This is a genomic window from Rhodococcus sp. T2V, assembly GCF_029269925.1.
GTDB classification, from domain to species: Bacteria; Actinomycetota; Actinomycetes; order Mycobacteriales; family Mycobacteriaceae; genus Rhodococcus_F; species Rhodococcus_F koreensis.
In genome coordinates, this window is record NZ_JARJBD010000084.1 from 1 (window position 1) to 45,351 (window position 45,351).

Consider the following 45,351-nt stretch of genomic DNA (forward strand, 5'->3'; position numbering starts at 1 on the left):
CGCACCTGCGGGAATTGTTCGACACCGACCCGAACCGCGGCACCGACCTTGCCCTCACCGCCGCTGATCTCTACATCGACTACAGCAAGCACCGTGTCACCCGCGAAACCCTCGGGCTCCTGCTGGATCTGGCCCGGGCGGCGGGGGTGGAGGAACGCCGGGACGCGATGTTCGCGGGCGCACGCATCAATACGTCCGAGGATCGCGCGGTGCTGCACACGGCGTTGCGGATGCCGCCCGAGGGTGAGGTGATCGTGGACGGGCAGAACGTGATCGCGCAGGTGCACGCGGTGCTCGGTCGGATGGGCGAGTTCACCGACCGGGTGCGGTCCGGGGACTGGCGAGGGGCCACCGGGAAGCCCATCACCACCGTGGTCAATATCGGCATCGGGGGTTCGGACCTGGGGCCGGCGATGGTGTGCCGGGCGTTGCGGCACTACGCGGACGGCCCCGATGTGCGGTTCGTGTCGAACATCGACCCCACGGACCTGCTGTCGACTCTGAGGACCTCGATCCCACGAGCACGTTGTTCATCGTGGCCTCCAAAACGTTCTCCACGCTGGAGACGATGACGAACGCGGCCGCGGCCCGCCGGTGGCTCACCGACGCACTGGGTCAGGACGCGGTGTCCCGGCATTTCGTCGCCGTGTCCACCGATGCCGAGCGGGTGGCCGCGTTCGGCATCGCCCCGGACAGCGTGTTCGGGTTCTGGGAGTGGGTTGGGGGACGGTACTCGGTGGGGTCGGCCGTCGGGCTTGCGGTGATGGCCGCGATCGGCCGTGATCGCTTTGCCGAGTTCCTCGGCGGGTTCCATGCCATTGATGAGCATTTCCGTACCGCCCCGCTGGAAGCGAACGCGCCGGTCCTCCTGGGTCTGCTGGGGGTCTGGTACGGGAGCTTCTTCGGTTGCGATTCTCGTGCGGTGCTGCCGTACTCGCACGACCTGGCACGGTTCCCGGCTTATCTGCAGCAGTTGACGATGGAATCGAACGGCAAGTCGGTACGGGCGGACGGGATCCCGGTCGGTGCGGCGACGGGTGAGGTGTTCTGGGGTGAGCCCGGGACCAATGGTCAGCACGCGTTCCATCAGCTGCTGCACCAGGGCGCGCGGTTGATTCCTGTGGACTTTCTGGGGTTCGCGCAGCCCCTCGCTGATCTACCGACCCTCGACGGGGTGGGGTCGATGCACGGGGTGTTGATGGCGAATATGCTCGCTCAGTCGAAGGTGCTGGCGTTCGGCAAGACAGCAGACGAGATCGCTGCCGAGGGTACCGAGGCCGAGCTGGTCGCGCACAAGGTGATGCCCGGAAACCGGCCCTCCACGACGATTCTCGGAACCAGGCTCACCCCGTCGGCCCTGGGCCAGTTGATCGCCCTGTATGAGCACCAGGTGTTCGTGCAGGGAGTCGTGTGGGGTATCGATTCGTTCGACCAATGGGGCGTCGAACTCGGCAAGACATCAGCATTGGAACTGGGGTCGGCCCTCTGGGGGCCTGAGAGTTCCGTCCGAGCTGGGGACAGCTCCACCGACGGGTTGATCAACGAGTACCGGCGGGCACGGGACGGACACCCATGCCTGCGTTGATGTTGAAACTTCCGACACCGGTCGCCGAGTCCTGGGACTGGCAACTGGCCGCCGCCTGCCGGGATGCTGACCCCACGGTGTTCTTCCACCCCGACAACGAACGCGGCGAACCACGCAAGAGTCGGATACGTGAAGCCAAGCGGATCTGCCGACGTTGTTCCGTGCGCGCCCGGTGCCTCAACTATGCACTCGAAGCCAGGGAACGTCACGGAACGTGGGGCGGATACACCGAAGACGAACGACGAACACTCCACCGACAGTCCGCGCAGTACGAGCGAGACCGCGCTTCCTGAACCCGCGGACGCTGCGACACTCGCACGATTCAGGGCAGGATGAGACCGTGAGCGCCCGGACTGCATCCGACCTCGAGCGTGAACTCGCGATGCTCGCCTTCGTTCGTGGTCGTCTCCGGGCGTCGGAGGGCGATGATGTCCGTCTCCCGACCTCCGCCGTCGATGAGGTTCTGGACGAGCTGGGCAGCCTCGCACGATCGCCGCGGGTCCCGACCTGATCCGCGCGCAGCCTGCGGGGTTGAGATGACACGTCGTCCCGCTGGTGACTCGTGATCGCGCTGACACGATGACCGCCGGGTGCTGTGGTCGGTCCGCCCGACGGGGGATGGAGTACGCGACGTCGCTCGAGTCTATCGCGGTGGTCTGTCGAACTGTTTCCACTCGTGTGCCCAGCGCCGCAGCCGGTTTCGGTGGAACAGTGTGTGTGCGAGTGCGGTGGTGAGGACGACGGTGCCGGCGGTGAGTGCCCAGACCCCGCAGGCGGCGGTCACCGCGAGGACGGTGTTTTGCCGGCTGTTGGGGATGGGGCCGGTGAGGTTGCCGTCGGCGTCGACGCTGATGGTAATGGTCTGGCCGGCCTTCGCCGGGGTGTCGGTGGGCACGGCTCCGGTGCGTTCCCCGTGGGGTGTGGTCCAGCGGGCTCGGGCGGTGTGCTGGGTGCCGACGGGCCGAATCGCGTAGTCGGGGTGTCGGGGGCGAGATAGGTGTCCTCGAGCAGGACCGCCGGTACCTGGTGCACGGCGGCGCGCAGCGTGTGGGTTTGCTGTTCGAGCCGGGTGTGCGTCACGGTGCCGAACGCGGCGGCGACGGGGATCAGCAGCACGACCACGGCCGCGGTGAGCAGCACGATCATGGCCTCGATGCGGTCGCTGGGACGCATCAGGTGGTTGCGGCTCCACGGGCCAAGCCGCCACCACCGGATCGGTGCGGCCACCGGTACCGGTGCCGGTTCCTCCCGACGCATGGTCACCTCCAACGCGATTGCGCTCCCCTTTCCTTCGATTGTGCGACGGAATCCGACGCGACGTTTCTGACGCATTGCTCCGCGAGCGCAGGAAAGGCTCACCCGGGGTGTTTCAGCCGGAATGCTCGCGGCTGTAATCCTCGACTGGTTCGTGCATGATTTCCGGTGCTCGCGGTGCTGGTGCTGCGTGAGTTCGTCGAGTCTGTTGTTCAGTGGCAGTAGCAGTGGGACTTACCGTTTGGGGGAGGCGCTGCTGATGCCGGGTCCTGCGGCAGGGACCGGCAGCCTGGTGCCGGCCCTCTCGTGCAGGCTCGACGCCGCGAGGCAGGCGTCGTTGCCGTGTATGACGGTGTGTTCGTGCAGGTCGGGTCGCGTACCGTGCCGGTCGGTGCTTATGCTCGATCTCGGGAGTTTCGCCGAGCGAAGAGGTGCATCAACATGGCCCGATACAGCGGCAGCCGGCCGGTCGATGGCCCGGAGTTGACGGTCGGTGTCCGGGTGCTGGTCCGCAGGAGCTCCGGGGCCGATCTCACCGGTGAGGTGGTCGAGGATTATGCGGCGGTGACCGACCCGGGCGGTGGTGGGCACGAGTGGGCGCCGGTGCATCGGTGGGCGGTCGCGCTCGACGACGGGCGGCTGGTCTTCGCCGACACCCAGGATCTGACCGTCGATCCGGGCTTTCACCGCTCCGCCCCGAATCCGAATCCGAATCCGAACGCGGGCCCGGGGTCGGCTGTGCGGGCATCCGGCCGGCACCGGGGAGAATGACGGCGGCAGATCGCGCCGCCCGCGGATGAGTCCGCCCCCGGAGGTGTCGGGATGTGGGTTCCCTGTGCGGTGACGAGCCCGGAGGGGGCCGTGGTACCGGCGGGGCCCGGGTGTTCGGTTAGGTGCAGTCCCGGCAGATCAGTTGCGCGGGGTCGGCGAGGCGGCTGCGGTGGTGGACGAGGAAGCAACTGGTGCAGGTGAATTCGTCCGCCTGCTTGGGAAGGACGCGGACGGTCAGTTCCTCACCGGACAGGTCGGCGCCGGGCAGTTCGAAGGATTCGGCGGTGTCGGTGTCCTCGACGTCCACGGCGGGGGACTTGGTGTCTTTCCGGCGGGCGGTGAGCTGTTCGAGGGATGTATCCGAGGTCTCGTCGGATTCGGTGACTCTGGGGGCGTCGTAGTCGGTGGCCATGCCTGGTGCGTCCTCATGTTCCTCGGTGTTCGGACCCGCCACCCTAAAGGGTCCGACGGCGCGCCACGCTTTCGGGGTGTGGCGTGCGGTGGCTAACGTCTTGGGGCGGTGGGGGATCGTGCGGCGCCGGTTCGGCTCCGTACGGCAGGTTTGCCGCTGGGGCGTCCCGGCGGGTGTCGGTTCTTTCATGCGGTCAGTGCCGTGTCGGTGGCGCGCTCGCGAGCGTGCTCTGCCGTGACCCGAGACTGGGAGGCTTTCTGTCATGCAGCAGCTTCTCGCTGATCACGAACTCCTTGTCACCGTGGTGATGGACGATCTTCCGTTGACCGGCACGGTGCCGGATCGTATGGTGCGACGTCGGTGTCGGCGGGGGACGTGGCTGGATGCCGAGCCGCCGCGCACGGTGCCGCGATCATCGTCCGACCGAAGATTGTCTCGAAGCCCTGCAGGCTCACCCACACCGACGGCACTGCCGCGTCCGTGGCCGTGACGGTGATCCGGGCGGTGGGGGTGCGTGGTCCGGGTGGTCGCGGGTTTTCGGTGATTCGCGGTCTTCGGGTGTGCGTTGCCCGATGCGGCGACCAGAAGGGTCACGGTCGCCCGGTTTGCCGCGGCGTGGGGGACGTTGTGCGCTACAGCGGATGCCGCACCGGATGGTGGTGGCACTGCTGAGCAGCAGTAGTGGTGGTGGGGAACGTAGCCAAGCGCAGCCCCCGCCAACGATGGATATCAGCTGGCAGGGGCGCTACACGGTCATCCTGCACAGTGGTGTGCGGGGCAGTAGTGATTTTGGTGAGCCGCAGCAGGGAAATCCAGGGAATGTGATCCATGCCATCGCACATTTCTCGGACGCCTCGCCGCCGTGTTATGAGATGGCCTGACGTTCGCTGCGGGGTTTCCGCCCAGATGTGGATCGTTGTGCATCGGTTGGTGGTAGCGAATGCGTTTCGCTTGCCCCCGGCGCCGCCCTGGTCATGGAGGTGGGTCTGGTGTTCTCCCGCCCCGGCATCGGCCTGCGGGCGGCGGCCGGTATGGCGGCGTTCCGCTTTCGGTCGGCCCCACTACGTTGTTTCGCTGCCACGGCGGCATCGAAATGCGATTGCCGAATACCGATTCGGTGCTCTGGGACACCCGTTCTTGATCGCCAGTCACCGCGACGGCGTCGTCGATTTTCGCCACCAGCCTGTTGCCTGAACACCGCAGCGCTGGCCGCGAAACGGCGGAAAGACCGTTGCCCGCGGCCTGCACGCGCACAGTGCCACGAGACATCACGGCATACCCTCACCGGTGGCCGCGGCTAGCCAGGCGAACAATTCGCGCACTCGATCTGGCTCGGTGATCATCACGTCGTGCACGCTGGGCCAGCGGTACACGGTCCACGCGGGATCGCTCTCGACGGCGGCGAGTGCCCGGTCGAGATGCGTCCTGTTCTTCCAATCAGTGCACCGCACGTAGATCTTGTTCGCAATACGGCTGCCTGCACCGGTCAGCGACAGCGGATCCGAAAAGGCGCGGATCGGGTGACCGGTTAGGTTTTGCTCCACCCAGGTGACGTCCGTTGGGTTGGTGACGCCGAAATCCGCAGCACTGAAGTAGTCGGGAGGCACGAGCCATCCGTCCCCGCGTTCGGCGGCCTGCCGTGTGAACGCGGCGATCATTGGACTGTCGTGGCCGGCGATGTCGAACATCGATTCCCCGTCGCTGGGAAGCACAGCATCCAGATAGACGAGGGTGGCTATGCGTTCGGGGATGGCATCGGCGACCCCTGTGATGACCATCCCGGCGGCGCTGTGGCCGCACAACGCGACGTCGGTGAGGTCCTGCTCTGCGATGAGGTTCACGACATCCTGCACGTGGGTGCGGAGAGTGACGTCCGGGGATGCTAGGTACGCCCGGTCACCGAGACCGGTGAGGCTGGGGGCGTAGACCGTCCACCCCTCGTCTTCCAGAAGTGGACGCACTTTGTCCCAGCACCACGAGCCGTGAAATCCACCGTGAATCAATACTGTTGCAGGCATGGCAGTTCCTTCCCTACCAAGTGGTTCGGGTGAGTCGACCGCTACGATACCGGTCGTAATCGGCTCAGGATCGTCGAGATGTCGTCGACGTTCTCGAGGTTGTGGCGGAACTTCGCGATCAGTTCGTCGACGGTCACGGCATCGTGTACCCGCGCCGCCCAGCGTTAGATCGGTGCCGCTCCGCATACGAGCTACGTTGTGCTGGTGTAGATTTTCATGCCGGGACCGGTGCCTCTTCCGGTGAAGAAGGCCCGCGCGTTCGACAACGGACACACCTACGCCGACAGCAAACTCGACAATGCGGCAACGCCTCACCTCGCGCACACCCGCATCCGCGAACTCGACACCGAAAACTGTGAACTGCGCGATCAAGTCGCACGGCTCCACGGCCAACTCCGCACCCATTGCCTCGGAGCCGCCAGTGTCATAGACACTGGCTACGACACAATTCCGAGCTCAGCTACCGAAACGGCTGATCGGGCCTACGATAGCCATCGAAATAGAGAAGTCAGCTTCGGTTCTTCTTCGCGGCGGTGCTCGACCGCAATACCAAGTGTTCATTGACTACATCGAGGAAGAACAAACAAGGAGTGCGGCGTCGAGCTGATCTGCAGGGGTGCTCACCGAGCATAGCCTCCTGATCGTGCCGTTCACCTACTACGACGCTCGGCGCCGCACTCTGAAACGTGCGAGCGTTTGATCAACGAAGACCGCTTCGCTGCCACGTCGACCATGTTTCGAGCCCTCATGGGCTTTCGGTCCTCGGAGCTCTGAAAACTGTAACGTGCGCATGATTCTGAACTCACGCAAGCGTAGCTGTTCTTGCGGGGTGAATATACAGTAGTCGCTTGTTTACGAACTCTTCCATGCCGAGCGGCCCGAGCTCCCGTCCGAATCCGGATCGTTTAACACCACCAAAGGGGAACTCGGCACCTTGGGCGGCTGGGACGTTGACGTTCGCCATACCGACTTCGAACTTTTCGGCGAAGTTGCGGGCACGCTCAGGGTCAGTGGAAAATACTGCCGCCCCGAGGCCGAAGGCTGTGTCGTTCGCAAGTTCAAGGGCTTCCTGCTCCGAACGCGCCCTGTATACAACGGCGACCGGCCCGAACAACTCTTGTGAGTACGCTTCCATCTCCGCTGTCACACCTGTGAGTACCGCGGGCGCATAGTAGGCAGCACGGCCGTCAACCAACGTACCCCCCGCGTGAAGGGTTGCGCCTTTCGCGACGGCTTCCATGACCTGTGCGTTGAGTGTTTCGGCTGCTTCCCGTGACGACATCGGCGCGTACGTGCTGTCCTCGTCGACTGTGGGATCTCCAGGTTTGAGTCCTCGTGCGAGCTGAACTAGTGCGTCGATGAATTCGTCATAGATTTCGTCCATGACAACGATCCGTTTGTTAGAGTTGCAGGCTTGCCCCATATTGTGAAGGCGCATGCGCCACGCCGCCGCGGCCTCGGCCTTGACGTCATCAGTATCGAGCACAACGTATGGGTCTGAACCACCGAGTTCAAGCACGGCCTTCTTCAGATTCTTGCCGGCGAGTTGTCCGATTATCGCGCCTGCTCGCTCGGAACCCGTTAGTGAAACTCCCTGTACACGCGGGTCTGAGATGATGACAGCGATCTGCTCATGTGTGGCGAAGAGATTGTTGTACACCCCGTCGGGCAGGCCCGCTTCGTCCATGATCTCCTTAATGGCAAGTGCGGAACGTGGGCACGATTCAGCGTGTTTCAAAACGATCGTGTTGCCTAGTACTAGGTTGGGCGCTGCAAACCGGGCTACCTGGTAGTACGGGTAGTTCCACGGCATGATGCCGAGAAGGGGGCCGACGGGACGTCGTTGAATGACGGCGCGTCCGCTTTTGGCGGTATCGATTTCTTGGTCGGCCAGCAACTTCTCACCGTTGTCGGCGAAGTAGTCGAAAATTTCGGTACAGAACCGTGCCTCGCCGACCGCCTGAGATAGTGGTTTACCCATCTCTTCTGTGATGATGCGACCGAGTATTTCTGCTTTCTCGGTGAACAGCTGTCCGATGCGTTTGACGATTGCGGCACGTTCTTGGGTCGAACGCTGGCGCCAAGATCCGAACCCTTCGTGTGCTGATGCGAGCGCGGCTTCTACTTCGGTGTCGGTAGCCGCTGTGAATGATTCCACTACCGCACCGGTCGCGGGATTTGTTACGCGGTATGACGAGTTGCTGGATGCCGACAATGACTGCATGGATAGGTGTGCCCTTCTTGTCATTCGATTTAAGGCCGATTCGCGCTTGTAACAGAGTTTCACTCACATGCTGCTCATCGGTCGGTATACGGAGATGGAGCATTCCAGAGCGTGATTGCTTGCAGCGATTCATCGGTAACGGAAATTGCAGAGGTCGGGGTCTACTTCCTTGGTGAGGCGCAATGGTTTTGCGTCACCAGCTTTGTGGGTCACCGATCCTGCGTCAGGGCAGAAGCACGCCGGGGTCGTACACATGGATGAGGGCGAATCGGCCATCGGCGACCGCCTTGAGAGCACGTTCAACGGCGGGGACCGCCTCGTCGCTGTCACGCACGGTCTCGCCATGGCCTCCGTACGCTCGTGCGAGGGCGGCGAAGTCGGGGTTGACCAGTTGTGTTCCGGAAACACGGCCGGGGAAGCGGGACTCTTGATGTGAGCGAATCGTGCCGTACTGGCCGTTGTCCAGGACCGTGATGAGGAAGGCTGCGCCGTGTTGCGCTGCAGTGGCCAACTCTTGGCCGTTCATGAGGAATTCGCCGTCGCCCGCGACCGCAATGACCGTACGGGTCGGGTGTTCGAGCGACGCCACAACGGCGGCGGGTATCGAGTAGCCCATCGACCCGTTACGGGTGGCCAGTTCGCTTGGATAACTGTTGACGGGGAGCATCTGAGCCCACGCGGTGTGGTTTCCCGCGCCGAGTGTCTTTAGCACGCCGTGCGTGCGTTCGTTGATCGCGCGCATGACGGTTGTCATTCGGGCCCCGGTGCCGTTCGATCCACCCAGAAGTTCCGCTCGCTGGGCTTCAAACTCCGTACGACCGGTGACGGTCCATTGCTGCCACTCTTCCTTCCGGTCGAGGTTCAGATCTGCTACCGCACAGGCAAAGGCGTTCGGTGAAGCCAAGATATGAGATGTAACAGTGCCGGAACGCCCGCGTAGGCTGGAATCGATTGTGACAAGGATGTTGACGGCATTGGATTGTTGCCGGAGCGTGTATCCGCCGGTGACGACATCTCCGGGAACCGTGCCGACCGAGATCAGTACGTCCGCGTCGTCGAGCATGCGCGCAGCATGTGGTGGTCCACCGAAAGCGAGTTGGCCGACCAGTGACGGTGACGATGTCGGCACCCGATCTGCTGCATGCCATTCCTGCACGATCGGGATTCCGTTGCGCTCGGCGAAAGCCGTGACGGTCGCTGCTGAGTCGGAGGTCCAACGCTCACCACCGATCAGAATCAATGGCCGCTGAGCGACTCGAAGATGGGCGTCGAGATCGTCGAGATCGGTATGTGACACGGCACCTTCGGTGACCGGGATCGGGTCATGCATGTGTCCTGTGAACGGTGCCGCGATAACGTCTTCCGGCAAACCAACAACGACTGGGCCGGGTCGCCCACTGTGTGCCGCAAAGAACGCCTCCGCGATAACCTCGCTTGCCCTCGAGGGTTCGTCGAGGACGAACACGCGCTTGGTTTGCGTGCCGAACCATCCGTACGGATCGAACTCCTGGAACGACTCGCGCATGCGGTCGCTCACGGGAACAAGGCCGACGAGCAGGACGAGAGGGGTGGCGTCCTGCCAGGCAGCGTGCACCGCCACGAAGGCGTTCGAGGCTCCGGGGCCCCGGGTGACCAGCGCAACGCCGGGAATGCCCGTGAGCTTCCCGTGCGCCTCGGCCATATAGGCTGCCCCGCCCTCCTGGCGACAGATGACGTTATGGATCTTAGATCCGTGAAGGCCGTCAAGAACTGCGAGGAAGCTCTCTCCAGGCACGGAGTACACACGGCGCACTCCGTGGCGTTCGAGTGACTCGACGATCGCGCGGCCTGCATGGATGGGCTTGGTCATCCGAAGTCTCCTATCCGCTAGCTCGCTGCCAGCGAACGAGAGTTTACGAACGCAAATCCATACCAACAATGACCAACATTCTCTTCCAGCTATCGATTTCTGGAATACCTAGTGTGGCGCGGGGGCTTACCCATGAGGGCAAACGTCACCCACCAGATGCATACAGCGTTTCCAGGAAGAGCGAGAGCCGACGTGCAAGGGATTCCATTGTCGACGCCGCATAATGGTGGGGTAGCCAGGTCATATGAAGGGAGATCATCGGCCCGCTCACGCCGGAAACATCATCGACGATCGCGACGTTCCATGCTCGGCCGGGCGCGCGTGCTGTGGTCACGCCGACTCTGCGATTGCTGATCGCCAGCGCGATCGTCGTCGAGTCCACCTCACACACCAGGTGGTCGGTGAGCGCGAGACCGGCACGTCGCAGGCTCCGGTCGAGTTCCTGACGGCTGATGCTGGTGGTGGGCGGGACGACAAGTTGCTCGCGCACGAGTTCGACCAGGGTGATCGATTGGCGGTGGGCGCGCGCCCAGCGATGGTCGAGCGAGACAACCGCGTACACAGGGAAGCGCCCCAGTTCGACGGCAGACAGATGCGGGGACGGTGGTACGGGCGTGATCGCGAAATCGGCTCCCTCGAGAAGCGTCTCCTCGACGTCTAGATGGCTGACCTCTCGAGAAGTGATGACCGGATCGTCGGAGGTCAGGGATGCGACAAACGGTGCGAGCAGAGCGTGTCCGGTTACGGGCGTAGTTGCGCACTGAAGGTAAGTGACCTCGCCCGCGCGCAAGCGGGCCGCCGCGCGTAGGGCAAGGTCGGCTTGCGAGACCAACGTTCGTGCGATCGCACCCATCGCGACACCACTGGGGGTGGGTACGAGCCTGCCCCGCTCCCGCTCGAAGAGACGTAGACCTAGTTCCTTCTCAAGTAGTTGAACCTGGCGGCTCAGTGCCGGTTGTGCCACGTGGAGGGTCTCCGACGCGGCGGTAAGGGTTCCCGCATCAAGCACGGTGAGAAAGTAGGTCAGACGGCGCAGATTCAACATAGGTATCACAATCGGCTATAGCGAGCTTCGAATTTCGGTTATGGACAGTATGGCCGGTCCAGGGACATCCTGGACTCTCACGGTGCCGTCGCACCATGTCAGCCGCGGCTCAACAGCTTGAACAGACACCCGAGGAAAAAAACATGGTCATCTCCTCCGCCTCCGCGGATGTGCGTCGCCGTCGAGCAGTGGCCGGCGCGTTCGTCGGCACCGCAATCGAGTGGTACGACTTCTTCATCTTCGGCACCGCGGCCGCCCTCGTATTCGGGCCGGTCTTCTATCCAGACGCGTCACCCGCAGTTGGCGTTCTCGCAAGTTTCGCGACATTCTGGGTGGGGTTTCTCACCAGGCCGATCGGGGGAGTACTGTTCGGGCACCTCGGCGATCGTGTGGGTCGCAAAAAGGTGCTCGTCACCACCTTGTTCCTGATGGGAGTCGGCACCACTGGGGTCGGCCTGCTGCCTACCTACGCGCAGGTCGGGATACTTGCGCCGGCCCTACTGGTACTCCTGCGCTCCGCGCAGGGCCTTGCAGTCGGCGGAGAGTGGGCCGGTGCGACGCTAATGGCCACCGAGAATGCAACCGTCAGTAAACGCACATCCGCTGGCATGTGGGTACAGCAAGGCTCGCCAGCGGGTTCAATCCTCGCAACGCTGATCTTCCTGCTAGTCGGGACGCTCCCAACTCAGCAACTGATGACCTGGGGATGGCGTGTACCGTTCCTATTGTCTGCCGTCCTCCTCGTCGTCGGACTCTTCATCCGCTCGAAGGTCGAAGAGTCCGAAGACTTCAGGGAAGCCAAGCAACACCACAACGTCGTGCGTGTACCAGTCGTCGCAGTCGTCCGAACCGCGCCTGGCGTAGTCCTATTCGGGATCGCAGCGAGCACACTCGCTATCTCGAGCGCGTTCTTCCAGAACACCTTCCTCTTATCGTGGTGGACGAGCGAGTTGTCGCGCCCTCGTCAGGAAGTCCTTCTTCTCGGTCTTGTCATGGCCATCTTCCAGTTCATTTGGCAACCGATCGCCGCCCGGATCGCCTCACGAATCGGCCGTGACCAAGTGATGATGTTGGGCGCCACACTGTCGCTCGTGGTGACTGTGCCGTACTTTCTCGCAATACTCAGCGGCAACATCTGGCTCGTCGGGACCGCCATGCTCGTACTCGTGGTCGGTGGAGCCAGCTATTACGCCATGCTGGCAAGCTACCTCTCTGCTGCGTTTCCCCCCAATGTCCGATACACAGGAGTCGCTTTGGCCAACGGATTGTGCGCCATGATCATCGGCGGATCCACACCCCTTCTGGCCCAAGCGATCCTCGGTGTCGCAGGACCGTGGGGAGTCGCCACCTTCTTCGCCTCCCTGTCCACTGTCACCCTCGTCGGTTTGACCGGCATGCGATGGATCCTTCGCCGCCGCACAGACCCTGCGAACGCCGAGTCCACGTTGACCCGAACCCTATAGAGCAAGGAGCAGACCACCCATGCGTGTAGATGCCATCTACCGAAACGGTCAGTTTTGGACCGGTGACCCCAATCATCCCGAGGCACGTCAAATTGCCGTGCATCAGGGGCGAATAATTGCCATCGACGAACTCGACGGAATCGAGCCGAAAGCGGAAGTCGATCTCGGCGGTGCGCGCGTAGTACCTGGCCTGCACGACGCCCATCACCATCTCGGCCTCACTGGTCTTCGCCTTGCGAACGTCGACGTACGTCCGAGCATGGTTTCGACCCTTGATGAGTTGTACACCGCGCTCGAGGAGCGCGCGGCACAGTTGCCACAGGGTTCGTGGGTACTGGCCAGCGGCTACGACCAGAACTTTCTCGGTGGGGTGCATCCCACCGCCGACGCGATCGACAAAGCCGTAGGCGGACGTCCGTGTATGCTTGAACACGTTTCCGGACATATGATCGTTGCCAATACAAGAGCATTCGAACTTGCTGGCTACCCGAATCGCGAACGATACCCAAATATAGACGGTGGGCGGGTGTTCCGCGATGACGACGGTCGCGCCCAGGGGCTCCTGCAGGAGACTGCAATGAATCCTATTCGGGACGCCGCCGCCACCCTGTCAGACGCCGACATTCTCCGTAATCTCAAACTTGCAAGTGATCAATCGGTCGCATATGGACTCACGAGCATTACCGAGCCAGGCGTCGTCGTCGACGGTCGAATCAGCGGCGGAACCGCACTGCATCATTATCTTTCGGCGATCGCCGACGGGATAATTCGTCCACGTATGACGGTGATGCCCTTCCACTCGACGTTACATGCTATCGCCGACGGCCCTTCCGGATGGCAAACACTCGACTGGGGGATCCGAACCGGGCTCGGTGACGACCGACTACGCATCGGCCCAGTGAAGATAGTCTCTGACGGCTCGCTGGTCGGCCGCTCGGCAGCCGTGCACGACTGCTACTGCGGCGAGCCAAGCAACTTTGGAGTCATGCAACTATCCCCTGAAGACCTCCACGAGGCACTGATCGCATACCACTGCGCCGGCTGGACAGTTGCCACACACGCAATTGGAGATCGCGCCATCGACCATGTCCTCGACGCAATCGAAGCGGCGCAGACCAAAGCCCCCCGTACGGTGCGTCACCGCATTGAGCACTTTGCGATTGCAACCGATGAACAGGTGCGACGATGCGCTGAGTTGAACGTCATCCCCGTCCCACAAGGAGTGTTCATCTCCGACTTCGGCGATGGCATACTTGACGCCGTAGGTCCCGGGCGCGCCGCCGGCACTTATCGTATGCGGTCCTTGCTCGACGCTGGCATGGTGGTACCCGGATCGACCGACTCGCCCGTTTCCAATGCGAATCCGCTAGTGTCAATCCATGATCTCGTCAACCGCATAACAAGCAGCGGACAGGAGTTCGGTCCGTCCGAACGAGTGAGCGTCGAAGAGGCGCTGGTTGCGTATACCTTTGGCTCAGCGTACGCAGTGGGTGTCGAGGAGATGCGCGGCAGGCTAATGCCCGACCAACTTGCCGATTTCACCGTGCTGAGTCATGACATCCTCCGGATCGATCCCGCCGGGATCCGCGATATCGGCATCACAGGCACGGTGATTGGTGGAGAGTTAGCCTACGAGTCGAGCCTCAAATCTCATGTGAATGGCTGAGCAACTGAATGAGAACGTGCTGATACGGGTGTGCATCCAACCCACGGCTAGTGCCACGACTCGTGTGCGAACAACTACATTCGCACATACAGCTGACGGTTGCGATGACCGATTGAATCAGAGCCTGCCGGTGCGTATTTCACACGAGGCGATCTATCAATCGCGCTACATCGAGCGTCGCGGCGGCTTGGAGCGGGACTGGTCGCGTGCTCGCTGACCGGTCGGGCGCTGCGGAACCCGTGTGCCCGAGTGCGGATGCAGCGCACCGGATTCATCACCTGATGAGGTGACCATCGGCGCCCGTCCGGAGGAGGGTTGAGAACCGGAGGACGTCGAATCACATCGGGCAGTTTGTCCTGCAGATATTTTCTCGCAACCGACTGTATTCCGCGAGCTTCGCCGGTCTTGGGCATCGCGTGGCGAGGTCGGCCTTTCACTGTGTGGTCGACGCGCAGTATTCGAGTTTCCCAGTGCGGGTGGCGGCGTTGCGACGCAACTCTCGCGAGATCGTCGATGGTGACCGTCCGAGTCGGTCGGCGATGTTTCAGTTTTCAGGTTCTGGACTACTTTCCGTGACGGTGTGACGGTGTGACGGTCCGCGTGTCGCTCTGCGAAGGCATCGATCGTGCAGGCGATGATCTTGCTGGTGTTCCTCAGAGCTGCTGAGACCTGCGTGTACTGCCTCCGCACCTGACAGGTGTGGCGATCGATTCCATCGACGTAACCGCTGGCGGGATCCGAATCCGGGCGTCTCCGCTGGCGCAGTCCGCTTCGTGCCCGGCCTGCGAGGGTTTGTCGTGGCGGATTCACAGTCGTTACGACCGCACTCTCGCCGACGCTTCGATCGGCAACCGGCCCAGTCGTCTCGTGCTGCGGGTGCGTCGGTTCTTGTGCCCGTCCGTCGGGTGAAGTCGACGGACCTTCGCCGAGCAGATTGAGGGGCTGACCGGGTCATATTCTCGACGCACCCCGCTGCTCAGTGGGATCCTCGCGCGGATCGGACTCGCATTGGCCTGGCGAGCGGGTGCGCGGTTGGCGTTCACTCGGGGAGTGCACGTCGGCCGTTCCACCTTGTTGCGGCTGGTCCGAGCGTGCCGGACCCGTCGAGGAGCACAGTGGAAGAGCTCGGCATCGACGACTTCGCCCTCCGGCGCCGACACCGTCGGCCCGTCAATGTACTCACTGATCGGCGAGCCGGAACCGTGGCTGAGTGGCTGAGAAAGCTCCGGGAACCCGGGTGATCCGCCGCGACCGCGCCGAAGCCTACGCCGAGGCAGCCCGCGCCGGTGCGCGGGAGGCGATCGAAGTCGCCGACCGCTGGCGCTTGTGGCATAACCTTGCCAAGTCCGTGGAGAAAACCGTTGCTGCTCATCACTATTGTCTGCGATCTGCGATCTGCGATTGATCCGGAATTGGGCAACGCACGCACCGCTGGCGGACACCAGCGGTAGGCTGCGGACGAGATGATCGCGCACGCCAGAAGAGCTCGGTCCTCACAGCGCGCACCGACCGCCGTTTCGCGGACGTTGTCGCCGTCAAGGAACAGGGATTACCCATTTCGGTGATCTGTCAGGAGCTTGCGCTGGCGCGCAACACGGTCCGGCGGTTCTACCGCGCCGCCGATGCCGCCGAGCTACTCGGCATTCCATGCGCGGGCCGTCCCCGCCTCTTGGACGAGTCCGCCGAGTACCTCCACATGCGGTGGGGCGACGAACATACTACCGCTTCCGTTCTCTACGATGGACTTCGGACAATGGGATACCGCGGAAGCTACACCACCGTCCGCGACTACATCCGGCTGCTACGTAAGGCCGGGGCTGCCCCGGTCCGAAGGTGGCTACGACGGTGGGTGCCGAAGGTGCGACGGAATACATCCTACTAAGGCGAGCGTAAGTATGTCGACTGGTTATGCGGCGGCGCGGATGTAGGCGAGGTGGGGGTCGGCGAAGAAGCCGCGGACGAGGTGCGGCATGCGTTGCAGCCGCCGCAGAGCCCGGGTGCACAGGGTCTTGAATTGGTCGGGTCCGGTGATGCCGGAGCGGCCGATGCGGTCATGTTTGACGTTTTTCCAGACCCATTCGTCTGGGTTGAGTTGGGGCGAGTAGGCGGGGATGCGGAACAGGGTCAGTTGGCCGCCTGTGGAGTCGGCGAAGGCGGTGACGGCCTTGGATCGGTGGACGGGATGTCCGTCGAGGATCAGGAACACCGGCCCGTCGTTGTCGCGGAGCAGGCGTTTGCAGAAGTCGATGAACTTCGTTGCGGTGAGGGTGCCATCGATGATCGAGAACCGCAGAGCACCTTTGGCACTGATCGCGGAGATCATGTTCACCGAGAACCGGGCCCCGGTCGCCGCAACGACCGGGGTGTGCCCGACGGGCGCCCAGGTGGTGCCGGCGTGGTAGTCACTGCGCACGGATGCCTCGTCGGTGAAGTAGATCGTCGCTTTCGCCTTCTTGGCCTGTTTCTGGATCTTCGGGAACGTCGTGCTCTTCCACTGCTCGACGGCCTCGGGGTCGGCCTGATACGCCCGGTAGAGGGGTTTCTGCGGGGACAATCCCATCGCTTTGAGCCACCGGCCGACGGTGACCTCGGACATCGTGACCCCGAACTCGCGGCCTATCACCTCGCGAATCATGTTCCGCGTCCACAAGGCGAACTCGAACTCGAGCTGACGCGGATCGGTGCCGACGATGATCGAATACAGCCTCGCCAGCTGATCGCCGGTCAAGGTGGGAGGTCGGCCGGGCACCGGTTTCGCTTCGAGCGCCTCCCAGCCCCCGGCGCGGAACTTCGCGACCCACCCGTAGACGGTCTTGCGGTGCAGCCCCAACGTCTCGGCGACCTGTTCGGGATGCACCCCGGCCTGAACCTGCTCCACCGCACGCCTTCTCAGCACAGCAAGGGTTGCATGGTCGAGTTTGCGGCCATCGTTATCTCGCACACCATGATTCAATCAGGCACACGGCCAAATAGTCGACATACTTACGAACTAATTAGTAAATGTTGGAGAACCGCGGAACATCGGCGGCCAGCGCGATCCGTACCACCTTCGACCACGTCCACAGGCTCAATGGCTGGGCGTGATTGCGGCGGGACTCCGACAGGAACAGCGTCCGCGTGCCCGGCTGGGTCTCGCCCGGTGCGCGAGATAGTCCGACGGGGTGGGGACTGTCCCGAAATGTCCAAACTCATCGACCTCACGCCGCGGGCGACTCCCGCACCACACGAAGAAGCCACTGATCGTCGACGCAAGCAGATCAGTCCGTCAGGTTCATCACATTGACCGCTGCTGCCGCAGCATCGCACTTCTAGTGCGATGTCACGTCTCCCCGCAGTAGTCGAGTACTTCACGGGTCCTTCGCACTCGCATTTCGAATTCTCGCTTCGAAATCCCATATCGGACAAACACTTCACTATCGGGTACGCCGCCAAAGGGAGCCCAAATTTGGGCATCGCGCAACATTTCTTCCGGTAGTGATAGCGCAGCCATCCGGCGAGCTTTGCCTCGTAACTGGCTGGTCCTGCGGGCTCTCTTATAGGTTTGAATATCGTCCTCTACCCTCGTTGTCCGACTCGGTGACGTGCGTGCGTCTACGTCATCGTCTGCTTTTGGCTGAACGCGTATGTTAGTCAAGTGTGTACCCGCCTCTCAACTGGGCAATTATTTTGCAGTGAAGTCCTTGTCGGCTAAGCAGAGAATGGCAGACAACTACTGCGGCTATTGGGCACGAAGGCGCGTGTCCGACAGAGACATTTGCGCCAAGCCGCATATAGGTCCGCAATTGATGTCCTGAAGTCTATTTTCTCGACAGGACCATCTATGTCAATTAGTTTGTCAGGACAAGGCACTTTCGATTGTCGTCTAGGGTAATTGTCCGCGTGCGCACGCAACTAGGACAATTGTTTCCTCGGGTCTCCAGCAGCGTCAATATTGTGAGGATGGAGATGAGTAGAACTCCTACGACATACCAAGAGAAGGCTTGCGAACCCCAGCTCTAGTCACCGCCGCTACCTGCCCGCCCCAGCCGTGGCCCGAAGGGCGCCGTTCTCGGTGAATACCTCACCGAGAATCTGTAGACCTGTGTTGATCTGATCGACCGAAGGCAGACAGAATGACAGTCGGAGTTCGTTTCGGCCACTTCCGTCGACGTAGAAGGCAGTGCCTGGAACGAAGACAACACCCCGATCGATGCACTCGTAAACTAGCGACTCGGTGTCGAAACGCTCCGAAACGCTGGCCCAGATGTAGAAGCCCCCGCGTGGCCGGTTCCACCGCGAACCCGCGGGGAGAGCATGCTCGAGGCCGGCGAGCATGACATCGCATTTGTGCGAGTACAAGCGCCGACACTTTTCGAGTCTGGACATCCAGTCGGAATTGCTGAGATACGCCGACATCATCAATTGGGAATAGACGGAGGGGTTAAGAACGGTGGACTCGTGCGTAGTCACCAAGTGAGGAACCAGGTGCGCCGGAGCGTGCACCCAGCCAATTCGCAGACCGGGCGCGAACATCTTGGAGAAGGATCCGAAATATAGTGTTATATCGGGAAACTCGGAGACTATTGCGGGTGTCATTGTATCGTCAAACCTGAGCAGTCCGTATGGGTTGTCTTCAAAGATGAGTATGTTGTGCTGGCGGCATAGTTGGCCCACGGCGGTGCGACGGTCGGATGGCAGAATGGTGCCGCCGGGGTTTTGAAACGTCGGGATCGTGTACAGTGCTTTTGGGCTCTTTCCCGCTGCGCGCACGGCGGTAATTTTGCGCTCGAGATCGCCAGGGTTCAATCCATCGGCGTCGGTATCGACGTGCACAATCTCTGCTTCGAGCCCGCTGAAGACCGCCATACCACCTGCGTACGTCGGGCCTTCTACGAATACCACGTCGCCGGGATCGATCAACACCCGGGCGGCGAGATCAAGCGCCTGTTGGCTACCGCAGGTGACGACAACATCCTTGGGTGCAGCGGTCACTCCTTCCAATTCCATGACCGAACAGATTTGACGTCGCAACTTTTCGACCCCCTGGCCGGCGCCGTACTGCATCGCGACTGGGCCGGAGTCCAACAGAATGCGAGACGCGTCGTGGGCGAGTTTGTCAAAGTCGAGCTCACCTAGATCCGGTGCACCGCCCGCGAAGGAGATCATCCCGGGTCGCTGCGCCGCTGCATACACTTTGCGAACTTCGGACGGACGCTTCGCTAGTGTGCGGCGAGATAGATTTTCGAAATGTATATCCACAATTGCTCCTCAGTTTGTCGGAAATCGATGTCGGGTCAGCGTCGCGTCCCACGCAGCGACATACAGGCCAAGGCTTCGAATGGGCTGTCGGCTGTGTCCGGATCTGCCACGACCATCAAATTGGCTGTTGCGCAATAGAGCGTCGACCGGCGGGACCTCACGCGTGCGGATCCGAACCTGACCGTCAGACGGGCGTTGGCGGGCAGGCTAGTAGCCTGATTATCCCGCCTGCACCCAGAAATCCTGGAGTCAGAGCGGGAATCGGACTCCCCACCCTGCTGGGTCCAGCCGAGGTATATGGAAACAGGCACTTTCGGCGATGACACCATCTGGCGCAGCAGTATTGGCAGTTGCATTGCTGGCATGGCTACAGTCGACTAGCGCCGAGTGACTGTGAGTCCTGATTCCCCCGACGTACCGCCATGTCGCGGGAACGAATACCAGAGTGTGCAGTCGCGACGAGTCGAGGGCTGATGCGATTGCCGCAGGAGTACGGCGACGGCGGCGGAGAGCGGGCAACTCCGCCGGTGTACTGCGCTTGCGCAGTAGACGCCGATATCGGTGGTTCGCGCTTCGTCCGTAGATCGAACCCGGAGACCAACGGTCTGAGCGGAAGCGTCCTATTACGAGTCGGCTGCGAGCTGGTGGCATTGGGGAGAATGTGCGCGGATAAGCCAATGGGACACTCCTCATGGACGCTCGGAGAATTCAGAACTTCCGCCAAATCGCGACGGCATGTTCGATCATCCGCAGACGGCAATCATGCTGTCCAAGACCAGTATTCTCTGCTTGCCATACTTCAGCGGCATACGTGCATGTCAGGCTCTAGGAGAGGAGTGACCATTCCGCCCGATGCGGGGATGTTTTTGAGAGACTGCCGTTATCTCGTCGACGCGTTCGATGAACTTCCGGGCGTCGGCGACGACCTAAAGACCACCGGTGATGTCTGCGACCTCGTCAGCGATGGCGGCTGTGTGACTCGATTGCAGAATCGATGATCCTCCGTCTTGGGTGACGATCACGTTTGCATGCTGGTTCGGCGCAGGCAGGATCGGTATCGCGACGCCAATGCAGTCAGCGACCGCAAGCGGGTGTCGAGCGCACGGACGCTCACAAAGACATTCACGACGAGAATGTCACCGCCGCGCAAGCGCAGCAGATTGGCACCCTCGTGGCCCAGTACTGCAACGAAGTGTCGATGCTTGCAGTGGTTGGCGCGGGCTCAGGCCTGGCTGGCGCGGCGCCAGCTCGACCACTGCCAGACGTGAACAAGGCGTGTCGCACCGGACCGGTGGCGCGGTTGAGTAGTCGCCGGATCTCGTTGATTGTCAGAGGAATTACATCCCGGGACCTGGCTGGAGATCCGCCCTTTGAGCGTCGGCGCAGGATCGTCAAGGCGTCTTCGGCCATCGACAAGGTGATGTGCGGTACCAGGCCGGGTACCCGCGCACCTGGTCGTGGTCCAGTCCGGTCTCCCTTCCTGGTGGTCTGACAGCACTCCTCGATCGCACAGCGAGTGCTGGCCACCCGGACCAGCTCGGCGGGTTCGGTGTCAGTGGGGCCATCGCAGATGTGGTAGACAATCTGGTCGGTGATCGACCGTCGGGCCACCAGCCACCAGCCAGTGACCGCGTTCGCGCAGTGGCCGGATGTCGACGATCGTCCAGTCGTAAAACCTGAGTCTATGGGCGCCATCGCCGCAGTTGATCCGCTGCCACTCGGTCGCCGGCAGGTCGCGATCACGGTATGGGCTCGGCGATGCCGCGGCTCTATCGAGATCACCATCTCCGACTTCGGAACGGCGAGAACATTAGCCACACCGAGGGATTTGAGCCGCAGTCGTATCTTGCTGACCTGTCCGTAAGCCTCGTCGCCAGTGAACAACCCCTGCGGCCGACCGGCGTCGAGGGCTCGTTCGACCATTGTCTGCGCCAGTTCGGGTTTCCTCGCGAAAGCCACCCGGCACCGATCGCGGTTCCGGGTCCAGCCTTTCGGTAGGTACAACTCCCAATCGATCAGCGCCGATCCCGGTCGGAAGCGTATGGGAAAAATACCCCGATCTGACTGTTCTCGATCCGCCCGGCCGTGCCAGAACACTGCCGGGCCAGCCCGGCCGAGCGCGTGCACTTCTTCAAAACCCTGTCTCGTCGACGATCAACACGCCCGAATCGGAGTCGCCGATCGTTTCGACCACGACCTCGCGCCCGTCGTCGCGGAGTCCCGTGCGGTCCAAGGAGTAGTTGTTGAGGGAGTTCCGGGCGCGACTGAGGGGAGTGTGCACTACCGGTGCACAGTCATCCTGATGGTGTTCGAACGCGGGCCCACCTGATGGCAATGGTCGGTACGCCCGTCACAGATACGACAGCATCGGAAACAATGCGATCGCGGAGACGGTGATCCCGGCGACTCCGGTGACCACGCCCAGCAGGGCTCGCAGGGATGCGGCCTCGTCGTCGACGACGGCGGAGCGGGATGTGGCAACCGACCCGCACACCACCGCGCACAGCCCCAGGGCGAAGCCGAGCCAGAACACCCAGAACGACCCGAGGGACAGCGCCGCTGAGATGATCGACACGGTCGGCAATCGTGAACCGTGTCGCGTCGGTAACCGGGGTGCCGACCACGGGCGCATGCGCGCGCGGGCCAGCATACGAGGTGGGGGTCGGCGGCGGTCTAGCTTCTCCTTCACAAGGATCCAGTCTTGTCAGTGGATGGAGTCGTCCGGTGCAGGTCGGCGGTATAACCCGAAGCGCTATGGCTTCTTCGCTTTTCCTGACCGATCGAGAGTAGGGTCATGTCACCTGTCTGGAATCCCCACCCTGTCGCGTCCGCGAGCAGCTGTCGGCTGCGTTGAAGTATGTTGTTCTCCTGGCGTGAGGTCCAGTAGCAGATGCCGCCCTCGGCTTCGGGGAAGCCGTATCCTTGGGTGAGGATGAGGTCCACATCGCTTGGCGTGCTTGCCGTTCCCTCGGCGAGCAGCAATGCGGCCTCGTTGGCCATCGACGTGAGGGCGCGATCGACAATCTCGGACGTGTCGATGTCTCGGGGGGTGATGCCCTTGTCTTCGCGTGAAGTCGCGATAATTTCGTGCACCAACGGGTCGGTCAGTGGTTGGTGAGATCCCGGCTCGTATCGGTACCACCCGGCTCCGGTTTTCTGGCCCAGCCTGCCTTTGTCGACGAGCCGGTCCGCGACATCCGGGTAGCGTTCGCGTGGGTCGCGTGCAGAGTCTCGCCGTCGGCGATTCCGCCACGCGATGTCCAACCCGGCCATGTCCGACACCGCGAACGGTCCCATTGCGAACCCGAAAGCGGTCATGGCTGCGTCGACGGCTTCCGGTGTGGCACCGTCCTCGACGAGAAGTTCGCATTGTCGCCGGTACGCGTTGTAGATGCGGTTGCCGATGAAACCCTCGCAGGCTCCCGCGATGACGGGAAGCTTGCCGATGGCGCGTGCCGCCATCAGGGCACTTTCGACTGTGGCATTCGAGGTGTGCTGTCCTCGCACGATCTCGACCACCTGGCTGCGGTGGGCTGGGCTGAAGAAGTGCATGCCTACCAGACTCGACGGATCGGGTAGCTCGGCGGCGAGCGCGTCGATGTCCAGGTACGACGTGTTCGTCGCCAGCGGCACCCCGTCCTCGACCACTCCCGCGACCTCGGCAAGGACCTTTGCCTTGACGAGGTGATCATCGACCACCGCCTCGATGACAAGGTGGGCACTTGCGAGGTCACCCACACCGGTGGCCGGGGTGAGCAGCGCCAGCCGTTGGTCCGCCTTGTCGACGCGCAGGCGGTCGGCCAACACTTGCCGGGCGTAGGAGCGCTCGAGTGCCGCCTTCGCCCGGGTAGTCGCCGCCGGGTCCTGATCGATGATGGTGACCTGTACTCCGGCTTCGATGAAGGCGCGAGCGATCCCCGTACCCATTCGTCCCGCACCGATGACGCCGACGTGAGCAACCGGGTGGGCATCAGCGACGCGGGCGGTCTTCCGGGCGAACGTACGGGCGAAAAACAGGTGCCGTCGCGCAGCGGCTTCGGAACTGTTTCGCAGGCGGTTGAATTCGGCACGCTCGTGGCGGAGCGCGCTGTCGGTGGGGAGGACCAAGCCGGTGAGAATCGCACCGATCGTGGCGGTGATCGCGGGACGAGGACCATAGCGCGCGAGTGCGCGCTGCGCGGCGGTCTCCACAGCCCCCGGAGCGTCCGTGAGTACCCGATGCCGGCGCAGGATCCGTTTGGCCGAGACCCGGCGGGCGAATGCGACCGCCTCTCGACGCAACGAACCGGACACCACCTCATCGACGAGACCCTCGTCGTGCGCCTGCTCGATGGTGATGCTCTCGCCGGAGGTGATCAGTTCGAGGGCACGGGAGGGCGGCAACAGGCGGAGGGTGCGTTGTGTGCCGCCTGCTCCCGGGATCATCCCGAGCGTGACCTCGGGAAGGCCCAGGACGCCGCCGGCGAGACCGACGCGAGCGTCGCACGCCAGGGCCAGCTCGAATCCACCGCCGAGTGTCGACCCGGCCAGCGCCGCGACCACTGGCTTCGGGCATGCCTCGATAGCCGCGATGACCTCGGTCAGCTCGGGTGTGGGGAGGTCGCCGTCGAACTCATGCAGGTCCGATCCCGAGACGAAATGCCTGCCCGCGCCGATCAGCACGATGGCCGAGACTCCCGCGTCACGGGAGGCGTTCTCCAGGGCGTGCAATACGCCGGCCCGCAGCCGGGCGGTGCTGGTGTTCACCGGAGGGTTGTCCAGCACGAGGATTGCCACCTCGCCTTCACGCTCCAGGTGGACCAGCGCGTTCGCGTCACCGATCTCGCCCACACTCACGCTTGTGCTCGCTGACTGAACCGGCGTTCGAAGATCTCTTCGGCGATGCGGTTCTTGAGGATCTCGGTCGATCCGCCGGCGATCATCCATCCGCGCGTGCGGCGCATACAGTACTCGACCAGCGTCTCGGTGCTGTAGCCGAGCGCGCCCATCGCCTGCATCGCCATGTTGGCCGCGTCGAACCCGGCCTCGTTGGCGGCGAGCTTCGCTATGGACGTCTCGTACGCCGAGGGCAGACCATTCTCCGCGTTGCGCACCGCGCGGTCACGCAACGCTTCGGCGGCGTCCAAAGCCACTGCGGCTTCTGCGAATTTCCACTGTAAGCCTTGAAACTCGTTCAGGGTTCGACCGAACTGGGTGCGCTGGCTTACATGCTCGCGGGCGAGGTCGAAAGCTAGCCGCCCCAGCGCGAGAGAGCGGGTCGCGTTGCCGATTCGCTCCACGTTGAACCCGCTCATCTGCTTCTTGAACCCGCCGGGCCCGAGCAGCACATTCGATCGTGGAATCCGGCAATCCTCGAAGTACAGCGGCGCCCACATTTCCCCGCTCATGTACGTAGAGGGTGTTCCGACGGTGAACCCGGGTGTGTCGCGGTCGATCAGCACCGAGCCGATGTTGTGGGTGCCGGGTCCGAAGCGCACGTAAACGAGGAACAACGTTGCATCAACGCTGTGCGTGGACCAGATCTTGCCGCCGTTGACCACCACGGTGTCGCCGTCCTCGACCGCGGTCGAGGCGAGTTCGGTGACCGCGGACCCCGCCTCGGATTCGCTCATTCCCAAGGCAATCAGTCTCTGGCCGGCCAGCAGGTCGGGCAGGTACCTGCGTTTCTGGTGTTCGGTGCCGAACTCGGCGAACGTCCGGATGGCGCCGAAGTTGCCCGCTTGCACGATGTCCGCGCTTTTCGGGCAGTACTGGGCGATCGTGTGCATCACGGCGACGGCATCGCCGAGACTCGCGCCTTGGCCGCCGTCCTTCTCGGAGATGGTCAACCCCAGAAGTCCTTGGTCGCCGAGGAGCTTGGCGACTTCCCACGAGAAGTGGGGATCATGGGCACGTTCGAGGGCGCCGTCCGCGAGGTGTCGCTGGGCAAAGCTACGGACGGAGTCGATCAATGCGGCGCGATCAGTCGTGTCAGTCAAGTGGCACCCACTCTCTTGTGTGTTGTCGGTGGCGAATGAACCGAAGTGAACGCGAGTTCCGGGCGGTGCCGAATGGTGTTGGCACGCAGCGGCAGGTTCGGGCATTGAGATGACGGCGAGGCACCCGGGCAGGCACGCAGAACTCGGCGGCGGCCAAGGGGGGCGGGAGGCCTCGACGACGGCTGAACCGGATCGATCATCGACGGCGATGCTCCCGCGTCGCCGCGTCATGGTCGACAGTACATACTCTATAGAGTATTGTCTAGGTGAGGATGTTCGGGTGAGGATTCCTCTTCATAGACTGTTTAGGGCCCGGCTGTGAGGCGTCAGTGACCGAAGGAGATCCAATGACTGATGGTGCAACGTTGCCACCAACGAGTCGGACGGAGTATGTGGCGGCGCGAATCCGTGAGGACGTCGCCTCGGGCCTTCTCCGTCCGGGTGAGTTCATCAAGCAGACGGTGCTCGCCAAGCGCTACGGTGTGAGTCCCACGCCGGTGCGAGAAGCGCTGCGCCTGCTGGAAGCTGACGGTGTTATCACCTACGCATCTCACCGGGGCGCGTCGGTCGTCGAAATGACTCCTGAGACCGCCCGGGATCTCTACCACCTTCGTGCGGCAACCGAGGGCCTCGCTGCCAGTACGGCCGTAGAGCGGATGACACCCGAGGGACTCGCGAGCATCACGACGGCGTACCGCGAACTCGAGGATGCGATCGAATCGGGAGGCAAGTCTTCCGTCGAGTTGTCGGTGCTCAACAAGCGCTTCCACTTCGCGCTATACCAGCAGTCATCGCCGCTGATCGTGCAGTATGTGGAAACCCTGTGGGTGCGGTTTGTCCCACGGACCACGGTCTGGACCCTGCATAATGCACCAGAACTACAGAAGGACCACGCACGTCTTCTCGATGCTGTCGTCCGCGGTGACGCGGAAGCGGCCGCGCAAGTGACTCGCGAACACATCTTCCACGGTATGGCGATCCGCGAACACGACCCGGCCCTGAGGCCCGGCGGCAGGGATGACCGCGAGCAGTTACCACCGATTGAGCGATACGCATCTGACCAGCACGCGTGAGAAAGTCATCGCGAATGCGACGTCGCATCCCCCTCGGCTGACGGGCCCATACCCTGCGTGCCAACAAGCAAGGTCGCGATCGCCTCGACAGCTCACACCTTTTCGTCTGAGAGGGGTGGAATGGACCTCAACCTGCGCGGTACAGGCGCCGTCATCACCGGTGGCAGCAGCGGAATCGGGTTTGCCATCGCCGACGCGCTGGCCCGCGAAGGAGTGCGGGTCGCGATCGCATCGCGGTCCGCGGACCGTGTGCGTGCCGCGGCGGATCGACTGGCGACCCGCCACGGGCGCGAGATCGTACCGCTGATCGTGAATACAGGCGACGACACCACAGTCCGCAAGATGGCTGCCGACGCGTTTGGAGCGCTGGGCCGGATCGATGTCCTGGTCAATTGTGCCGCGCTTCCCATGAGTCACTCATCCCGGGCCGGTCTGACCGACCTCGCCGACGAGGTCGTCAGTGAGTACCTGAACGTGAAGTTCATGGGATACCTTCGCACCGCTCGCGCCGTCGTCCCCTACCTCTCCAAGCAAACGAGCAGCCGAATCATCAACGTCAACGGCCTGAATGTGCGTCAGTGCGGATCAATCATCGGCTCAGCGCGTAACTCCGCCGTATCGGCCCTGACCAAGAACCTGGCCGACGAGCTCGGCCGGCTGGGCATCGGGGTGGTCGCCATCAATCCAGGCATCACTCGTACCGAACACACGGACGCGGTCGTAGCGCGCACCGCCGCAGAGCGCGGGCTCGATCTCGCGCAGGCCGAGCGAGCCCTGGCGAACAATGGGCTGGGACGCCTCGTCACTGCTGAAGAGATTGCCACCGTCGCAACATTTCTCGCCTCTCCCTGCAGCAGTGCGCTCAATGGTGACGCCATCCCCGCTGGTGGCGGCATCCTGGGTTCGATTCATTACTGACGCGCATGAACCCGTGTCACTGACGCGCATGAATCCGTGTCGCCCCCGCTTCCTCAGCCATAGGCTCGGCGCACATGTGCCGGGTGCGACGGCGAGGTTTCGCCTCCGACAGGGGCGTGTTCCTTCACCGACCATCCAACATGTACAGAAAGGTGTTCCGAAGTGAATGCACTTCATGGGAAGGTTGCGGTCGTCACCGGCGGCACCGGCGGAATCGGTAAGGGTGTGGCGCTTCGGCTCGCGGCGCGCGGCGCGACGGTCGTGATCAACGGCAGAAATGAGCACAAGGCGGAGGCGGTGCTCACCGAGATCCGCAGTGCGGGTGGTACGGGGCACTTTGTGGCCGGGGACGTATGCTCGAGAGTGGACATGGACGCAGTGGCAGCTGAAGCCGCCCATCGTTTCGGAGGCATCGACATCGTGGTGCCCAGCGCCGGTGGTGTCGACGGCGAAACACGCTCAACTGCGGTGCGCGGTCCCTTCTCCGACATCGACCTCGTCCGTGTGACAGCCCTTATCGGACAATCGGTCGCGGCAAAGCTGCTGGTGGTACAGGCGGCCGTGCCGTACCTGCGGGAACGCGGCGGCGGCAGCGTCACTTTCATCACCTCGGAAGGTGGCAGGGTGCCCACGCCCGGCCAGACGGCGGTTGCCACCCTATCCGGTGGCCTTCTCATGGCGAGCAAAGTCCTCTCCAAGGAGCTCGTCAGGCATCAGATTCGGGTGAACTGCGTCTGCGTCACCGTAGTCCGTGATTCACCGTCGTGGGAGAACGCATTCGGACGAGAGGGCGGCGTTTCTCACCACCACCGGAAACAATACGAAAAGATCATCGAACGAAGCCCGCTTGGAGTCGCTGCTCCGAGCGACGTCGGCAATGTGGTGGCCTTTTTGGCGTCCGACGATGCCCACCACCTCACGGGTGCCACCATCAGCCCCACCGGCGGCTTGACCATCCACTGATTGATCCCTGGTGTCGCGCACAACGGTGCATACCGACCCCACCGAAGCCGTTGATCGACTGCCGTGCGCTCCGCGAATGCCATTGCGGGATAATCACCCTGACCGCGGACACCCCCACGAGAGGTGGATCTGCGCCAAGCCGCGGATGCCGTAATGCGGATCGGCAGTGGAGGAGAGCCAAGAGCTGACGCGATTGTTCCTCGATCCACCTGCCGCGCCCGGCTCGCAGGCTACAAGGCGCCAAGGCCGCCGGGTTTCACTGTGCCCCAGCGAGTTCGGCGGGCGCGGCATCGGCGCGGAACAGGTCCCGTGCCGGGCCAGGACTCGTTGGGGAGGGTGGTCGTACGGCATCGACAGCCGGTGCGCCACGTTCGATCGGACTGGCGTCCTCGACGGCCAGGCTGGTGTAGCGGAAGGCATTGCTGCACAGTAGTTGCGCCATTATTGGCGTTCTCGTCCGGACGCAGCTACCGAGGCTGACCGCCGGGCACCGGCCGGGCAGCCAGCCCTGGTGAACTCGGCGGACGGGTTCGATCACGACCATGTCATGTCGGGGTCCTCGATCTGGCATCAATTCGGACCGCCCGAATGGCACTTTCGCGATTGGTATGACGTGCGCTTCGCATCCTCGGACGCATAGTGGACGAGCGTTCGAGTGGGGCGGAGGCGTACCGAACTCCGAGGTCGACTCGGGGTTGCTCGGCTGCGTCACCCGCGTGGGTGCAAGGTACGAGCGCTGTGCGTTGTGCGAAAGGCATGCGGAACAAACATTCGTAGACATATGAACAAATATCCATCCGGCGCAGGCGATCTGGGTTGTACTGATGCGTCGCGGACGACGGCGATGCGGTCGGCGGTGGTGTTCGAGTCCGCCGATGCCAGGACACGTTGTCGGCTCCTCGGTGCCGGTCGGGGAGTCGCTCGCGCCGCGAGTCGCATCCGGCCGGGACCGCGCACGCGGTGGAATGTGCGGTGCGGTCCGGGCGGAGGTTCTCCGATGGTACATCGGCATGCACGCAACGATGCGCCGCGGAGGAGCGGTGGTTGCTTGTTCACCGATCCGCGTCTGGACTATTGACTCTACTCTATAGAGTGTGGAATTCTTCGTGAAGAGTTGAGCGCCACCCCGCCGACCGCGCCGCGTAGTCGGCCCCACGTCGGCCAATTCCTTTGATCCAGGGAGTCGCAAACATGACAGATTCCTCGCCCCAAGGCCTCCTACGCCCGCTCCTGTATCCGGACAGCGTGGCGATTGTCGGTGCCTCGGATGACCCGAACAAGACGACCGGGCGGCCGCAGCGGTTTTTGTCCCGCGCCGGGTTTTCGGGTGCCACGTACTTTGTCAATCCCAGCAGAAAGACAGTTCAGGGTGAAAAGGCGTGGCCCAGTCTCGGGTCTCTACCTCGAGTGCCTGACCACGTATTCATCATGACCGGGCCGGAGGCGGCGATTGCGGCGGTCCGAGAATGCGCAACGCTGGGGGTTTCGGTGGCGACCGTGCTGTCATCGGGCTTCGCGGAGGATGGAGCGGCCGGCCGTGAACGGCAGGAGCGGCTCCGGGCCGCGGCGGCAGCGGGCGGTGTCCGGGTAATCGGTCCCAGCAGCCTCGGTGTCGTGAATCCCGGTGCGGGGGTGTTGCTCACCGGAAACGCTGCATTCGGTGAACCCGATACGCCGTGCGGCGGAGTCTTCGTGGCCTCTCAGTCCGGAAGTGTCATCGGCGCTCTGGTCAGCCGTGCCCGTGGGCGGGGTGTGGGATTCGCCGGTCTGGTCTCCACCGGAGGAGAAGCGGACCTGTCCCTCGGCGCGATCTGTGAGACGGTGCTCGACGATCCACACGTCACGTCGTACGCATTGTTCCTCGAATCCCTACGGCACTCCGCAGATCTCGCCTCCTTCGCGCGTGCTGCGGATCAGGCGGGCAAGCCGGTCGCGGTCTACAAACTCGGACGTTCGGACGAGGCTGCCGCGCTCGCGGTGTCCCACACCGGCGCGATGGCCGGCGAGGACGCCGAAGCCGATGCGTTCTTCCGGGCGTGCGGCTTCGCCCGTGTCTCCCAGTTCGAGGGGCTCGTCGAGGCGCCCGCCCTCCTCGAACGCATCCCTGCGGGCAGTCATGCGCGTGATCCGCGGATCGGGGTGGTGACCACGACGGGTGGTGGAGCCGCGCTCGTGGTCGAGCAACTCGCGCTGCGGGGTATGACCGTCGCGGCGCCCAGCGAGAATCTCGTCACCAGGATGCACGCGGCCGGGGCGCCGATTCCCCACAGCCTGATCGCGGATCTGGGTCTGGCCGGGGCGCGCCGTGACATCGTGACCGACGCGCTGCGCCTGATGCAGGACAGCGGGGAATTCGATCTCGTCGTGTTCGTCATCGGTTCCTCCGCCCGGCTCAACCCCGAGCTGGCCGTTCAGGCTGTCGCCGACCACGGACGCCACACCGTGCCGGTGGTCGCCTTTGCGGTACCCGAGGCGCCCGAGGCCGCGATGCTGCTCAACAGTTCGGGCGTCCCCACTTTCCGCACCCCGGAATCATGTGCGGACGTCATCGCCGCCACCTTCGGCCGCCGTCCCTGCCACCTCGGCCTCGGACCAGCGCCTGTCCCACCAGGCCCCACCGAGGTTGTCGACGAGCACGCGGCCGCGGAGCTCATCGGTCGCCGAGCCATCGCCACGCCCCCGTCCACCGTGCTCGACCTCGCCGATCTCGACGGTCCGATCGAGCTGCCGTTCGATTTCCCGGTGGTGGTCAAGGCATTGTCGGACCAGCTTCCCCACAAGACCGAGGCCGGGGGCGTGGTGCTCGGCGTCGAGGATGCCGGGGCGGTGCGTGTGGCCGCGAAACAGATCGCCGCCGCGGTCGCGGCCCACAACCCCGACATCGCCCTCGACCGGGTACTCGTGCAGCAGATGGCGACCGGTGGTGTGGCCGAGACCCTCGTGGGATACCGGGTCAGCCAGGATGTCGGGCCGATCGTGGTGCTCTCCACCGGCGGAGTCATGGCCGAGATCTTCGCGGACAGCAGCGTACGGCTCGCACCCGTCACTCTCGACACCGCGCACGAGATGATCCGGGACGTGAAAGGCCTGGCGGCGGCGCGCGGCTACCGCGGCACCACCCCGGGCGACCTCGACGCGCTCGCGAGGACGATCGTCGGCATGTCCGAGTTGGCCATCTACGAACCCGACGTCCACGAAGCCGAGGTGAACCCCCTGCTGGTGCACCCCCAAGGCGGAGGCGTCGTCGCCTTGGACGCGCTGGTGCGTCGGACAGCGGGCGCACACGGCGGCAAGCCGGCCACGGCGCCGAGTGCACGGGGCACGACCTGAAGACGAAGTCCTACCCACACAGTTCGTGGGCCGGAGCTCGGCGCCGAGACGACCGACTCGACAGCGGTCCGCATCAATTGGAGGAACACGACTATGCAGGCATTCGGGCACGCGAGCCACGGTGACCGCCCCCGTGAGGCTCCCCCGGAGGGGGACGACTCAGCCGCCCCCCTCCGGCCACGACCTGTGGTGACGGACCTGACCCGGCCGTTCTGGGAGGCCGCACGCGAGGGCCGGCTTGCGGCCCAGCGCTGCGATGAGTGCGGGGTGTTCCGGCACCCGCCGCTGCCGCAGTGTGTGCACTGCCGCTCGGCGCGGACCAGTTGGGTCGATCTGGAGCCGAGGGGACGCGTTTACCAGCGAACAGTCATGCACGAGAGGCGAGTCCACGGATTCGAGAACGCGGTTCCCTATCTCTGCGTCGCCGTGCAACTCGACTGCGCACCCGAGTTGCTGTTCGTCGGCAACATCGCCTCGAGCGAGCCGAGTGAGATCCGGATCGGCGATCCTGTAGTGGCCGTGTTCGATCCGCTTCCTGGCGGACTCGGCCTGCCTCAGTTCGCTCCGATCGAGGGCGGGGAGTGCTGATGCAAGCTCAAGCCGCGATCGTGGGCGCCGCGTACTCGACGATCGCCCGCCGCGCCGACGTCGAGGTGGGGGTACTGGCCGTCGAGGCCATCCTCGGCGCACTAACCGATGCCGGCCTCACCGTGGCGGATGTCGATGGCTTGTCGGTCTACCCCAGCGCCTCCCGACTGGGGGCGGGCACCGTTGACGGCGTGGATTTCGTCGGCGCCGGCTACGTCGCCCGCGCGCTTCAGCTCACGGAGCTGCGTTGGACGGCGCAGGTAACCCCGGGGTCGTTCACCGGGGCGATCGTGGAGGCAGCCAACGCTGTCGCGGCCGGCGTATGCAACACGGTCGTGGTCTGGCGCGCGATGCACAACCCACGTGTGCAATTCGGACGATACGATTCGGACGAGGCCGTCGGCGCCGAACAGTTTCGGGCGCCCTACGGACTGGCCAACGTCGTGATGGACTTCGCCCTCCCGTTCTCGCGATACCTGCACCAGTATGGTGCTCGTCCCGAGCACATGGCGACCTACCTGGTGCGCAACCGCGAGAACGCGCAGCGCAATCCCGACGCGATCTTCCGGGGCACATCGCTGACCCGCCAGGCGTATCTGTCGGGGCGGATGATCGCCGAGCCGCTGACGATGCTGGACTGCGACATGCCGGTCGACGGTTGCGGTGCGGTGGTCGTGACCCGAGCCGATCGCGCGGGCCACGGACCTCATCGACCGGCGTTTCTGCGCGGTTACAGCTCGTTGGGCATGGATTTGCGCCATCACCCGGTCATGACGCTCGAGAGCATGCAAGACAGTGCCCGCCACGCCGCCCACGCGCTGTGGCAGAGCTGCGGTATGCGTCCCACCGATGTCGACCACGCCCAGCTCTATGACGGCTTCAGCTACTTCGTCTACATCTGGCTCGAGGCCTTCGGCTTCTGCAAGCCCGGGGAGGCCTACCGGTTCCTCCAGGGCGAGGAGACCTCGCTCGGGGGCAGCCTGCCACTGAACACCTCGGGGGGCATGCTCGGTATGGGCCGTCTGCACGGCGCTCCGCAGGTGATCGAGGCGGTACGTCAAATCCAGAATCGTTGCGGCCCAAGGCAAGTAGCCGCCGACGCGGTGCTCGCCAATGCCGGCAACCCGCTGCGTGCGAACGCGGCTCTGTTGCTGACCGTCGACCACTGATCCACCACAACCGTCGCTGCCCGGTGTAGATCGGGCAAGCAGATCGACAGAAAGGTATCCGATGCCAACTGCAACGAGCACACGGGTGTTACCCAGCGGCGCCCGATACGACGGCGCGGTCATCGATGGGATGATCTTCCAGAACTGGCCGTCGACCGCGGCGCTGAGCCCCTATTTCGAACCGGGATGGCGAGAGACGGTGATGCGGCCGGGTGATCTGGGAGGTCCGCTCTCCCTGCGGGCGAGGTGGTTGCACCAGCACCCGTTCGGTGAATTCCGGCCCGACTCGTATCCGCCCGAAGGAGTTCCGGGCTCGGACCTGGGGGTGATCGGTGAGCAGGTACTCGATGTCGCCGACACACGGGCGGCGGTGCTGGGCTATTCGGACGGAATGCTGGCTACCGCGTTGAACAATTACTGGCTCGCACGCGAAACGACCCGGGCGGTGAACCGGTGGACGCTGACCGAGCGGTTGGCCGACCCACGCCTGCGCGGTGTGGTGTTGGCCTGCACCGCGGTGCCCGAGACCGCCGCCGACGACATCGCCGAGTTCGGGCGGGACGATCGCATGGCGGCAGTCGCCCTCGGCGGAAACTGCCTGGGCCGGGCCTTCGGGCACACCGTCTACCACCCGATCTACCAGGCGGCCGCCGAACTCGATCTGCCGATCATCATCCAAGCCGGCAGCGACTCGATGTCCTCACTCGACAGTTCGCCGACCGCAGGCGGTCTGGTCTCCACCTATGCCCAATACGCGACGCAGTCCTCGCACACGCTGATGGCGCACATGGCCAGCATGATCATGAGCGGCGTGTTCGAGAAGTATCCGAACCTTCGGGTGCTGCTGGTCGGCGGCGGTGTCACGTGGCTACCTGCCTATGCCTGGCGGATGGACTTCTGGTTCAAGACGACCGATCACGAGACGCCGTGGGTCAAGCGTCTGCCGAGCGAATACCTGGCCGATCACGTGCGGGTGGGAACACACTCGCTGGAGGCGCCGCGGAATCCGGCGGAGCTCCAGGCGGCATTCGGTTCCTGGCGCAAGTTCGAGAAGTTGATGGTCTACACCAGTGGCTACCCACGCCGCGAGTGCGAGCTCAGCGCCGACGTCAGCGTCCGCATTCCGACCCCCTGGCACGAGTCCGTTTTCCACGACAACGCCGAGCGGTTCTTCCGCTTGTCCGGCCCGTCCGCCGCCGCAGCCGCGACCGAATCACTACAGAAGGGACGACGGTGATGAGCACGTACACCGGACCGATCACTGATGTCGACGTTCACCATCGGGTGCGGGCCGACGGTGAGATCATCGAGTATCTACCAGAGTTCGCCCGCAGGCTGGTGACATCGAACCCTCACGGCCACTACGATTTGCAGCCGCCGAACATCTTGGCCTCGGCGGCATTCAGGAACGGTGCCCGGCGCGCGGACGCCTATGGGTCCGAGGGTGGGATACCGGGCTGGAACTACGACCAGCTGCGTACGCAGCTGCTGGACCGCTACCCGTACTACCGCGCTGTCCTCACCCACGATCTGGGCGAGTTCGGGATGAACCTCAACCCCGACCTCGCCGCGGCGGTCTGCTCAGCGGCCAACGACTGGACGATCGATCGCTGGCTGAGCCGCGACGAGCGGCTCCGCGGCCTCGTCGTCTGCCCGCTCGCCGTACCCGAGCGCGCCGCCGCAGAGATTCGCCGGGTCGGGACACACGCTCAGATGGATGGTGTCCTGCTCGTCGGGTCACCACTCGGCCGTCCCCTCGGCGATCCGGTCTATCACCCCGTATACGAGGCCGCTGCGGAGCTGGGACTGACGCTGGCGAACCACCAAGCCACATCCGGACGCCCGAAGGTGACCGCGCGCACCACGCCATCGCCGCTGACGACCCTGGCGGAGACCATCACGATGCACTCCCAGGAAGCGGCGACCATCACGTCGAGCTTCATCGTCAACGGAGTCTTCGAGAAGTTCCCGGACCTGAAGCTGGTCATCATCGAATACGGCGTGGCGTGGATCCCGTCCCTGCTGTGGCGGCTGGATCAATTCAACGACCTCTACCGGCTCGAATCGCCCTGGGTGAAGAAGTGGCCGAGCGAGTACGTACGGGAGTCGATCAAGTTCTCGACCCAGCCCATCGAGACCGGCAAGACGCCCCACGAGGTAGCCGACTTCCTGCGTTCCGTCGACGGCATCGAAGACCTGTTGTGCTTCTCCACGGACTACCCGCACATGTCCTTCGACGACCCGCTCTACGTCGCCCGGCACCTGCCTCAGGAGTGGTTGCGGAAAGTGTTCTGCGACAACGCCTGTGCATCCTTCGGCTGGGCACCGCCGCCCGCCGACCTTCAGCTTGCGCCGAAGGCTCCCGCTCCGGCAGGAGCGAGGTCGTGATGATCAAGGTGTGCGGCGTCGACGAGTTGACACCCGGAAGGCCCACCGCGGTCCGGGTCGAGGACACGCAGGTCGTGCTCGCCCTCTGGCAGGACGAGGTCTTTGCGGTACGGGACGCGTGCCCACATATGGGTCAGTCTTTCGAGTGCGGGCGAGTTGCTCCTGCGATCACCGCGGCCGAGGCGGGTGCCGAGATGAGCGTCGACACCGACACCCCCGTGTTGATGTGCCCATGGCACACCTGGGGCTACAGCGTTCGCGACGGCCGGTGCACGACCGACCCGCGACTGCGGGTCCGGACCTACCCCACCGTCGTCGAGGACGGGCAGGTCTTCGTCGACGTCGGCGGGGCCTGACAAGCGACCCCGAGTGCACACCGGCACCGCCGGCTCGTCGCGCGATCAGGAGAACACGCGACGCACCACCGACATTTCATTCCCGTTCGAATGTGTCAATCCCACCCTGGAGAGGCTGAAAACTGATGGACAACAAAATTATCGAGGCTATTCGCTACGCGATGGTGCCCTACCGGATCAATCTGAAGGCCGGTGACCGTCTTGTCCTGCTGGCCGATACCGGAACCGATCCTGCCGTCACACAGGCGTTCATGGCGGCGGCGCTTGCACTGGACATCAAGCCGTACCTGATCATGTCGCCGCCAGTGCTGTTCCACCACGACTCGCCGGACCAGGCGGTGGTAGACGCGATCGCGGCCGCCGATCCCGACATCGTCCACCTGATCACCACCAAGGCGGTGCTGCACTCCTCCGCGATCCATCGGTTCCAGGTGCAGACGGGTAAGCCGATCATCGCCTCGGAGGAGATCTCCATCGAGATGCTGCGCGGCGGCGGAGTCAGCGCCGACTACGACACGATGAACGTGCTCGCCGCCAAGCTCACCAAGATCTACACCGACGGTGCGCGCCTGCACGTCACCTCCGACAACGGGACCGATCTCGTTGCCGACATCACCGGCCGACCCGGCTACATCTGCGCGGGCAAGATTGTGCGCAACGCCGGCTGCGAACTCTATGCCTGCGCCTTCCCGGACGGGGAGGTCGGTATCGCGCCCGTCGAGGGCACGGCGAACGGGACGATCGTGTGGGACGGCAGCATGCACCACGTCGGCCTGATCAGCGATCCGATCAAGGCCACCTTCGTGGACGGACGGTGCGTGGACATCAGCGGCGGCGCCGAGGCCCGCCGGCTCGAAACCTACCTCGACGCGCACGGCGACGACGGTGCCCGGCTGCTGTGCGAAGCAGCGATCGGCCTCAACGACAAGATCGCGCTCTCCGGTGTCGTTCGCGAGGACAAGAAGAAGGCCGGGACGATGCATCTGGCACTCGGCATGAACACCGACGTCGGCGGAACCATCGACAGCCGACTGCACATCGACGGTGTCCTGCGCCGACCCACGCTCCACGTCGATGATCTCCTCGTCGTCGACAACGGAGTCCTGCAGATCAAGTAGTGGCATCCGCCGGTCCGGGGCGAAACCGCCCTGGACCGGCACCTGAGCATGGAGGTCTCACAATGGCAAACATCAAGCCGCTCACAGGGGTACGGGTCATCGCCTGCGAGGCGATCATGGCCTTGCCATTCGCCACCCAGATGCTGGCCGACTTCGGAGCCGACGTGATCGGCATCGAACACATCGACTGGCGCCCCGACAGTGAAACCAGTGCCTGGCGGCTGCGGACCGGCCGGCACAAGCGCCGCATCGCGGTGAACCTTCGCGAGGAATCCGGCCAGGAGATCGTGCGCCGCCTCATCCGTGGCGCCGACGTGTTCGCCTCGAACTTCCGTCCGGGAGTCATAGACCGATACGGGCTCGGATACGAGCAGGTCAGGGACATCAACCCAGGTGTGGTTTATGCGTCCCTCAGTGGATTCGGCACCCGGAATCTGCTGCCCAGCCCGTACGAGAACGTCGCGGCATTCGGCCCGATCGCCGAAGCCACCGGTGGAGTGGCCAATTCGATGGGGCACGGCCGCGGAGCCGAGGCGCTCGCCCTGGGCGACATCGTCTCCGCGCTGTTCGCTGCGAACGGGATCATGATGGCGCTCCGGCATCGGGACCGAACCGGAGTGGGCCAACTGGTAGACGTGGCCATGGCCGACAGCTTACTGGCGCTCAACGAGCGGGCGATCCTGATGCACCTGCTCGCCGCGGAACAGGATCCCACCGACAGCCGCGAGCCGGCGATCTCGTCGTATTACATCTACGACGACGTCGATGCGGGGGACGGGCGCGTGACCATCATGCTGTCCACCGCGGACCACTGGGCACGGTTCAGCGGGCTGCTCGGTCACTCCGAGTGGGCCGACGACCCCGAGATTGCCGATCCGGCGACCCGGCGGGCACGAGTGACCAGCATCGTGTTCCCGGTTCTGCAGAAGTGGGCACGCGGGCTGGGCAAAAAGGAGGCCGGACGCCAGTTGCAGCAGGCGGGACTACCGGCGGCGGCAGTGTTGCTCCCACCGGACATCCTCGAGGACCCGCACTACGCGGCCCGGGAGATGCTGATTCCCACCCGGGATGCCGATGGCGTGGTTCGCCCCATGATCGGCAGCCCCATCAAACTGTCCTCGATGGTTCGGGATCCGCAGCGCTCCGCCGAGATCTCGATCGCAACGCCCGGGCAGCACACCCGAGAGATTCTGTCTGACGAGTTGCACCTGTCGGAGGAGCAGATCGACGAACTGTTGCGGCGCAACGTTGTCCGCGACAGTCGAGAAGCCGCCGAGCTGGTCCCATGAACGCGAGCGTCGGCGTGGTCGAATCGACAGGCGCGGCGGGTGACATCACGACCGTCCGCGTGGTGAACCGCGAGCTGGTCGCGGCGGGTGTCGTTTCGCTGCAGTTGCAGAGCGCCACCGCGGGCGCCCTGCCCTCGTGGGAACCGGGCGCCCACATCGACGTCCTCCTCCCGAACGACATGGTGCGCCAGTACTCCCTCTGTGGAGATCCCGAAGACTCCGGCAGCTGGCGTATCGCGGTGTTGCGCGAGCAGGACGGACGAGGCGGGTCGGCGTACATCCACGACCACGTCACCTGCGGTAGCGAGCTGCGAGTACGGGGACCACGCAACAACTTCACGCTCGAGCCACGGGATCGATACCTCTTCATCGCCGGGGGTATCGGGATCACACCGCTGCTGCCGATGATGGCCCGCGCCGCCCGCCGCGGTGCCGAGTTCGACCTCCTCTACGGCGGCCGTTCCCGACCGTCGATGGCGTTCGTCCACGAACTGGGACACTACGGCGACCGGGTGCGACTGTGGCCGAAGGACGAATTCGGCCACCTCGACCTCGACGGCGCCTTCGCGGACCCGCGGTACGACGCCGTGTATTGCTGCGGACCGGAACCACTGTTGGCCGCGGTCGAACAGCATGGGGCCGCACGTCCCGACGGCTTCGTCCACATCGAGAGATTCCGGGCCGCCACCATGGACCGGCCGACGGCGACGGCGTGCGAAGTCGTACTCGACCGCAGCGGAACCAGCTATCACGTGCCCGCCGATCGCTCGATCCTCGAGGTGCTCGACGAGGCCGGAGAGGACGTCGCCTACTCGTGCACGGAAGGCACATGCGGCACGTGCGAGACCCGAGTACTGGCGGGTGAGATCGAACATCGCGACTCCGTTCTCAGCCCGGCCGAGCGGCGAAACGGCGACCGCATGATGATCTGCGTTTCGCGATGCCAAAGCCGGCGGCTGGTGCTTGACATGTGACTGCTGTCCGCGCCAGCGACCGAAAATCCCTGTTGCACTGCATAAATGTACTGTCCAACACTGAATTTTACTCATCTGCTAGGAGGATGTCATGCCAATTCTCGACGGCCAGGTCGCGTTGGTGACCGGCGGTGGACGTGGGTTAGGGCGAAGTATCGCTCACGCTTTCGCCGCCCACGGGGCGGTGGTGGCGATCGACGATGTTTATCGCGATGAGAACGGTGTCGCGGCCGCGGGGGCGACTGCGAACGAGATCGAAGCGGCAGGAGGCAAGGCCCTCGCCCTCTTCGAGGACGTGACGACCGGTGACGGGGCTCGGGCGATGGTCGAGGCGACCGTCGAGCGGTTCGGGCGTCTGGACATCCTCGTCACGTGCGCGGGCAATGTCACACGGGGACTGCTGCACGAATTGACCGAACAGCAGTGGGACTCGCTCATCAATCTGCATTTGCGGGGGCACTTTCTGAGCTGCAAGATGGCCCTGCCGCACATGCTCGAACAGAACAGCGGACGGATCATCACGGTCGGATCCCGTGGTGCGTTCTTCCAGGTCCCGGCGAGCAAGAAGATCTCACGTGATATTCGGAAACCGCCGAGTACGGCCTACAGCGCGGCGAAAGCCGGAATCCTCGGGATGTCGACCACGCTGGCCGTCGAGCTGTGGGAAACAGGAATCACCGTGAACTGCCTGCTGCCCAGTGCCACCACCCAGCTGTTTCCCGAGACAGGTGCGCGGATGGTCGGCGGGGTGCCCGCCTCGGCCTCACTGGACCCGGACGACATCGCCCCAACCGTCGTCTACCTGGCCAGCCCGGACGCCGCCGACATCAGCGGCAAGATCGTCTACAGCTCCGGCGGCGACCTGATCTTCTACGGAGATCAACTCGATGTGCGAGGTAGCCGGATGATCCGCAAGCTCGGCAGGTGGACACCCGAGGAACTACAGGAAATCGTTCCCTCGATGGTGGGAGCAGGCAATGAGTGACAGCGCCGGCGCGATACCAGTGCAGCGCAACTTCATCGGGGGCGAATGGGTCGCCGCTGCCAACGGCAAGACGTACCAGCGATTCAATCCGTACGACCAGACGCTGGTCGGGATCTACCAGGACTCTGACGAAGCGGATGTTGTCAGAGCGGTCAAGGCCGCGCGTGAAGCATTCGATGACGGCCCGTGGCACCGCATGTCGGCCATCGAGCGAGCAACTATTCTGCGGCGGGCGGCTTCGCTGATGCGCGAACGAGCAGACTCGCTGGCGGTCACATTGACGAAGGAAGTCGGTCAGCCGGCTCAGCAGGCCACCGTGAACGCCGAGGCGGATCAGCTTGACTACTACGCTGGCCTGATCGTCAGCCGCCGCGACGAGTCGGTGTACACCCAGCACGATGACGCGATCGGGATTGTGGCGAAGGAGCCCGTCGGGGTCGTCGGTGTACTCACAGCATGGAACGCGCCGCTCTCGATCGCCCACAAAGCGTGCCCGGCGATGGCGGCCGGGTGCACCCTCGTCGTGAAACCAGGACACCAGGCGCCCGGCGCGGTCGTACAGCTCGCCGAAATTCTGGAGGAGGCGGGACTCCCACCGGGCGTGTTCAACCTCATCACCAGCGCCATCGATAATGGAGCTGTCGTGGGGCAGGCGATAGCCGCCGACGAGATGGTGGACATGGTCACGTTCACCGGATCGAGCCTCACCGGTCGCGCGGTGATGCGCGCGGCGGCTGGCAACCTGACACCAGTGCACCTCGAACTGGGCGGAAAGTCACCGAACGTGGTATTCGCCGACACCCATTCGCTGGAACAAGCCGCGGCGGCGGTCGCCAAAGGCATCGTCAGGTTGGCGGGCCAGTCGTGCCAGGCTGGGTCAAGGCTGCTGGTCCAAGAATCAGTGAAGGACGACTTCGTCGACCTCGTACTGGAACACCTGCGTGCCGCCAAGCTCGGCGATCCATTCGACGAAGCCACCACCTGCGGTCCGCTGGTCAGTGAGGAGCAACTCAACCGCGTCGCCGCGTACGTCGAGGCGGGTAAAGCATCGTCTCGGCTGCTGACCGGCGGCAGACGTCCGGACTGCACGGACCTGCACCGGGGGTTCTTCTTCGAGCCCACGGTATTCGACAACGTCGCACCCGACTCCCGCATCGCGCAGGAGGAGGTCTTCGGTCCAGTACTCAGTATCCTCAGCTTCAAAGAGCTCGACGACGCGATCCACCTCGCGAACGCAACCAAGTTCGGTCTCGCCGCAGGATGCTGGACACGCGACATCAACACCGCTTTGAGGTTCGCAAAGGGAGTCCGCGCCGGCATTGTGTGGCTCAACAGTTATCGCGATGACTCCGTGCTGAAGCACATGCCCATGGGCGGCTTCAAACACAGCGGAATCGGACGGGAGTGGGGCCCCGAGGGGCTCGAGGCCTTCCTCGAGACGAAGAGCATCATGCTCAAACTGAGTTAACCGGATCCCGATTGGCTAAGCACACACGACAACGAGGTCGAACATGTCACTGGAAGAAAACTCTGCAACCAAGCATCACGACCCAGCCCGTCTCGCCGGCCGCGATCCTTCCGTTTCCGCGGTTGGACACGACAGAATGGCGCGCCGAGCCGCGCTCAGCGGGTTCCTGGGAAGCGTCATCGAGTACTACGACTTCCTCATCTACGGCACTGCAGCCGCGCTCGTCTTCGGCCGGCTATTCTTTCCCACAGGCTCCGCCGCTGCCGGCACACTCGCTGCCCTCGCGACCTTCGGGGTCGCCTACATCGCCCGCCCTGCCGGTGCTGTGCTGTTCGGGCACTTCGGCGACCGGATCGGGCGAAAGAACGTACTGATGGCGACCCTTTCGGTGATGGGCGGCGCGTCCGCCCTGATCGGGCTCCTTCCCACCTACGCCTCCATTGGGTACGCCGCGCCGGCGCTGCTCGTGGTGTGCCGGCTAGCGCAGGGGCTTTCCGCGGGCGGCGAGCAGACCGGCGCGAGCTTGCTTGCCATGGAGCACGCCACACCGAAAAAGCGGGCGTTCTATTCAAGCTGGACCCCCAATGGCGCGACCATCGGCTCAGCTCTAGCAACCGCAGTCTTCATCCCCATTGCATCGTTGCCAGAAGATGCGCTGATGTCCTGGGGCTGGCGCATACCATTTCTCGTGAGCCTCGTCACTGTTCCCATCGCGCTATATCTGCGCAGGGGAGTTGCGGAATCTCCTCAATTCACACGACGAGACAACGGCACGACCCCAAAGAAAACTAGCGCGCCGAAGGCGCCGTTACTAGCGGTCTTCAAGGACGAACCGCGTGCTCTTGTGTGTGTCTTCTTCTGCAGTCTCATACAAAGCGTGGCAACCTTCGTGACTGTTTTCAGCCTGAGCTTCGCTGTACACAACGGCGCCGTTGGTCGCACCCCCATACTCACCGCGATCAGCGTTTCGCAGTTGTTTGGACTAGTGTTCATCCCAATCTGGGCTGCGCTCTCGGTCCGCGTCGGCGGGAAGAGAATGTTCGCAGCCGGGGCGTTACTCAGTGCGGCTGGTGCGGTCGGCTTTCTGATGTCGGTCGCCAACGGGAACGCCGTCCTCGCCATGGTAATGATCATCCTGGTGAAAGGAGTCTTTTACCCTGCCTCGAACGGAATCTGGCCAGTCTTCTTCGGCAGGCAGTTCACTGCACGGGTGCGGTACACCGGAATGGGGGTCGCGATGCAGTCCGGGTTGGTCGTCGTGGGGTTCGTCCCAGTCCTTTGCACGGCCCTCGTCGGTAATAGCACCGATGGCTGGGTACCCGTAGCGGTCCTCATCGTCGGTATCTGCCTCGTGGCCGCAGTCGCAGGTGGGCTTTCCCGCGACGCTAAAGACTGGGCGCCAGAGGAGAATCGCCCAGAATAGCGATTCGTGGCACCCGCTTAAGGATCGCTTAAGGAAGGTGGCGTGAGTCGGGTAGCGAGCATTTCCGAGGACGCCAGAAGTTACTGAAGCGACACCAGACTGGAGTCGGATTTGACAATGATCCGTTCCCGTATTTCCAGAGAAGGAGTGCTCATTGTTCTCGTACTTCGTCAAAGAAGTATGCGCAGGGCAAGAGATCCTGCGCCCTACGCAGCTTGCGCGCAATGGGTGGGGGGTCGGTCGGATCCGCGGTCCCGCCGTGACTGGAGTCCTGGCACGGGCAGCAGAGCGCGCGGTGCAAACCCGGGCGGATCTAGGTCCAGTGCGTGCGACGTTCGAGCTGTTCAGCCCGGCACGCATGGAAACGTCTACGACAACTTCTACGATAGTACGCGAGAGCCGCCGATTGTTGTTGGTGGACACTGAATTGATCCAGGCCTCAAGGGTGGTTGCTCGTGCACACATTCTCTACCTCGCGGGATCGGCGGCGAATCCTCGTGGGGCCCTATGGGCGCCATCCTGTCCACCTCCTGCGCCACCTCCTGCCGAGCTCCGACCGTGTACGGGAGAGCGGCGGCTGTATTACAGCGACGGAGTAGGATGGACCAGCTCGCGAACGGCCCATCTGAACCCCGCGCGTAAGCAGGTATGGCAGCTGCCCATACCCGTCGTACTGGGGGAGCCCCTGTCAGCCTTTCAAGCTGCCGCGAGCGCAGCAGATTTGGCGAATCTCATTCTCAGCTGGGGTAGTGCCGGCATCGAGTACATCAACGCGGATGTCACGATGGCCATTTCCCGCCCACCGGTCGGTTCGGGTGTAGGTCTGTCGTCGATCGACCGCGTCGCAAGGAACGGCATTGCTGTCGGCAGCGCGATCCTCTTCGACGCGAACGGGTCGTTCGGTAGTGCCACAGTGTCTACTCTGGCGAACTTTCCCCCTCCCGAGGAACAGGTCGCACAGTTGTCGGATGCTCGCCGTGTCGATCACAGGGACTGCCCCCAGCTGGGTTGACACACGGGGTGGGCAGGTGGGCAAGTGTCTTCGAACTCTTCATGGATCAAACTGTGCGGACGCGGCACCTAGTAGACCGTCGCGGCTAAGTGTTGGGATATAGGTGGCGGAGCTTGATGCGGGCGTCGTCGGTGGTGAAGTGCCACTGGACCTGGCGTTGATCGGCATTGGTCTGTCGTTGCCAGGCGGCGAGTTCGGCGCCCAGGGTCTCGAGGTCCTCGATGCGCCGGTCCAGGCACTGGCGGGTCAGCACCGAGAGTTCGATCTCGGCGATGTTGAGCCACGAGCCGTGTTTGGGGGTGTGGTGGATCTCGAGTGAGCAATAGTCAAATCCTGTGGATCGAGGGTCCTCAGGCGACCTCGGACACCGGCGTGTCCGGCGACGGGTCGGGGGTGATGTCGACGGGGCGTTCGAGGAGTTTGCCCGTGTGGAACAACGCGCCGGCCCGCACCAACGAGACCAGGTGCGGTGCGTTGACGGCCCGCCACCGGGACTGGACGGCCTCGATCAGCTTGTAGGCCAGCGCCATCCCCGCCGCCCTCGATCCCGGGCCCTTGGTGACCTTGGTTCGCAAACGGACGGTGGCGAAGGTGGATTCGATAGGGTTCGTGGTGCGCAGGTGCACTTGGGTGTTGGCCCTGCGCGAGCTCGTCGTACAACTTCGCGATCACCACCGCCGTGGCCAGGTCACCCAGGTCCCAAAGCGACGCGATGACCGCCCCCGCACCGGCGGGCGATTACTGATATTTCGGTAATAGGGCGTGTCGATACACGTGATTCGCGCCGCGCTGCT

The 45,351-nt window shown here is 63.8% G+C and carries 35 protein-coding genes and 6 pseudogenes; 26 read left to right on the plus strand and 15 right to left on the minus strand.

What is annotated here, in order from left to right:
• The first annotated feature begins 14 nt into the window (after window positions 1-14).
• The 3 genes and pseudogenes from pgi (at window position 15) to P3H15_RS41515 (ending at window position 2,096) form a co-directional block, all read left to right on the plus strand.
• Window positions 15-1,585: pseudogene (gene pgi, locus P3H15_RS41505) on the plus strand (glucose-6-phosphate isomerase).
• Window positions 1,573-1,878, plus strand: coding sequence for a WhiB family transcriptional regulator (locus P3H15_RS41510; RefSeq protein WP_124396367.1), 306 nt, complete (start codon window positions 1,573-1,575; stop codon window positions 1,876-1,878). The pseudogene pgi and the gene P3H15_RS41510 overlap by 13 nt, the downstream one beginning before the upstream one ends.
• Before the next feature lie 47 nt (window positions 1,879-1,925).
• Window positions 1,926-2,096 carry a hypothetical protein gene (locus P3H15_RS41515; protein WP_276142607.1) on the plus strand — a complete coding sequence of 57 codons (171 nt, stop codon included), beginning with the start codon at window positions 1,926-1,928 and terminating at the stop codon, window positions 2,094-2,096.
• 132 nt (window positions 2,097-2,228) lie between these two features.
• On the opposite strand, the pseudogene P3H15_RS41520 reads toward P3H15_RS41515, so the two are convergent.
• A pseudogene (locus P3H15_RS41520) lies at window positions 2,229-2,842 on the minus strand (hypothetical protein).
• A 438-nt stretch (window positions 2,843-3,280) separates the two neighbouring features.
• On the opposite strand from P3H15_RS41520, the gene P3H15_RS41525 reads away from it, so the two are divergent.
• Complete coding sequence (locus tag P3H15_RS41525) at window positions 3,281-3,610, plus strand: hypothetical protein (protein ID WP_276142608.1); 330 nt, start codon at window positions 3,281-3,283, stop codon at window positions 3,608-3,610.
• A 118-nt stretch (window positions 3,611-3,728) separates the two neighbouring features.
• Here the strand turns inward: P3H15_RS41525 and P3H15_RS41530 are convergent, their stop codons facing one another.
• Window positions 3,729-4,022, minus strand: a complete 294-nt coding sequence (locus P3H15_RS41530) for a DUF4193 domain-containing protein (protein ID WP_276142609.1) — start codon at window positions 4,020-4,022, stop codon at window positions 3,729-3,731.
• A 653-nt stretch (window positions 4,023-4,675) separates the two neighbouring features.
• Here P3H15_RS41530 and P3H15_RS41535 point away from each other — a divergent pair.
• Complete coding sequence (locus tag P3H15_RS41535) at window positions 4,676-4,903, plus strand: hypothetical protein (RefSeq protein WP_276142610.1); 228 nt, start codon at window positions 4,676-4,678, stop codon at window positions 4,901-4,903.
• 387 nt (window positions 4,904-5,290) lie between these two features.
• Here P3H15_RS41535 and P3H15_RS41540 read toward each other — a convergent pair whose 3' ends face one another.
• The 4 genes from P3H15_RS41540 to P3H15_RS41555 all read right to left on the minus strand — a co-directional run bounded on the left by P3H15_RS41540 (window position 5,291) and on the right by P3H15_RS41555 (window position 11,158).
• Window positions 5,291-6,040, minus strand: a complete 750-nt coding sequence (locus P3H15_RS41540) for an alpha/beta fold hydrolase (protein ID WP_276142611.1) — start codon at window positions 6,038-6,040, stop codon at window positions 5,291-5,293.
• 802 nt (window positions 6,041-6,842) lie between these two features.
• Window positions 6,843-8,264, minus strand: coding sequence for an NAD-dependent succinate-semialdehyde dehydrogenase (locus tag P3H15_RS41545; protein WP_276142612.1), 1,422 nt, complete (start codon window positions 8,262-8,264; stop codon window positions 6,843-6,845).
• 223 nt (window positions 8,265-8,487) lie between these two features.
• Window positions 8,488-10,113: a thiamine pyrophosphate-dependent enzyme gene (locus tag P3H15_RS41550; RefSeq protein ID WP_276142613.1), complete on the minus strand. Its 1,626-nt coding sequence runs from the start codon at window positions 10,111-10,113 to the stop codon at window positions 8,488-8,490.
• Window positions 10,114-10,258: 145 nt separating this feature from the next.
• Window positions 10,259-11,158 (minus strand): LysR family transcriptional regulator, encoded by a 900-nt coding sequence (locus P3H15_RS41555; protein WP_276142614.1) that lies wholly within the window; start codon window positions 11,156-11,158, stop codon window positions 10,259-10,261.
• Between the two features lie 95 nt (window positions 11,159-11,253).
• Between P3H15_RS41555 and P3H15_RS41560 the strand changes: the two genes are divergently transcribed.
• Complete coding sequence (locus tag P3H15_RS41560) at window positions 11,254-12,621, plus strand: MFS transporter (protein WP_276142615.1); 1,368 nt, start codon at window positions 11,254-11,256, stop codon at window positions 12,619-12,621.
• 19 nt (window positions 12,622-12,640) lie between these two features.
• Window positions 12,641-14,287: an amidohydrolase gene (locus P3H15_RS41565; protein ID WP_276142616.1), complete on the plus strand. Its 1,647-nt coding sequence runs from the start codon at window positions 12,641-12,643 to the stop codon at window positions 14,285-14,287.
• A gap of 347 nt (window positions 14,288-14,634) precedes the next feature.
• On the opposite strand, the pseudogene P3H15_RS41570 reads toward P3H15_RS41565, so the two are convergent.
• Window positions 14,635-14,828, minus strand: a pseudogene (locus P3H15_RS41570) (helix-turn-helix domain-containing protein); the annotation flags it as partial.
• A gap of 158 nt (window positions 14,829-14,986) precedes the next feature.
• Between P3H15_RS41570 and P3H15_RS41575 the strand changes: the two are divergent.
• Window positions 14,987-15,196 (plus strand): transposase family protein, encoded by a 210-nt coding sequence (locus tag P3H15_RS41575; RefSeq protein ID WP_276142618.1) that lies wholly within the window; start codon window positions 14,987-14,989, stop codon window positions 15,194-15,196.
• Between the two features lie 301 nt (window positions 15,197-15,497).
• Window positions 15,498-15,692, plus strand: a complete 195-nt coding sequence (locus P3H15_RS41580) for a hypothetical protein (protein WP_276142620.1) — start codon at window positions 15,498-15,500, stop codon at window positions 15,690-15,692.
• A gap of 501 nt (window positions 15,693-16,193) precedes the next feature.
• On the opposite strand, the gene P3H15_RS41585 is transcribed toward P3H15_RS41580, so the two are convergent.
• Entirely contained in the window at window positions 16,194-17,228 is a 1,035-nt protein-coding gene (locus tag P3H15_RS41585; protein WP_346348837.1) for an IS630 family transposase, read from the minus strand.
• 1,067 nt (window positions 17,229-18,295) lie between these two features.
• Window positions 18,296-19,432 (minus strand): PLP-dependent aminotransferase family protein, encoded by a 1,137-nt coding sequence (locus P3H15_RS41590; RefSeq protein WP_276142621.1) that lies wholly within the window; start codon window positions 19,430-19,432, stop codon window positions 18,296-18,298.
• A 929-nt stretch (window positions 19,433-20,361) separates the two neighbouring features.
• Between P3H15_RS41590 and P3H15_RS41595 the strand changes: the two genes are divergently transcribed.
• A complete protein-coding gene (locus P3H15_RS41595; RefSeq protein ID WP_276142622.1) occupies window positions 20,362-20,523 on the plus strand; it encodes a hypothetical protein in 162 nt (53 codons plus the stop codon).
• Window positions 20,524-20,862: 339 nt separating this feature from the next.
• Here P3H15_RS41595 and P3H15_RS41600 read toward each other — a convergent pair.
• The 4 genes and pseudogenes from P3H15_RS41600 to P3H15_RS41615 form a co-directional block, all read right to left on the minus strand.
• Window positions 20,863-21,773: pseudogene (locus P3H15_RS41600) on the minus strand (IS701 family transposase); the annotation flags it as partial.
• Window positions 21,774-21,875: 102 nt separating this feature from the next.
• Window positions 21,876-22,100 carry a hypothetical protein gene (locus P3H15_RS41605; protein ID WP_276142623.1) on the minus strand — a complete coding sequence of 75 codons (225 nt, stop codon included), beginning with the start codon at window positions 22,098-22,100 and terminating at the stop codon, window positions 21,876-21,878.
• A 110-nt stretch (window positions 22,101-22,210) separates the two neighbouring features.
• A complete protein-coding gene (locus P3H15_RS41610) occupies window positions 22,211-24,361 on the minus strand; it encodes a 3-hydroxyacyl-CoA dehydrogenase NAD-binding domain-containing protein (protein WP_276142624.1) in 2,151 nt (716 codons plus the stop codon).
• A complete protein-coding gene (locus P3H15_RS41615; protein WP_276142625.1) occupies window positions 24,358-25,503 on the minus strand; it encodes an acyl-CoA dehydrogenase family protein in 1,146 nt (381 codons plus the stop codon). Before P3H15_RS41615 ends, P3H15_RS41610 begins: the two co-directional genes overlap by 4 nt.
• Window positions 25,504-25,850: 347 nt before the next feature.
• Here P3H15_RS41615 and P3H15_RS41620 point away from each other — a divergent pair, with 347 nt between their 5' ends.
• From P3H15_RS41620 to P3H15_RS55895, 16 genes are all read left to right on the plus strand, one after another.
• Complete coding sequence (locus P3H15_RS41620) at window positions 25,851-26,576, plus strand: GntR family transcriptional regulator (RefSeq protein ID WP_276142626.1); 726 nt, start codon at window positions 25,851-25,853, stop codon at window positions 26,574-26,576.
• Between the two features lie 120 nt (window positions 26,577-26,696).
• Window positions 26,697-27,494 carry an SDR family NAD(P)-dependent oxidoreductase gene (locus P3H15_RS41625; RefSeq protein ID WP_276142627.1) on the plus strand — a complete coding sequence of 266 codons (798 nt, stop codon included), beginning with the start codon at window positions 26,697-26,699 and terminating at the stop codon, window positions 27,492-27,494.
• A gap of 162 nt (window positions 27,495-27,656) precedes the next feature.
• Entirely contained in the window at window positions 27,657-28,457 is an 801-nt protein-coding gene (locus P3H15_RS41630) for an SDR family NAD(P)-dependent oxidoreductase (protein WP_276142628.1), read from the plus strand.
• 1,191 nt (window positions 28,458-29,648) lie between these two features.
• The gene (locus tag P3H15_RS41635) at window positions 29,649-31,787 is read left to right on the plus strand and encodes an acetate--CoA ligase family protein (RefSeq protein WP_276142630.1); all 2,139 of its coding nucleotides are present in this window, start codon (window positions 29,649-29,651) and stop codon (window positions 31,785-31,787) included.
• Window positions 31,788-31,880: 93 nt separating this feature from the next.
• A complete protein-coding gene (locus P3H15_RS41640; RefSeq protein WP_276142631.1) occupies window positions 31,881-32,375 on the plus strand; it encodes a Zn-ribbon domain-containing OB-fold protein in 495 nt (164 codons plus the stop codon).
• Complete coding sequence (locus P3H15_RS41645; RefSeq protein WP_276142632.1) at window positions 32,375-33,544, plus strand: hypothetical protein; 1,170 nt, start codon at window positions 32,375-32,377, stop codon at window positions 33,542-33,544. Before P3H15_RS41640 ends, P3H15_RS41645 begins: the two co-directional genes overlap by 1 nt.
• Before the next feature lie 61 nt (window positions 33,545-33,605).
• On the plus strand, window positions 33,606-34,781 hold the full coding sequence (locus tag P3H15_RS41650; protein ID WP_276142633.1) for an amidohydrolase family protein: 1,176 nt from the start codon (window positions 33,606-33,608) through the stop codon (window positions 34,779-34,781).
• A complete protein-coding gene (locus P3H15_RS41655; RefSeq protein WP_276142634.1) occupies window positions 34,781-35,932 on the plus strand; it encodes an amidohydrolase family protein in 1,152 nt (383 codons plus the stop codon). Before P3H15_RS41650 ends, P3H15_RS41655 begins: the two co-directional genes overlap by 1 nt.
• Window positions 35,932-36,288: a Rieske 2Fe-2S domain-containing protein gene (locus P3H15_RS41660; protein WP_276142643.1), complete on the plus strand. Its 357-nt coding sequence runs from the start codon at window positions 35,932-35,934 to the stop codon at window positions 36,286-36,288. The genes P3H15_RS41655 and P3H15_RS41660 overlap by 1 nt, the downstream gene beginning before the upstream one ends.
• A 125-nt stretch (window positions 36,289-36,413) precedes the next feature.
• A complete protein-coding gene (locus P3H15_RS41665) occupies window positions 36,414-37,406 on the plus strand; it encodes an aminopeptidase (RefSeq protein WP_276142635.1) in 993 nt (330 codons plus the stop codon).
• A gap of 62 nt (window positions 37,407-37,468) precedes the next feature.
• The gene (locus P3H15_RS41670; protein WP_276142636.1) at window positions 37,469-38,695 is read left to right on the plus strand and encodes a CaiB/BaiF CoA-transferase family protein; all 1,227 of its coding nucleotides are present in this window, start codon (window positions 37,469-37,471) and stop codon (window positions 38,693-38,695) included.
• Window positions 38,692-39,669 carry a PDR/VanB family oxidoreductase gene (locus P3H15_RS41675; protein WP_276142637.1) on the plus strand — a complete coding sequence of 326 codons (978 nt, stop codon included), beginning with the start codon at window positions 38,692-38,694 and terminating at the stop codon, window positions 39,667-39,669. Before P3H15_RS41670 ends, P3H15_RS41675 begins: the two co-directional genes overlap by 4 nt.
• A 91-nt stretch (window positions 39,670-39,760) precedes the next feature.
• Window positions 39,761-40,654 carry an SDR family NAD(P)-dependent oxidoreductase gene (locus P3H15_RS41680; RefSeq protein WP_276142638.1) on the plus strand — a complete coding sequence of 298 codons (894 nt, stop codon included), beginning with the start codon at window positions 39,761-39,763 and terminating at the stop codon, window positions 40,652-40,654.
• Window positions 40,647-42,122 (plus strand): aldehyde dehydrogenase, encoded by a 1,476-nt coding sequence (locus tag P3H15_RS41685; RefSeq protein ID WP_276142639.1) that lies wholly within the window; start codon window positions 40,647-40,649, stop codon window positions 42,120-42,122. Before P3H15_RS41680 ends, P3H15_RS41685 begins: the two co-directional genes overlap by 8 nt.
• Before the next feature lie 43 nt (window positions 42,123-42,165).
• A complete protein-coding gene (locus tag P3H15_RS41690) occupies window positions 42,166-43,545 on the plus strand; it encodes an MFS transporter (RefSeq protein ID WP_276142640.1) in 1,380 nt (459 codons plus the stop codon).
• 154 nt (window positions 43,546-43,699) lie between these two features.
• Window positions 43,700-44,557, plus strand: a complete 858-nt coding sequence (locus P3H15_RS55895; RefSeq protein WP_369426226.1) for an acyl-CoA thioesterase domain-containing protein — start codon at window positions 43,700-43,702, stop codon at window positions 44,555-44,557.
• A gap of 85 nt (window positions 44,558-44,642) precedes the next feature.
• Here the strand turns inward: P3H15_RS55895 and P3H15_RS41700 are convergent.
• A pseudogene (locus P3H15_RS41700) lies at window positions 44,643-44,861 on the minus strand (IS630 family transposase); the annotation flags it as partial.
• A gap of 46 nt (window positions 44,862-44,907) precedes the next feature.
• A pseudogene (locus P3H15_RS41705) lies at window positions 44,908-45,183 on the minus strand (IS256 family transposase); the annotation flags it as partial.
• Window positions 45,184-45,351: the final 168 nt, after the last annotated feature.

Excerpts from the sequence above, each read along its gene's own strand:
- P3H15_RS41510 (WP_124396367.1), top strand. The coding sequence starts at position 1,573 with ATGCCTGCGTTGATGTTGAAACTTCCGACACCGGTCGCCGAGTCCTGG.
- P3H15_RS41525 (WP_276142608.1), top strand. The coding sequence starts at position 3,281 with ATGGCCCGATACAGCGGCAGCCGGCCGGTCGATGGCCCGGAGTTGACG.
- P3H15_RS41530 (WP_276142609.1), bottom strand. The coding sequence starts at position 4,022 with ATGGCCACCGACTACGACGCCCCCAGAGTCACCGAATCCGACGAGACC.
- P3H15_RS41535 (WP_276142610.1), top strand. The coding sequence starts at position 4,676 with ATGGTGGTGGCACTGCTGAGCAGCAGTAGTGGTGGTGGGGAACGTAGC.
- P3H15_RS41540 (WP_276142611.1), bottom strand. The coding sequence starts at position 6,040 with ATGCCTGCAACAGTATTGATTCACGGTGGATTTCACGGCTCGTGGTGC.
- P3H15_RS41545 (WP_276142612.1), bottom strand. The coding sequence starts at position 8,264 with ATGCAGTCATTGTCGGCATCCAGCAACTCGTCATACCGCGTAACAAAT.
- P3H15_RS41550 (WP_276142613.1), bottom strand. The coding sequence starts at position 10,113 with ATGACCAAGCCCATCCATGCAGGCCGCGCGATCGTCGAGTCACTCGAA.
- P3H15_RS41555 (WP_276142614.1), bottom strand. The coding sequence starts at position 11,158 with ATGTTGAATCTGCGCCGTCTGACCTACTTTCTCACCGTGCTTGATGCG.
- P3H15_RS41560 (WP_276142615.1), top strand. The coding sequence starts at position 11,254 with ATGTCAGCCGCGGCTCAACAGCTTGAACAGACACCCGAGGAAAAAAAC.
- P3H15_RS41565 (WP_276142616.1), top strand. The coding sequence starts at position 12,641 with ATGCGTGTAGATGCCATCTACCGAAACGGTCAGTTTTGGACCGGTGAC.
- P3H15_RS41590 (WP_276142621.1), bottom strand. The coding sequence starts at position 19,432 with ATGATCTCCTTCGCGGGCGGTGCACCGGATCTAGGTGAGCTCGACTTT.
- P3H15_RS41620 (WP_276142626.1), top strand. The coding sequence starts at position 25,851 with ATGACTGATGGTGCAACGTTGCCACCAACGAGTCGGACGGAGTATGTG.
- P3H15_RS41625 (WP_276142627.1), top strand. The coding sequence starts at position 26,697 with ATGGACCTCAACCTGCGCGGTACAGGCGCCGTCATCACCGGTGGCAGC.
- P3H15_RS41635 (WP_276142630.1), top strand. The coding sequence starts at position 29,649 with ATGACAGATTCCTCGCCCCAAGGCCTCCTACGCCCGCTCCTGTATCCG.
- P3H15_RS41640 (WP_276142631.1), top strand. The coding sequence starts at position 31,881 with ATGCAGGCATTCGGGCACGCGAGCCACGGTGACCGCCCCCGTGAGGCT.
- P3H15_RS41645 (WP_276142632.1), top strand. The coding sequence starts at position 32,375 with ATGCAAGCTCAAGCCGCGATCGTGGGCGCCGCGTACTCGACGATCGCC.
- P3H15_RS41650 (WP_276142633.1), top strand. The coding sequence starts at position 33,606 with ATGCCAACTGCAACGAGCACACGGGTGTTACCCAGCGGCGCCCGATAC.
- P3H15_RS41655 (WP_276142634.1), top strand. The coding sequence starts at position 34,781 with ATGAGCACGTACACCGGACCGATCACTGATGTCGACGTTCACCATCGG.
- P3H15_RS41660 (WP_276142643.1), top strand. The coding sequence starts at position 35,932 with ATGATCAAGGTGTGCGGCGTCGACGAGTTGACACCCGGAAGGCCCACC.
- P3H15_RS41665 (WP_276142635.1), top strand. The coding sequence starts at position 36,414 with ATGGACAACAAAATTATCGAGGCTATTCGCTACGCGATGGTGCCCTAC.
- P3H15_RS41670 (WP_276142636.1), top strand. The coding sequence starts at position 37,469 with ATGGCAAACATCAAGCCGCTCACAGGGGTACGGGTCATCGCCTGCGAG.
- P3H15_RS41675 (WP_276142637.1), top strand. The coding sequence starts at position 38,692 with ATGAACGCGAGCGTCGGCGTGGTCGAATCGACAGGCGCGGCGGGTGAC.
- P3H15_RS41680 (WP_276142638.1), top strand. The coding sequence starts at position 39,761 with ATGCCAATTCTCGACGGCCAGGTCGCGTTGGTGACCGGCGGTGGACGT.
- P3H15_RS41685 (WP_276142639.1), top strand. The coding sequence starts at position 40,647 with ATGAGTGACAGCGCCGGCGCGATACCAGTGCAGCGCAACTTCATCGGG.
- P3H15_RS41690 (WP_276142640.1), top strand. The coding sequence starts at position 42,166 with ATGTCACTGGAAGAAAACTCTGCAACCAAGCATCACGACCCAGCCCGT.